This window comes from Bacillus sp. RIT 809 (genome assembly GCF_016892495.1).
In the GTDB taxonomy this organism is placed as follows: Bacteria; Bacillota; Bacilli; order Bacillales; family Bacillaceae_G; genus Bacillus_A; species Bacillus_A cereus_U.
This window is the reverse complement of the sequence record NZ_JAFEMR010000003.1, coordinates 173,015-230,685: the sequence shown is the minus strand read 5'-3', so window position 1 is coordinate 230,685 and position 57,671 is coordinate 173,015. Positions and strand designations below refer to the sequence as shown.

Sequence of the window (57,671 nt, the reverse complement as noted above, 5' to 3'; positions counted from 1 at the left end):
TAGAGAAATATTATGATAAAGAGCTAAATGGTGATAAAGGTCATGTGCGATTTTTTGCAGACGCGAAAGGACAGAGAATGCCTAACGTTGGAGATGATTTCAAAAAACCAGAAGCCGGCTTGAATTTAGGATTAACAATTGATTCACGCATTACGAGGATTATGGAAAGAGAAATGAATATTGCGGAATCAACGTATAATCCTGACGGTATGATAGCAATTGCAATGAATCCGAAAAATGGTGAAATTTTAGGTATGTCAAGTCGACCAAGTTTTGATCCAGCAGATTTCCAAAGTGTTTCTCCGGAAGTATATAACAGAAACTTACCTGTATGGAGTACGTATGAGCCGGGGTCAACATTTAAGATTATTACATTAGCTGCAGCCTTGAATGAAAATTTGGTAGACTTAGAGAAAGATACATTTTATGATGATGGGGCAGCTGAAGTTGGTGGAGCTAGATTGCGGTGTTGGAAAGCTGGAGGCCATGGTAGCCAAACGTTTTTAGAGGTAGTTCAAAACTCTTGTAACCCAGGATTTATTGAACTCGGTGATCGTCTTGGTAAAGATCGATTGTTTAAATACATTCGCAATTTCGGGTTTGGACAGAAGACCGGAATTGACTTACAAGGTGAAGGTAGCGGGATTTTATTTAATTTAGATAAAGTTGGTCCAGTCGAGCAAGCGACGACTTCATTTGGGCAAGGTGTTTCTGTTACACCGATTCAACAAGTAGCAGCTGTAGCGGCCGCTGTAAATGGTGGAACTTTGTATCAGCCATATATAGCGAAGGAATTTATTGATCCGAAGAATAATCAAGTTGTCAGCAAAAAGACACCTGTTGCGAAAAGGGAAGTTATTTCCAAGGAAACTTCAGAGAAAGTTCGTTACGCATTAGAGAATGTTGTAGCGAAAGGTTCTGGTAAAGGGGCTTATATTGATGGATATCGTGTAGGTGGAAAAACTGGAACTGCTCAAAAGGTGAAAGATGGAAAATATTTAGATAATAACTATATTGTATCATTTATCGGTTTTGCTCCAGCTGACGATCCGCAAATTGTTGTTTATGTAGCAGTGGATAATCCAAAAGGAGTCACTCAATTTGGTGGAGTTGTAGCAGCACCTATTGTTGGGAATATTCTTCGTGACGCACTTCCTGTAATGGGAGTGGAACCGAGAAAAGAGCAAGTTGAGAAAGAATATAAATGGGGCGATACACCAACTGTGGAAGTTCCGAATTTAATTGGTATGAAAAAGAAAGATTTACAAACGCAACTTGTAGACTTGAAGCTTGATATAAGTGGTGATGGTGGGAAAGTAATTAAACAATCACCAGAAGCAGGAGCTAAAGTAAAAGAGGGTTCAAAAGTTAGAATTTACTTCGGGAATTAAAGGTAACTGATTGTGTTTTATGGTACAATTGGTGGAAGTGAGTTCTTTATAGAAAAATTGCTTTATTTGAGACGATAAGTGTCTCATTAATAAATAAATCTATTGATTAGACTATAGTAGCACTTACCTCCTATTTTTATATAACTAGGAGGTAACGTGTTACTTGCTAAAATAAGAGATAAATAAACAATGTAGAGAGGGTTTAGTGAAATGAAGTTGCATACACTTGTATCATGTTTGCATGATTTTCCCGTTGTTCCAACAGAAAATCCAGAAATAACATCTATTGAAGCGGATTCACGTAAAGTGAAAGAGGGAAGCTTATTTATATGTATGAAAGGATATACGGTTGATAGCCATGATTTTGCTAAGCAAGCAGCGGCACAAGGAGCGGCTGCTATTGTTGCGGAAAGACCAATTGATGTTGACGTTCCAGTTGTACTTGTGAAAAATACTTTTCGTTCGCTAGCGGTGTTAGCTGATTATTTTTATGGCCAACCAACACACAAGTTACATTTAATCGGTATTACAGGTACAAATGGAAAGACAACAACATCGCATATTATGGATGAAATTATGCGCGCACATGGTCATAAAACAGGGCTAATTGGAACGATTAATATGAAAATCGGTGATGAAACATTTGAGGTGAAAAATACAACACCAGATGCACTAACACTTCAACAGACATTTTCAAAAATGGTTGAACAAGGTGTGGATAGCACAGTAATGGAAGTTTCGTCTCATGCTTTAGATCTTGGCCGTGTACACGGGTGCGATTACGATGTTGCAGTATTTACGAATTTAACACAAGATCATTTAGACTATCATAAAACGATGGAAGAATATAAACATGCGAAAGGGTTGCTTTTTGCACAGCTTGGCAATAGTTATCATCATAATCGTGAAAAATACGCTATATTAAACAGTGATGATCCAGTAGCAGAAGAGTATATGAGAAGTACAGCAGCTACTGTTGTAACATACGGTATAGATGTTGCAAGCGACATTATGGCACGAGATATCGTAATGACGAGTGGCGGTACAACATTTACACTTGTAACACCGTATGAAACTGTAAATGTTACGATGAAATTAATTGGTAAGTTTAATGTATACAACGTGTTAGCTGCTACAGCAGCAGGTCTTGTTTCAGGAGTGAGCTTACAAACAATTATTGATGTAATTAAAGAGCTTGCTGGCGTTCCTGGACGTTTTGAAGTTGTTGATGGTGGACAAAATTACACAGTTATTGTTGACTATGCACATACACCTGATAGCTTAGAGAACGTACTAAAAACAGCAAAACAGTTTGCAAAAGGTGATGTATATTGTATCGTTGGTTGCGGTGGTGATAGAGATAGAACGAAAAGACCAATAATGGCAAGTGTTGCAACCAAATATGCAACTCATGCAATTTATACATCAGATAATCCAAGAAGTGAAGATCCGAAGGCTATTTTAGATGATATGGTAAATGATGTAAAAGGGAATAATTATGAAGTAATTGTCGATCGAAAAGAAGCGATACGTTCCGCTATCTCGAAAGTGAAAGCAGAAGATATTATTATTATTGCTGGTAAAGGGCATGAAACGTATCAAATTATTGGTAAAGAAGTTCATCATTTTGACGATCGTGAAGTTGCTAAAGAAGCAATCACCGAGCGTTTAAACAACGAAGTGTAACAGCATGAGAGGAGGACTACATGTGCTTGAACAAGGTTTATTAGTAACGGCTGGGGTAGCATTCTTAATTTCTGTTGCCCTTTCGCCATTATTTATTCCATTTTTAAGAAAATTAAAGTTCGGACAGAGTATTCGTGACGAAGGACCGAAGTCACACCAAAAGAAATCAGGGACACCAACGATGGGTGGTATTGTCATATATGTATCTATGATGGTGACTACGCTTATTATGGCGATTAAATTTAACAATTTAGGTGCAGAAGTATCATTGTTATTATTAGTTACATTTGGGTACGGATTAATCGGATTTTTAGATGACTACATAAAAGTAGTAAAGAAAAGAAATCTTGGTTTAACATCAAAACAAAAATTGATCGGTCAGCTTGTAATTGCTATTGCGTTCTTTTTGATTGGAAAAGGGCAAGCATTTCACACTTATATCATGATTCCGGGAACTGATGTTAAATTTGAATTAGGCTGGGCATATTTTGTTCTTGTATTATTTATGCTTATTGGTGGATCAAATGCGGTTAATTTAACAGATGGTTTAGATGGTTTATTATCAGGAACAGCTGCTATTGCATTCGGAGCATTTAGTATTATTGCTGTAGCTCAAGAACAATTTGGGGTAGCGATTTTCTGTATGGCAGTTGTAGGAGCTGTACTTGGCTTTTTAGTATTCAATGCGAATCCAGCAAAAGTATTTATGGGGGATACAGGTTCTCTAGCTTTAGGTGGTGCTATCGCAGCTGTAGCGATTTTGTTAAAACAAGAATTGTTACTCGTTATTATTGGCGGTGTATTCGTAGCGGAAACTTTATCTGTTATTATCCAAGTTATTTCGTTCAAAACAACAGGAAAGCGTGTCTTTAAAATGAGTCCATTACATCATCATTATGAATTATGTGGTTGGTCAGAGTGGCGCGTTGTTGTAACGTTTTGGTCTGTAGGATTTTTATTAGCTGTGCTAGGAATTTATATCGGGGTGTGGATGTAATTGAAAACTGTAACTGAATATCAAAATAAAAATGTTCTTGTATTAGGTATTGCTAAAAGTGGTTATGCAGCAGCTACTTTATTAAAAAAATTAGGGGCAAACGTCATTGTAAATGATGGGAAACCATTAGTGGGTAATGTGCTTGCTGCTGAGTTACAAGTGGAAGGAATGGATGTTGTATGTGGTGGGCATCCGTTAGAATTGCTGGAGAGAAACATTTCACTTGTCGTAAAAAACCCAGGAATTCCATATTCTAATCCACTCTTAGTGGCGGCGAAGGAAAAGCAAATTCCAATTGTAACTGAGGTTGAATTAGCATATCGCATTTCAGCAGCACCGTTTGTTGGGATTACGGGATCTAACGGCAAAACAACAACGACAATGTTAACGTTTGAAATGTTAAAAGAAGGACAAAAGCACCCAGTTATTGCGGGGAATATAGGTACTGTAGCTTGTGAAGTTGCACAATTGGCGAAAGAAAATGAAGTTGTCGTTACGGAACTTTCATCGTTTCAATTGATGGGAGTGGAATCGTTCCAACCAAAAATTGCAGCCTTTTTAAATTTATTTGAAGCGCATTTAGATTATCACGGGACGAAGAAAGAGTATGGTTTGGCGAAAGCGAATATTTTCAAAAACCAAACTGAAACAGATTATAGTGTAATTAACGCAGATGATGCAGATGTAATGGCATTATCTGCATATAGTAAAGGACAGAAAGTATTATTTTCAACGACGAAAGAAATTGAAGATGGTGCGTGTATAAAAGATAACGCTCTTTATTTTAAAGGCGAAAAAGTAGTTAAAGTAAGCGATATTGTTTTACCTGGTAAGCACAATTTAGAAAATATTTTAGCAGCAATGAGTATTGCTAAATTACTAGGTGTTTCTAATGAAGCAATTACTGCTGTGTTAAAAAGTTTTACAGGTGTAAAACATCGCTTAGAATATGTAACAACGATTAATAATCGGAAATTTTATAATGATTCAAAAGCGACGAATATGCTAGCGACAGAAAAAGCATTATCTGCATTTACACAACCGATTGTATTATTGGCTGGTGGACTTGATCGTGGTAATGAATTTGATGATTTAATTCCATACTTTAAACATGTCAAAGCGATTGTAACATTTGGACAAACTGCACCAAAATTAGTAAGAGCGGCAGAAAAAGCAGGATTAGATGTAATTGAAAGTGTCGATACTTTAGATGATGCAGTAGTGAAGGCTTATGCTCATTCTACGGCTGGTGATATTATTCTTCTTTCACCAGCATGTGCAAGCTGGGATCAATTTAAAACATTTGAAGAAAGAGGAGACATTTTTATACAAGCTGTGCATAAACTTATATAAAGTAAATCAAAACATCAGTAGGCTAACACCTACTGATGTTTTGTTACATAGGGCAAAGGTTCTGCCCAAAGAGGTGGTGTTCATGGGTAATGAAGAAAACGCCTGATTTTATTCTCATCATCGTTACACTTGCGTTGTTAACAATCGGAATGATTATGGTTTATAGTGCGAGTGCGGTTTGGGCCTCTTATAAAATGGGGGATTCATTCTTTTTTGCAAAAAGACAATTGTTATTTGCAAGTCTTGGGGTAGTAGCTATGTTTTCTCTCATGAAAATTGATTATTGGGTGTGGCGTACGTATTCAAAAGTAATTTTACTAGTTTGTTTCGTTCTTCTTATTCTCGTTCTTATTCCTGGAGTAGGTCTCGTTCGTGGGGGAGCGCGAAGTTGGATTGGAATCGGAGCATTTTCTATCCAACCGTCAGAGTTTATGAAATTCGCGATGATTATTTTCTTAGCAAAATTTTTAGCGGAACGACAAAAATTAATTACATCGTTTAAACGAGGTTTGCTACCGGCTCTTAGTTTTGTATTTCTTGCTTTTGGGATGATTATGTTACAACCAGATCTTGGTACGGGAACGGTAATGGTTGGGACATGTATTATTATGATATTCATTTCGGGAGCAAGGATTTTTCACTTTGCAATGTTTGGTTTGCTTGGTGCAGCGGGATTTGTAGGGTTAATTGCATCAGCACCATATCGAATGAAACGCATCACATCATATTTAGATCCGTGGTCGGATCCGCTCGGAAGTGGATTTCAAATTATCCAATCGTTACTCGCAATTGGACCTGGTGGTTTATTTGGGCTTGGACTTGGACAAAGTAGACAAAAATTTCTTTATTTACCTGAACCACAAACAGACTTTATATTTGCAATCTTATCCGAGGAATTAGGTTTTATTGGTGGTTCATTTGTGTTATTATTATTTAGTCTATTATTATGGCGCGGGATTCGTATAGCATTAGGAGCGCCAGATTTATATGGTACGTTTTTAGCAGTAGGTATTGTGGCGATGATTGCGATTCAAGTAATGATTAATGTTGGTGTTGTAACAGGACTGATGCCTGTTACGGGTATTACTTTGCCGTTTTTAAGTTATGGTGGATCAAGTTTGACCTTAATGTTAATGGCAGTAGGTGTATTATTGAATATAAGTCGCCATTCTCGCTATTAAACCCTGTTTAAAAGACAGGGTTTTTCGTGTGTGTGTGAAAATACAATATGTATATAGAAATAAATACGATTGAATAAGAACAGGGAAGTGGAGGAATCAGTAGTGCGAGTATTAGTAAGTGGTGGGGGTACTGGAGGACATATTTATCCAGCTCTTGCTTTAATTAGAGAAATAAAAAAACTAAATCCGGAAGCAAGATTTTTATACATTGGTACAGAGAATGGATTAGAGAGTACCATCGTACCGAAAGCGGGTATTCCGTTCCAATCTATTGTTATAAGTGGATTTAAACGAAAAATATCTCTTGATAATGTAAAAACAGTGATGCGTTTCCTAAAAGGTGTTCAAGATAGTAAACGATATATTCGTCGTTTTAACCCTGATATTGTGATTGGTACGGGTGGATACGTATGTGGGCCAGTTGTATATGCTGCGGCTAAATTAGGTATTCCGACTATTGTACATGAACAAAATAGTGTACCTGGTGTAACGAATAAATTTTTAAGTCGTTATGTCGATAAAGTTGCAGTTTGCTTTGAAGCAGCTGCAGAACATTTCCCACAGTCAAAAGTGGTTATGACAGGTAATCCACGTGCATCAGAAGTAATGGACCAAAATGGAATGAAAGGAAAACGTTCGGTAGGACTATCCCTTTCTAAAAAATCCGTGCTTATTTTTGGTGGGAGTCGCGGGGCTAGACCGATTAACGATGCTTTTGTAGAAGCGATTGAACAATTTGGGAATAAAAGTTACGAAGTATTATATGTAACAGGCGAAGTACATTATGATAAAGTTATGGAAGCCGTGAAACAAAAAGGGAATCCGAATAATGTTATTATTAAACCTTTTATTCATAATATGCCAGAGGTACTGACTGGTGTAGATCTTGTTGTTTCAAGAGCAGGGGCTACAACGCTTGCAGAATTAACAGCGTTAGGAAAGCCAAGTGTATTAATTCCAAGTCCGTACGTAACAAATAACCATCAAGAAAAAAATGCACGATCAGTTGTTGATAAAGGAGCAGCTAAAATGCTACTTGAAAAAGATTTAACATCTGAAACGCTTATTCGTGACATTGATGAGATTTTATTGGATACACAAACATTACAAAATATGAAACTGGCTACTAAGCAACTTGGTATTCCAGATGCAGCAAATAAGCTATATGAAGTAATGAACAAGCTTATTAAAAAATAACATTAGGTGAACGCCCTGCATATTACTGTAATAAGGAGACTTAATATGGGGGAGATTGTCTATGGAACAATTAGTAAAAGAGCTTTTAGAAGCAAATGTTGGTCGCGTGTTAGTTAATGAACCGTTAGCGCGTTACACGACTATGAAAATAGGCGGACCAGCTGATATTTTAATTGTGCCAAAGCATGTTGCTGGTATTGAGAAGACGCTAGAGTTAGTAAAGAAGTACAAGACAGGGTGGACTGCAATTGGTCGTGGTTCAAATCTTCTCGTATCTGATCAAGGTATAGAAGGTGTGGTTATTCGTTTAGGAGAAGGATTAGATCACTTAGAAGTCGAAAAACATAGAGTAAGAGTTGGTGCTGGATACCCCCTTATTAAATTGTCAACTTTACTTAGTCGACAGGGATTAGCTGGCTTGGAGTTTGCAAGTGGTATTCCAGGAAGTGTTGGCGGTGCAGTGTATATGAATGCAGGCGCTCATAAGTCCGACATATCGAGTGTATTAACGAGAGCTCGTATTTTGTTTGACAATGGAACAATTAATTGGTTGACGAATACCGAAATGGGGTTTTCTTATCGCACATCTGTATTGCAAATGAAACGCCCTGGTATTGTTTTAGAAGCTGAATTCCAATTGGAGGTAGGCGAACGCGAGGAAATTGTAAGAAGCATGCAAAAGAATAAAGAGTATCGCCGTGAAACGCAGCCTTGGAATCACCCTTGTGCAGGAAGTATATTTCGAAATCCAGTCCCATATTTTGCAGGCGATTTAATAGAAAAATCAGGGCTGCGTGGCTATAAAATAGGTGGAGCTCAAATTTCTGAAATGCATGGAAATTTTATTGTTAATACTGGTGTGGCTTCAGCGCAAGATGTATTAGACTTAATCGCATTGATAAAGTGTACAATTAAGGATAAATTTGGTGTTGATATGCATACAGAAGTAGAAATAATTGGAAGATAACGGTTGTTCGTTCCGCTCATTATCATTTATGTTATAATAAGAAGATAAGAACGGCATGAGGAACATGCCGTTCTTTATGTTACATAGGGGGATCGTACATGAAAAATAGTAAAGTGATTAAACTACAAGATCGTGTACCAAAATTAAAAAATCAAAAGAAAAAAAATAAGAAACCTGTTAATCATCGGTTAATTTTATACATATCGATTTTATTTTTATTAGTACTCTTTTTAATTTATTTTCGGTCTCCGCTTAGTAATATAAAAAAGATAAGTGTGTTTGGAAATCATTATATGACAGATGAACAAGTTATGAAGGAATCAGGTGTGACATATGATACGAGTTATTTCCGAGTAACAGCACATAAAGCAGAAGAAAACTTAACGAAACGAAAAGAAATTAAAGCGGTAAATGTAAAAAAACGTTTCCCAAACAAAATTGATGTTCATATCGAAGAATATTTAACAATTGGCTATATAAACAAAGATGGGAAATTACAACCGTTATTAGAAAATGGGAAAACACTCGATGTACTTCCGAACGGAAAGCTTCCAGTTGCAGCACCAATTTTTGAACCGTTTAAAGAGGAAAAAATGAAGGAATTAATTGCAGAACTAGAAAAATTAACGCCAACTATTTTAAGGTCTATTTCTGAAATTCGTTATACACCAACGAACGCAAATGAAGATCATCTTACTTTATATATGAATGAAGGATATGAAGTGAGCACCACTATTCAAAATTTCGCAAAGCGAATGGAAGCTTATCCACTTATTTTAAAAACAATTGAACCTGGTAAGAAGGTTTTAATTGACTTAGAAGTGGGTGCATATACGAAGGAACTAGGTGCTGAAGAAAAGAAAGAATAGAATGATAGTTTTTATTGCGTTATTACGTATGGAATGAAACGAATGTTCTTTTATATGGATGCTAATTTGCAAGAATGCTTAATTTGATGAAAAAAATGTAAATTTTCTTAGATTCATACTAGGATTGGTACAAGTTTCACTTTTCTACAAGTACATCTTAGTGTAGACTTATACTTGGCGGTAATCTTTACACTTGAAATATAATTATTTCAAGATAGAGCAGTTATTCACAGGTTACTGCGATATTCTTAAATGAATGTTAAATAAAAATAAGAAAAATATAGGGTTAAAAAAGGGAAACGTATAAAGACGTTGAATATTTTTCTTATAAATAGTAAAGTTGCGATTGTTGTTCCATATATTGAGTTGTATGGTATAAATAAAGAAGGAGGTGCCAAAGAATGAACAGCAATGAAATATATGTTAGTCTTGACATCGGTACATCCAATGTTAAAGTCATCATTGGTGAAATGGTTAATGATAGCTTAAACATTATTGGTGTTGGAAACGTAAAATCAAATGGTTTGAAGAAGGGATCGATAGTTGATATAGATGAAACTGTTCGATCAATTAAAAAAGCAATTGAACAGGCTGAGCGCATGGTGGGTATCCACATTGAGCAAGTTGTAGTAGGTGTCAATGCAAACCAGGTACAGTTGCTCCCGTGTCACGGAGTAGTTGCTGTTTCAAATGAAGATCGTGAAATCGGGAATGAAGATGTCTTACGCGTTCTAGATGCAGCGCAAGTTGTGTCAATTGCTCCTGAACGTGAATTTATTGATGTGGTACCTCGACAGTTCATTGTAGACGGTCTTGACGAGATTAACGATCCACGCGGGATGATCGGTGTAAGATTAGAAATGGAAGGTACACTTATTACAGGCTCGAGAACTTTACTACATAACCTACTTCGTTGTGTAGAAAAAGCAGGTCTTGAAATTGTTGATATTTGTCTGCAACCTTTAGCAGCAGCGACAGTTGCGTTATCTTCGGATGAAAGACATAGAGGGGTAGCCCTTGTTGATATGGGTGGAGGATCTACAACCTTATCTATTTTTAAAGATGGAGAGTTGCAAGCAACGAGCGTATTGCCATTAGGTGGAGATCATATAACGAAGGATATAGCAATTGGGCTGAAAACTTCAACAGAAAATGCAGATCAAATTAAGCTGAAATATGGACATGCTTTTTATGATACAGCATCTGAAGAAGAGATGTTTACGGTTCCTATTATGGGAAGCGATCAAACAGAACAATATTCTCAGTTGGAATTATCGGATATAATAGAGGCTCGTGTAGAGGAAATTTTAATGTTTGTTCAAGATGAAGTGCGTAAGTTAGGAGTAAAGCAAGTAGCTTCTGGATATGTACTAACTGGTGGGATAGCTTCTATGCCAGGTATTCTTGATCTTGCATACGATATTTTACATGAAAATGTTCGTATAGCAACTCCTGATTATATTGGTGTTCGTGAGCCCCAATATACAAGTGGAGTTGGATTAATTAAACATTCTTATCAAAAAGCTAAATTACGTGGGAAAAATGTGCAGGAAAAGCAAGAACATTTTGAACCAGTACCAGCACCAATGCCGGTACAACAGCAACCTGCGAAACAGAAAAATCGTAATCAAAATAATACTAATCAAAATGATGACCGCATGATGTCAAAAGTAAAACGTGTATTCCGTTATTTATGGGATTAAAATTGGACACGAAAAATGAGGTTCTAGGGGGATTTCGACATGTTAGAGTTTGATACTACTCAAGATCAATTAGCAAATATAAAAGTTATCGGTGTCGGCGGTGGCGGAAACAATGCTGTAAACCGTATGATTGAACATGGTGTACAAGGTGTAGACTTTATCGCTGTGAATACTGATGCACAAGCATTAAATCTATCAAAAGCTGAAACGAAAATGCAAATTGGTGGAAAATTAACGCGTGGACTTGGTGCAGGCGCAAACCCTGAAGTAGGGAAAAAAGCTGCAGAAGAAAGTAAAGAACAGATTCAGGAAGCACTTCGTGGTGCGGATATGGTCTTCGTAACTGCTGGTATGGGCGGCGGAACTGGAACTGGTGCAGCTCCAGTTGTTGCTCAAGTTGCAAAAGAACTAGGTGCGTTAACAGTTGGTGTTGTAACACGCCCATTTACATTTGAAGGACGTAAACGTGCAACTCAAGCTGCATCTGGTATTGCTTCATTTAAAGAAAATGTAGATACACTTATTGTAATTCCAAATGATCGCTTATTAGAGATTGTTGATAAAAATACGCCAATGTTAGAAGCGTTCCGTGAAGCTGATAACGTATTACGTCAAGGTGTTCAAGGTATTTCTGATTTAATTGCTACACCAGGTCTAATTAACTTAGACTTTGCAGACGTAAAAACAATTATGTCTAATAGAGGTTCTGCTTTAATGGGTATCGGTTCTGGTAATGGTGAAAATCGTGCTGCTGAAGCTGCGAAAAAAGCGATTTCTAGTCCATTACTAGAAACATCTATTGATGGAGCTCAAGGTGTTATTATGAACATTACGGGCGGCGCAAACTTAAGTTTATATGAAGTACAAGAAGCAGCAGACATTGTAGCTTCAGCTTCGGATCCAGAAGTAAATATGATCTTCGGTTCTGTTATTAACGAAGGATTAAAAGATGATATCGTTGTCACTGTAATTGCAACTGGTTTTGATGATAGTGCTTCGACGCAACCACCAAAACCAATTATCCGTCCGACTGCGAATCATTCACAACAGCAACAACAACAACCAGTAGCTCAACCTTCAAAACAACGTGAAGTTAAGCGTGAAATGAAACGTGAAGAGCCGGTTATGCATGATCGTCATACAGATTCAGATGACATCGATATTCCAGCATTCTTACGTAACCGTCGTAGACGATAAAAGAAAAGGAGCTTTCATGCTCCTTTTTTTTGTTGTCTAAATGGAAAAGATCTGCTAAGCAGATCTTTTTTTATTATTTTGCATATGGAGAGTCCAGTCCTATTTTGGAGCTATAAGCTGTGATAAATAAAGTGAAACTTTAATTAGTAGGGATTGTTCATCCAAAATGATTGTTAGCCCGACCCCCGCTTAATTTCTGTACTTTTTTGTAGCTGAATTTTGAGGCAGGGGTGTTACTGCCCGCAAATAGAAAAATTAGCTTTGTATATATATAATTCAATTATTATGTATACAAGTAAGAGATTTATATTATTCTATGAAAAATACACTTTTATTTTTTACCGACAGATTATGTCTAGAAATCACAAAATAACAAAAAAAACCCTCCACCAATTGACACACTTTCCTATTGGATATGCATTATACTAGTCTCAACTTAAAAAAAGAGGTGAATTGTTTGGTTGTTTACGCCGACATTGTTTGGTTGTTAAACGCCTGCATTGATTTTCTTTTACTTTTATTAACAGCCACCGTGTTAAAAAAGAGAATCAAAAGATGGAGGCTTGTGTTAGGGGCATTTATAGGTTCAACTATTGTTATTTTCGCCTTTACGCCTTTTGCTTCTATGATGACACATCCAATTATGAAACTATTGTACTCGTTACTTATTGTGTATACAGCATTTGGATTTTCAACATTTAGAAATTATGCACAAACTGTTTTTACTTTCTATTTTGTAACCTTTATGGTTGGTGGAGGATTAATTGGAACGCATTACTTTTTACAAACGAACGAAATGGTAAATGGGTTAGTTCAATCTAAATCAGTTTCTTACGGTGATCCAATTAGTTGGTTGTTTGTTATTTTTGGTTTTCCAGTAATTTATTATTTTTCTAAAAAGCGTATAGAAAGCGTAGAGGTCACAAAGATACACTATGATCAAATCGTGAAAGTGAAAATTCAATTAGCTGGAGAGGAACTAGAACTAGCAGGTCTAATTGATAGTGGGAACCAACTTTATGACCCGTTAACAAAAACACCCGTTATGATTATGCATATTTCATCATTAGAACATTGTTTGCCAGCTTGGTTAACAGAACAAATTTATTCCAAAACAGAAATTCCTCAAATACCAGAAAATGATTCTGGGTGGGCGACGAAACTACGTTTAATTCCTTTCCGAGCAGTAGGAGTAGAGAATCAATTTTTATGGGCAATTAAGCCAGATTGTGTGCAAGTTTATCATGAAGGTTTGGTTGTTGTAAACAAAGTACTGATTGGATTAAATACACAACAATTATCTACCAATGGAGAGTATCAATGCATTGTACATCCGAAAATGTTGATTTCGCAAAAGATGGTAATTGCTTAATTATGAGAGGCGGGATAATATGGTGAAATTTAAATTTTATTTGGTATACCTTTGGTATAAAGTATTGCTGAAATTAGGAATTAAGACCGATGAAATTTATTATATTGGCGGAAGTGAAGCGTTGCCACCGCCGTTAACGAAAGACGAAGAGGCAGTTCTTTTGAATAAATTACCAAATGGAGATCAAGCTGCCAGATCGATGCTTATTGAACGTAATCTACGGCTTGTTGTATATATAGCAAGAAAATTTGAAAATACAGGGATAAATATTGAGGATTTGATTAGTATAGGAACAATTGGTCTTATTAAGGCAGTGAATACATTTAATCCAGAAAAGAAAATTAAATTAGCAACATATGCATCTCGTTGTATAGAAAATGAAATTTTAATGCATTTGCGTCGAAATAATAAAAATCGTTCGGAAGTTTCTTTTGATGAACCACTTAACATTGATTGGGACGGAAATGAACTGTTATTATCAGATGTGTTAGGTACAGATGATGACATTATTACAAAAGATTTAGAAGCTACTGTAGATCGTCATCTTTTAATGAAAGCATTGCATCAATTAAATGATCGTGAAAAACAAATTATGGAGCTTCGGTTTGGACTCGCTGGTGGCGAAGAGAAGACACAAAAAGATGTGGCTGATATGCTTGGAATTTCACAGTCGTATATTTCTCGTTTGGAAAAAAGAATTATAAAAAGATTACGAAAAGAATTTAATAAAATGGTGTGAAGAATAAGACCAGTCGGTATCTAGACTGGTCTTATTTTCTTTTTGTGCATTAGGAAATATGATGTTTGTGAAAAACGATGGGAAAACCGTATGCATAAAATCCCCTTCAAAGGAAATACTTTACACTGTACAGCAACTCCCGATAGGAGGGAACACTTTGACGAGAAACAAAGTAGAAATTTGCGGTGTTGATACAGCTAAACTTCCAGTACTAAAAAATGAAGAGATGCGTAAATTATTTCGTGAAATGCAAAGTGGAGAGATAAGCGCCAGAGAGAAATTAGTGAATGGAAACTTACGTCTTGTACTGAGCGTCATCCAAAGATTTAATAACAGAGGAGAATATGTTGATGATTTATTTCAAGTTGGTTGCATTGGACTTATGAAATCCATTGATAACTTTGATTTAGGCCAAAATGTAAAATTTTCAACGTATGCTGTGCCGATGATTATTGGGGAAATACGCAGATATTTGCGTGATAACAATCCAATTCGCGTATCTCGCTCATTACGAGATATTGCGTATAAAGCGTTGCAAGTAAGAGAAAAATTGATTGCTGAAAATTCCAAAGAACCAACAGCAATGGATATTGCCAAAGTTCTTGAAGTGACACATGAAGAAATTGTCTTTGCGTTAGATGCTATTCAAGATCCAGTTTCATTATTTGAACCGATTTATAATGATGGAGGAGATCCTATCTTTGTTATGGATCAGTTAAGTGATGAAAAACAAAAGGACGAGCAGTGGGTTGAAGAACTAGCGTTGAAAGAAGGGATGAAGCGTTTGAATGATCGTGAGAAAATGATTATTCGAAAACGGTTCTTCCAAGGAAAGACACAGATGGAAGTTGCCGAAGAAATTGGGATTTCTCAAGCACAAGTATCACGTTTGGAGAAGTCTGCTATTAAGCAAATGAATAAGACGATTCAAGGATAAGGTCCTCACCAGTTATGGTGAGGCCTTTTTTATATATAATATTTTGCTCTCATAGTAGAGTGGGTAGGTTCATATAATGAAAATGAAATGGATGTTCTATTAGTAGCGGTTATATACTGTTTACCCGCTTCAAAATTCGGCTGAAGTAAGAAGTTAGATGGAAGCGGAGCTACCCGAAAAAGTCCGATTAGCATGGGCTAATAATCAGTAGGGATGGGAAAAATCCCACTGATTAAGGCTTCACTTTATTTGAGAGCGTACTTATGATTCATGATATAAGGGAGAGGATGAATATGATACGAATTTCGGAGTTTCAAATGAAGGATGTTGTAAATATTTTAGATGGAAAAAGGCTTGGAAATATTGGAGATATTGATTTTGATATAGACACAGGTAAGATTAGGACAGTTATTATTTCCAAGCAGACACGTATGCTAGGAATCTTTGGAAAGGAAGTAGAATTTGTGATTCCTTGGGAGCAAATTATGAAAATTGGGGAAGATGTCATACTTGTCAGAGTAGATAATATTAATTCTGTAACAGAATCAATACAAACACCGACAATTTCATAAAGAATATTACAAATTCCCCTTTTTTTTCAGTTGTCATTATGAAAAAATAAAAGTATGGTAAAATAGACAGGAAGTACCATGCTTTTTTCTGTTATTTTAATTAAAAGGAGCCGCTTTATGAGAGAACCATTTAAATATGTGGACGGTATACTGTATTTACAAGCGTGGAAAGAACTTGGAAACATTACTGTTGGATTTACGACAAAAGATGGTGGAGTAAGTACAGGCTCCTTTCATGCGATGAATTTAGGATTACATGTGAATGATATCGTGGAGAATGTTCATGAAAACAGACGCATTTTAGCGAATAAGTTACAAAAACCATTAGAAAAATGGATTTGCTCTGAACAAGTTCATGACCATCATGTTGAGAAAGTAGGACTGCAAGAAAAAGGGAAAGGCGTTTATTCATATGAAGACGGTATTCCAAAAACGGATGGCATTTATACGACTAACAAAGATGTTCTCTTAACATCTTGTTACGCTGATTGTGTTCCGCTCTATTTTTATGCACCATCACATGATATGATAGGACTTGCGCATGCTGGGTGGAAAGGGACTGTAACAGAGATTGCGAAAGAAATGATTCAAAAGTGGAATGCAGAAGGTGTTTCAAGTGATGAAATTCATGTCGCAATTGGTCCTGCAATCGGATCATGTTGTTATGTTGTTGATGATCGTGTATTAACAGCAGCACAGCAAGTAGTAAACGGATCTGTTCCCTATAAAGTAATTTCTGATGGTCAGTATGCAATTAATTTAAAAGAAGTTAATCGTATATTATGTGTACAAGCAGGCATAAAAGAAGAACATATTGTAATGTCATCTCTTTGTACAAGCTGTGAAGAACAATTATTTTTCTCTCATCGTCGTGATCAAGGTAAGACGGGGAGAATGTTGAGTTTCATAGGTTTTAAGGAGGAGTGAAGCAAGTGACAGTGCAAGGGAATTTAGCAGATGTAAACGAAGCAATTAAAGAATCTTGTGCACGAGCTGGACGTTCGACGAAAGATATTAAGCTCGTTGCAGTTACAAAAACTGTAGGAATTGAAAAAACAAGCGAAGTAATTGAAGCAGGAATTATTGACTTAGGTGAAAATAGAAATGAAGGTTTCTTACAAAAATACGAGCATTTCGGTTCAAAAGTGAATTGGCATTTTATTGGCTCATTACAAACGAGAAAAGTAAAAGAAATCATTAATGAGATTGATTATTTACATTCATTAGATCGTCTCTCACTTGCACAAGAAATTCAAAAACGTGCTGATAAGAAAGTTAAATGCTTTATTCAAGTGAAAACATCATCTGAAGAATCAAAGCAAGGATTGGCGATAGAAGAAACAATTTCTTTTATTCAAAGTTTGCAAGAATTGGATAAGATTGAAGTGGTAGGATTAATGACAATGGCTCCGTTTACAGGAGAAGAGGAAGAAATTCGTCGCTGCTTTAAGGAATTGCGCATGCTACAAACAGAGGTGCAGGAGCTAGAATTATTACATGCACCATGTAAAGAATTATCAATGGGAATGTCAAATGATTACACGATTGCAATTGAGGAAGGCGCTACATATATTCGTTTGGGAACGGTTTTAGTAGGAAAAGCGTAAGAGGAAGGAGAAAGTTATTATGAGTTGGTCAAAAGTAAAATACTTCTTTTTTGACACACCGGAAGAAAAAGAAGCAGCTCAATATAGTTATGAAAAGGAGCAAACAGACATGAAAAAGCAACAAGATCCCCCAGAACAACAAGATGTTCCGTTTGCGAAAGTGCAACCGAAGCAAAATGTAGTGAGTATTGAAACAGCGAAGCAATCTTCAAAAGTTGTTTTACTAGAACCACGCACATATTCGGAAGCGCAAGGCATTTCGGATCACTTAAAAGGTAGACGAGCTGTTGTAATTAATTTGCAAAGAATGTCTACAGATCAAGCTGTACGTATCGTTGACTTTTTAAGTGGTACTGTATACGCTATAGGCGGGGATATTCAAAAAATAGGCCCGAAAACATTTATGTGTACACCTGAAAATGTTGATATCGTTGGTGCGATTTCAGAGTTATTCGGTGAAGAAGAAGAGACAAATATAAAGAGGTGGTAATACGCCATGACAACAGTTGTACAAGTATTGCAGTCTGCTATTCAAATTTATTCCTATGCGCTTATCATTTATATTCTTTTGTCTTGGTTCCCAGGTGCAAGAGAATCAAAATTTGGTGATTTTCTTGCACGCATTTGCGAACCTTATTTAGAGCCTTTTAGGAAATTTATTCCACCGCTTGGTATGATTGATATTTCTCCACTTGTTGCGATTTTCACATTGAATCTCGCTAGTAGAGGATTGACAAGTTTGTTTTTTTATTTTGTTTAGCGAAAGGCTACATACATGAGCATCTACGAGCATTTTAGACCTGATGAAGAGGTCTTTGTGGATAAAGTAATAGAGTGGAAACAGGCTGCTGAGTACCATCAAGTCAAGTTAACAGATTTTCTTGATCCAAGACAGCAACAAATTGTTTCTATGGTAATAGGGCAAGGAGATGTAGCTGTACGGTTTGATGGTGCGATGCCTGAAGCCGAACGAAAAAGAGCACTAATTTATCCAGATTATCTAGAATTAAATGAAGAGGAATTTCAAGTAGAAGTATTAGAAATTGACTATCCTTCCAAGTTTTTCACGCTAGAACATAGGCAAATATTAGGTGCATTCATGTCACTTGGTTTAACAAGGGAAAAATGTGGTGATATTTTGCTTCAAGAAGATCGTGCCCAAATTGCAGTTGCGAAAGAAGTTGTATCCTATATTGAAATGAACTTACAATCAATAGGGAAAATGAAAGTCACACTCTCTCCTATACAAGTAGAGAAAGTTTTGCGTGTAGGTGAAAAGTGGGGAGAAAAATCTGGAACAGTTTCGTCACTTCGTCTAGATGTTTTATTAGCTGAAATGCTGCATATATCTAGGCAGAAAGTACAGCCTCTTATAAAAGGTGGCCTAGTAAAAGTCAATTGGAAAACAGTAGAGCAAACTTCGTATGAATGTTTTCCGGGTGATGTTTTCTCGGTTAGAGGGTATGGACGAAGTAAATTATTTTCTGTAGAAGGTAAAACGAAGCGCGACAAATGGAGAGTTTTGTATGGTATACTAAAATGATTGGTTTTTTAGAAGGAAATTCTCTTATTTTGTCGAAGAAAAGATATAATTGAAAGAGGAAATTTAGATAACTACTTGGAGGTGGCGTTGTGCCGTTAACACCATTAGATATTCATAACAAAGAATTTGGTCGCGGATTCCGTGGCTACGATGAAGATCAAGTAAATGAATTTCTTGATCAAATCATCAAAGATTATGAATTAGTCATTCGTGAGAAAAAAGCTTTAGAAGAAAAGGTTGCACAATTAGAAGGAAAGTTAGATCATTTTTCTAATATTGAAGATACGCTTAACAAATCTATCATTGTCGCACAAGAAGCTGCTGAAGAAGTGAAACGTAATGCACAAAAAGAAGCAAAATTAATTGTACGTGAAGCAGAAAAAAATGCAGATCGTATCATTAATGAAGCATTAGTGAAATCAAGAAAAGTTGCATTTGATATTGAAGAGTTAAAGAAACAAGCGAAAGTATTCCGCACTCGTTTCCGTATGTTGTTAGAAACACAGCTTGAAATGTTAAGCAACGATGATTGGGACAAATTAATTGAGTTAGAAGACGAAGTGGACGAACTGTTGAAAAAAGAAGAAACAGTGTAAGCTTGACGTTTTTCTCATTATTACATATAATTTTAAACAGCATATTTATTAAGAAAAACGAAGATAGGGATAAGTACCTTTTTCATACCTTATATAGCGAACTGAGGATAGTGTAAGCTCAGGATAAGGAGATAATGGGAATATCACCCTGGAGTTCCGCGCTGAACAAATTTAGTAAGCGTAGGCGTATATTCGCGTTAAGAATATAAAGAGGACCTTATGCATTTGTATATGGTCTACTAGGGTGGTACCGCGGGAGACTTTCTCGTCCCTTTTTGGGATGAGAGGTCTCTTTTTTATTCCCTTTTTTAAGGTCTGTCGTTTATATATTTAAGGAGGAATTGAGCATGGAGTACAAAAATACATTACTAATGCCAAAAACAGAATTCCCGATGCGTGGGAATTTGCCGAAACGTGAGCCTGCAATGCAAGAAACATGGGCTGAAATGAATATTTATGAAAAGGTACAAGAACATACAAAAGGTCGTCCTTTATTTGTACTACATGATGGACCTCCATATGCAAATGGTGACATCCATATGGGACACGCACTAAATAAAGTGTTAAAAGACTTTATTGTTCGTTTTAAATCAATGACAGGATACTGTGCACCATATGTGCCAGGTTGGGATACGCACGGTTTACCAATTGAACAAGCTTTAACGAATAAAGGTGTAAAGCGTAAAGAAATGACAGTTGCTGAGTTCCGTAAATTATGCGCAGAGTATGCATATGAGCAAGTAGAACGTCAACGTGAACAATTTAAGCGTTTAGGTGTACGTGCAGATTGGGATAATCCATATATTACTTTAGAGCCAGCTTATGAAGCACAACAAATTAAAGTGTTTGGTGACATGGCGAAAAAAGGTTATATCTATAAAGGACAGAAACCAGTTTACTGGTCTCCAACGAGTGAATCAGCTTTAGCAGAAGCTGAAATTGAATACCAAGATAAAAAATCAGCATCTATTTACGTAGCATTCCCTGTAAAAGACGGAAAGAACGTATTAGAAGGTGATGAGAAGTTCATTATTTGGACAACAACACCTTGGACGTTACCTGCTAACTTAGGTATTTCTGTTCATCCAGAACTTGAATATGCTATTGTGAACGTAAATGATGAGAAATATATTATTGCTTCTGAACTATTTGAGACAGTTGAAAAAACGTTAGAATGGGAAAATGCTGAAGTTGTGAAAACGGTAAAAGGTAGCGAACTTGAGTATACAGTTGCAAAACACCCATTCTACGATCGTGACTCATTAGTTATGCTAGGGGAGCACGTTACAACAGATGCTGGTACAGGTTGTGTTCATACAGCACCAGGACACGGGGAAGACGATTTCCTTGTTGGTAAGAAATATGGTTTAGAAGTTCTTTGTCCAGTTGATGACAAAGGTGTGTTAACAAATGAAGCACCTGGATTTGAAGGTCTATTCTATGATAAAGCTAATAAACCAATTACGGAAAAATTAGAAGAGGTAGGCGCGTTACTAAAATTAACATTTATTACGCATTCATACCCACATGATTGGAGAACGAAAAAACCAATTATTTTCCGTGCAACAGCACAGTGGTTTGCATCTATTGAAGCGTTCCGTAAAGAATTATTACAAGCTGTTGAAGAAACGAAATGGGTGCCAGCATGGGGTGAGACTCGTCTTCATAATATGGTTCGTGACCGTGGTGATTGGTGTATTTCTCGTCAACGTGCATGGGGTGTACCAATTCCAGTATTTTATGCGGAAAATGGAGACCCAATTATTACAGATGAAACAATTAGCAATGTAGCAGATTTATTCCGTGAACACGGTTCTAACGTATGGTTCGAGCGTGAAGCGAAAGATCTATTACCAGAAGGATTTACACATCCAGGTAGCCCAAATGGTGAATTCCGTAAAGAAACAGACATTATGGATGTATGGTTTGATTCAGGTTCTTCTCACCAAGCGGTATTAGAAGAGCGTGATGATTTACAACGTCCAGCAGATTTATATTTAGAAGGATCTGACCAATATCGTGGTTGGTTTAACTCTTCATTATCAACAGCAGTTGCTGTAACAGGTAAAGCACCGTATAAAGGTGTTCTAAGCCACGGTTTCGTACTAGATGGTGACGGACGTAAAATGAGTAAGTCGATTGGAAACATCGTCGTACCGAAGAAAATTATGGATCAATTAGGCGGAGATATTTTACGCTTATGGGTTTCTTCTGTTGACTATCAATCTGATGTACGTATTTCAGATGATATTTTAAAACAAGTAGCAGAAGTATATCGTAAAATCCGTAATACATTCCGTTTCTTATTAGGAAACTTAGATGACTTTAATCCAGGTGAAAATAAAGTGGCGGCAGCTGAGCTTCGTGAAGTGGACCGTTACATGTTAGTAAAATTAAATGACTTAATTACAAAAGTGAAAGAAGCCTATGAAGCATATGACTTTGCAGCAGTATATCATGCAATCCATAACTTCTGTACAATTGATTTAAGTTCATTCTATTTAGACTTTGCGAAAGACATTTTATATATTGAAGGTGCAAATCACCAAGATCGCCGCGCAATTCAAACAGTATTATATGATGTTCTTGTTGCATTAACAAAACTTGTAACACCAATCTTACCTCATACAGCTGATGAAGTATGGCCTTATGTTCCTGGTGCAGAAGAAGAGAGCGTACAGTTAACTAATATGCCAGAAGTTGTAGAAGTAGATGGTGCTGAAGCGTTAAAAACAAAATGGGATGCATTTATGACGTTACGTGATGACGTATTAAAAGCGTTAGAAGTCGCTCGTAATGAAAAAGTAATTGGTAAGTCATTAAATGCAAGTATTACACTATATCCGACTGCAGAAATGAAAGCTATGTTAGAGTCTATTAGTGAAGACTTAAAGCAACTATTTATCGTTTCTGAGTATAAACTTGGTGGTATGATAGAAGAAGCGCCAGCAGATGCGCCTAAGTATGAGCATACAGCGGTTGTTGTAGCTCAGGCAACGGGTGACACATGTGAACGTTGTTGGGTTGTTTCAGAAACAATTGGCAAAGATGCGGAACATGAAACATTGTGTGAGCGCTGTGCAACAGTTGTTAAAGAAAACTACGTAAAATAATGAAAAAACTGACTGCTCATAAGAGTAGTCAGTTTTTTGTTGATGATATATCGAAATAACTTTCACTCTCTTTCCTATGAAGGAAAAATGTGTGTGAGGTAAGCGTGGAAATTTCGGACACACTAATTGTACATTGCAGCTGGGAGGAATGTACACGTGAATGAAATTTATATGGAAATAAAAGAAGAATTGCAATTGATGAGAAAAGAGTTGCAAGATAGACTGGCGAAAGAAGTAATGCACACATACTATATGGAATTTGGGCAAGAACTTGGATACGAAATAAAGGAAGAGACAAAGAAAAAATTGCTATTACATGATATAAAAGAGGATTTAAAAGATGTAGAACGTGCATTGTTTAAAATGGAAATAGATATGTACGGTATTTGTGAAGAAACTGGAAGAGCGATTTCTACAAAACAAATGAAAACAATGCCGACTGCTCGTACTATTCATGAATTTTTCTATGAAAAGGTAAATGTATGAATACGCACAACGATATTATGTTACCTTTTTTTAATTTATTTTATTCTTCTATAAAGGTTCATTGTGAAAAGGCAGCAGCTATGCTAAAATTTTGAGGTACACTGTCTTTATGGGGGAAATGAAAATGATATATTATGTAATAGCGTTATTTGTCATTGCCATCGATCAAATATCGAAATGGCTAATTGTAAAGAACATGGAATTGGGTACGAGCATTCCGATTATCGATAATGTATTATACATAACATCACATCGAAATAGAGGAGCTGCCTGGGGTATTTTAGAAAATAAAATGTGGTTTTTCTACATTATTACAGTCATTTTCGTAGCATTTATCGTATTTTATATGAAAAAATATGCGAAAACGGACAAGCTTCTAGGTATTTCATTAGGCCTAATTTTAGGCGGAGCAATTGGCAATTTTATTGATCGTGTATTTAGACAAGAAGTAGTGGATTTCATTCACGTGTATATTTTCTCGTACAACTATCCAGTATTCAATATAGCTGACTCAGCATTATGTATTGGAGTTGTATTAATTATTATTCAAACAGTATTAGAAGGAAAGAAAACGAAGGAGTAATTGAATGAGTGAAGTAGTACAAGTAACAGTTGCAGAAGAACAAAAAGGCGAGCGAATTGATAAATTCGTTGCAGAAATAAACAGTGAATGGTCACGTTCACAAGTGCAGCAATGGATTAAAGATGCTGTTGTGACAGTAAATGGGAAATCAGTTAAAGGGAATTATAAAGTAAAGGGAAATGATGAAATTACAGTAACAATTCCCGAGCCAGAAGAGTTAGATATTCAACCGGAAGATATGAATTTAGAAGTTTATTATGAAGATGCCGATGTACTAGTTGTAAATAAGCCGCGTGGCATGGTAGTACATCCAGCACCAGGGCATACGAAGGGTACGCTTGTAAACGGACTTATGCATCATTGTACAGACCTATCAGGTATTAACGGTGTAATGCGTCCTGGTATAGTACACCGTATTGATAAGGATACATCTGGATTATTAATGGTTGCTAAAAATGATATGGCGCACGAATCACTTGTAAATCAACTTGTAGCCAAAACGGTAACGAGACGTTATAAAGCGATTGTACATGGTGTAATTCCACATGATAAAGGAACAATTGATGCTCCAATTGGTCGTGATAAAAAAGAACGTCAAAGTATGACCGTTGATGAAAATGGTAAGAATGCAGTTACACATTTCCAAGTGTTAGAGCGATTTAAGGATTTCACACTTGTAGAATGTCGTTTAGAAACGGGACGTACACATCAAATTCGTGTTCATATGAAATATATTGGTTATCCACTTGCAGGGGATCCAAAGTATGGTCCGAAGAAAACATTAGACATGAATGGACAAGCACTTCATGCAGGGATTTTAGGTTTCGATCACCCTCGTACGGATGAATATATTGAGTTTGAGGCACCGATTCCAGAAGTGTTTGAAGAAGCGCTAAATATTTTACGGAAATAGTATTGACAAATCATAAGAAAACTGAGATACTGACAACAGTTAAATAATGATCCTTTAACACAGCCCCGTGAGGTTGAGAAGGTAACGGTTTGAAATACTTAGGGTATGCTGTACCCTTTTTTCAAAAGTCCTCTCGCACACGCTGAGAGGACTTTTTTTATACCATTACTCTCACGCAAGAAAAAACTTGGAGGTGTAGAGCATGCAAGAGAAAGCTGTCGTTTTAGATGACCAAATGATTCGCCGCGCTTTAACACGAATTAGTCATGAAATCGTGGAACGAAATAAAGGTGTCGATAATTGTGTTCTTGTCGGAATAAAAACACGTGGAATTTTTATTGCACAACGTTTGGCAGAACGAATTGGTCAAATTGAAGGAAAAGAGATGGAAGTAGGAGAGTTAGATATTACGTTATATCGTGATGATTTAACACTACAATCGAAACATAAAGAACCACTTGTAAAAGGTTCTGATATTCCTGTAGATATTACGAAGAAAAAAGTTATCCTTGTGGATGATGTGTTATATACAGGAAGAACAGTTCGAGCAGCAATGGATGCTCTTATGGATTTAGGTAGACCATCACAAATCCAATTGGCTGTTCTTGTTGATAGAGGTCATCGAGAATTACCAATTCGCGCTGATTATGTAGGAAAGAACATTCCAACATCTAGTGAAGAGCGTATCGAAGTTGATTTGCAAGAGACAGATCAACAAGATCGAGTAAGCATATACGATAAGTAAAGCCCTTTTAAATGTAGTCCTGTGAGGCTGCCAAAGGGTCTTGGCTTTCATGTGTCAAATTTGGCATACGAAAGTGTAGGACTCTTTGTGCACAGGCACAAAGAGTTTTTTTATTGCAAAAATTAAAACTGAAGGAGGATGTAACAATGGAGCAAAAGCCAGTGTTAGACATTCATGAAGTACCGAAACCGGGAAAATGGTTATTATTAAGTATACAACATTTGTTCGCGATGTTTGGATCAACAGTGCTTGTTCCGTTTTTAACAGGACTGAATCCATCAGTAGCTTTAATATCAAGTGGATTAGGAACGCTAGCGTTTCTTCTAATAACGAAAGGTCAAGTACCAGCATATTTAGGATCATCATTTGCCTTTATTGCACCAATTATTACGGCAAAAACAGCAGGTGGACCTGGAGCAGCAATGCTTGGAGGAATGCTTGCGGGACTTGTGTACATCTTAATCTCACTCGGAATTAAGAAATCTGGGTCAGAGTGGATTATGAAATTACTTCCTCCAATCGTAGTTGGACCAGTCGTAATGGTAATCGGTCTATCTTTAGCGCATACAGCAGTGAACATGGCGATGAACGGTGCTGATGGTAAGTATAGCATTACACACTTTTCAGTAGCATTAGTAACATTAGCAATTACAATCATTTGCTCCATATTCGGGAGAGGGTTTTTCAGTATCATACCAGTGCTACTTGGAATCATCGGTGGGTATATATTCGCTTACTTCCAAGGGCTAGTAGATTTAAAGCCAGTAGCTGAGGCGAAATGGTTTGTCATACCAGACTTCACAGTACCGTTTGTAACATATACTCCGGAGTTTTCCTGGAAAATTGTACTCTTAATGGTACCAGTTGCACTTGTAACAATTTCAGAACATATCGGACATCAAATTGTACTTGGAAATGTTATTAAAAGAGATTTAATTGAAAAACCAGGTTTACATCGTTCAATCTTCGGTGATGGGGTAGCAACATTGATCGCATCACTAATAGGAGGACCACCGAATACAACGTACGGTGAAAACATCGGTGTGCTAGCAATTACGAGAGCATACAGTGTATACTTATTCATCGGTTCAGCAGTGTTCGCAATCATGTTTGGATTTATCGGGAAGATTTCAGCACTGATTCATTCGATTCCAACACCGGTTATGGGTGGTGTATCAATCCTACTCTTCGGTGTAATCGCATCAAGTGGTTTACGTATGATGGTAGACGATAAAACAGACTTAGGCGACAAACGAAACTTAATGATTGCATCAGTTATACTAGTAATCGGTATTGGCGGGGCGGTACTACACGTAGGTGAATCGTTCCAAGTAGAAGGAATGGCACTAGCAGCAATTGTAGGTGTACTATTAAATCTACTACTACCAGAGACAAAACAAACAAACAAAACAAAACAATCTAAGCAGATTGCTTCATAAAAATAACCTTTTAATTCAGTCCTGTGAGATAGAAAAGGGTGGCTACTTTAACGCACCCTAGTCTCAAAAGGCTAGGGTATTTTTATACAGTTATTGTTATAAAAATTCAATGGTGTTATCATAAAAAACAGAAAGATGAGGGATGACGATGAGCCATTTGTTAACGATGAGTGAATTATCGGAACAAGAAATTTCAGAAATCCTAAAAGACGCAGAAGATTTCGCGAATGGAAAAGAGAGCAAAACGACAGAGCAAACATTTGTTGCGAACTTGTTCTTTGAGAATAGTACGAGGACGAGATTTAGCTTTGAAGTTGCTGAGAAGAGATTAGGACTTGAAGTATTAGACTTTTCCGCAGATGCATCTAGCGTACAAAAAGGAGAAACTTTATACGATACGATAAGAACACTAGAATCAATCGGAACAAAAGCGGTAGTCATCCGCCATGAGCAAGATCGTTACTTCGATGAATTAAAAAATCAGGTGAATATCCCAATCTTGAACGCTGGAGATGGATGTGGAAATCATCCAACGCAATGTCTACTCGATCTTCTAACAATTAAACAAGAGTTTGGAAGATTTGAAGGTTTGAAGATTGCAATAGTTGGGGATGTTCGTCATAGCCGAGTAGCACGTTCTAATGCAGAAGCATTAACGAAACTGGGCGCGACAATTTACTTTGCAAGCCCAGAAGAGTGGAAAGATGAAGAGAACACATTTGGAACGTACAAGAGTTTAGATGAACTTGTTCCAGAAGTGGATGTGATGATGTTACTTCGTGTACAACATGAGCGTCATGATCATTATGAAACAGACATTATGAAAGAGTATCACGATCAACATGGGTTAACAGTTGAAAGAGAAAAACGTATGAAAGAAGGAAGCATTATTATGCATCCAGCCCCTGTAAACCGTGATGTTGAAATTGCGAGTGAACTTGTCGAGTGTGAACGCTCACGCATATTTAAGCAAATGGAAAACGGGGTCTACGTAAGAATGGCTGTACTAAAACGCGCATTACCAAATGTATTAGGAGGAATGAAACATGAATTATTTGTTTAAAAACGGTCGTTATATGAATGAAGAAGGAAAAATTGTAGCAACAGATCTTCTCGTACAAGACGGTAAAATTGCGAAGGTAGCAGAAAATATTACGGCAGATAATGCTGAAGTAATCGATGTAAATGGAAAGTTAATCGCACCTGGATTAGTAGATGTACACGTTCATCTTCGTGAACCAGGTGGTGAACATAAAGAAACAATTGAAACAGGAACACTTGCAGCAGCAAAAGGTGGATTTACTACAATTTGCGCAATGCCAAACACACGCCCAGTACCAGATTGTAAAGAACATATGGAAGACCTGCAAAAGCGTATTAAAGAAAAAGCACATGTAAATGTATTACCATATGGAGCCATTACAGTACGTCAAGCAGGTTCTGAAATGACTGAGTTTGAAACATTAAAAGAACTTGGAGCGTTTGCTTTCACTGATGATGGCGTAGGTGTGCAAGATGCAAGCATGATGTTAGCTGCAATGAAGCGTGCAGCGAAATTAAATATGGCAGTTGTTGCACACTGTGAAGAGAACACACTTATTAATAAAGGATGTGTACATGAAGGGAAGTTTTCTGAGAAACACGGATTAAACGGTATCCCATCAGTATGTGAATCCGTACATATTGCCCGGGACATCTTACTTGCGGAAGCTGCAAATTGTCACTATCACGTATGTCACGTAAGTACAAAAGGATCTGTACGTGTAATCCGTGACGCGAAACGTGCTGGAATTAAGGTGACAGCAGAAGTAACACCGCATCACTTAGTATTATGTGAAGATGATATCCCATCGGCTGATCCTAACTTTAAAATGAATCCACCGCTTCGAGGAAAAGAAGATCATGCAGCGTTAATTGAAGGACTATTAGATGGAACAATTGATATGATCGCAACTGACCATGCACCGCATACTGCAGAAGAGAAAGCGCAAGGGATTGAAAGAGCGCCGTTCGGAATTACTGGTTTTGAAACAGCATTCCCGCTTTTATATACGAACCTTGTGAAAAAAGAAATCATTACATTAGAGCAACTAATTCAATTCTTAACAGAAAAACCAGCTGACACATTCGGTTTAGAAGCAGGGCGCCTAACAGAAGGTAGAACAGCGGATATTACAATTATCGATTTAGAACAAGAAGAAGAAATTGATCCAACAACATTCTTATCAAAAGGAAAAAATACACCATTCGCAGGTTGGAAATGCCAAGGTTGGCCGGTTATGACAATCGTTGGTGGTAAGATCGCATGGCAAAAGGAGAGTGCATTAGTATGAAAAGACAACTTATCTTAGAAGATGGAACGGTATTAATTGGAAAAGGTTTCGGAGGAGAAATCGAAAAGTCAGGTGAGGTTGTATTTACAACTGGGATGACTGGATATCAAGAAACTTTATCTGATCCATCATACTGCGGTCAAATCGTAACATTTACGTATCCATTAATCGGAAACTACGGCATTAACCGTGATGATTTTGAATCAATTCACCCATCTGTAAATGGTTTAATCGTAAACGAAATTTGTGATCACCCATCAAATTTCCGTAATGAAATTTCGTTAAATGATTACTTGAAAGAAAGAAATATCCCAGGATTAGCAGGAATTGATACGAGAAAATTAACAAGAAAAATTCGTGAATATGGAACTTTACGCGGACGTCTTTGCAATATGGATGTGGATGTAGAGGACATCGTTAGCCAATTGAAAGCAACTGTCTTTACAGATCATGTGAAACGCGTATCAACAAAAGACCCATACCCAAGTCCAGGCCGTGGTCATCGCGTTGTACTTGTAGACTTCGGAATGAAACATGGTATTTTACGAGAATTAAATAAGCGTGACTGTGATGTAATTGTTGTACCTTACAATACAACAGCAGAAGAAATTTTACGTCTTAGCCCAGATGGAATTATGTTAAGTAATGGACCTGGGGACCCAAAAGATGTACCAGAAGCAATTGAAATGTTAAAAGACATTATTGGTAAAGTTCCTTTATTCGGGATTTGCCTAGGACATCAATTGTTCGCGCTAGCATCTGGTGCGAATACAAGTAAGTTAAAATTCGGTCACCGTGGTTTAAATCATCCAGTAAAAAATCTTGCAACTGGAAAAGTAGCAATTACATCTCAAAACCATGGTTACGCAGTAGAAGAGGAATCAGTTGGAAATACAGAACTTGAAATTACACATGTTGCTTTAAATGATGGAACAGTAGAAGGTCTTCGTCATACGAAATTCCCAGCATTTACAGTGCAATACCATCCAGAAGCTTCTGCAGGACCAGAAGATGCAAATGATTTATTCGAAGATTTCTTAGCAATGATTGAAAACTTCAAGAAAGAAGGGGAAGAGTTATGCCAAAACGCCTAGACATTAACACAATTTTAGTAATCGGATCAGGACCAATTGTAATTGGGCAAGCAGCAGAGTTTGATTACTCTGGTACACAAGCTTGTCAATCTCTTAGAGAAGAAGGTTACAAAGTAATCCTTGTTAACTCTAACCCAGCAACAATTATGACAGATACTGCAACAGCAGATAAAGTATATATAGAACCATTAACACTAGAATTCGTAAGCCGTATTATTCGTAAAGAACGTCCAGATGCACTCCTACCAACATTAGGTGGTCAAACAGGCCTGAATATGGCTGTTGAACTTGCGAAATCAGGCATACTTGAAGAGTGCGGAGTTGAAATTTTAGGAACAAAATTATCAGCAATCGAGCAAGCCGAGGATCGTGACTTATTCCGTACATTAATGCAGGAATTAAATGAACCAATTCCATCTAGTACTATTATTCATACGCTGGAAGAAGCACATGAATTTGTAAAAGAAATTGGTTATCCAGTTATTGTTCGCCCAGCATTTACAATGGGGGGAACAGGTGGCGGAATCTGTAATAATGAAGAGGAACTAATTGAAATCGTATCAGGTGGATTAAAACATAGTCCAGTAACACAATGTTTATTAGAAAAGAGTATTGCTGGTTGTAAGGAAATTGAATATGAAGTAATGCGTGATTCGAATGATAACGCGATTGTAGTATGTAACATGGAAAATATCGATCCGGTTGGGGTTCACACAGGTGATTCTATCGTTGTAGCACCGAGCCAAACATTAAGTGACCGTGAGTATCAAATGTTACGAAACACTTCATTACGAATTATTCGCGCATTAGGAATTGAAGGTGGATGTAACGTTCAGCTTGCACTTGATCCACATAGCTTCCAATACTATGTAATCGAAGTAAACCCGCGTGTGAGTCGTTCGTCTGCACTAGCATCTAAAGCAACTGGATATCCAATTGCGAAGCTAGCGGCGAAAATTGCAGTCGGTTTAACATTAGATGAAATTGTAAACCCAGTAACACAAAAAACATACGCTTGCTTCGAGCCAGCATTAGACTATGTTGTTTCAAAAATTCCACGTTGGCCATTTGATAAGTTTGAATCAGCAAACAGAACACTTGGTACACAAATGAAGGCAACTGGTGAAGTTATGTCAATCGGACGTAACTTAGAACAATCATTATTAAAAGCGATCCGTTCTTTAGAGCTTGGCGTTTATCACCTAGAGTTAGACCACTTAAAAGAGCTTGATAAAGAAACGATGAAAAAGCGTATTATAAAAGCTGATGACGAGCGTCTGTTCGTTGTAGCAGAAGCGATCCGTCAAGGTGTAACGAAAGAAGAAATCAACGAATGGTGTGAAATGGACTTCTTCTTCTTACAAAAAGTTGAAAATATCGTAAACATGGAACGCGAAGTAAAAGCGAATGTAGGAAATATGGAAGTGTTACAATCTGCGAAAGAAATGGGCTTCAGTGACCATTACATCGCCAATGCTTGGAACAAAACAGAGCGTGAAATTTACGATATGCGTAAAGAAAGCAATATGACTCCTGTTTATAAGATGGTAGATACTTGTGCGGCAGAGTTTGAATCTGCAACACCATACTACTACAGCACATATGGTGACGAGAATGAATCGATTGTAACAGATCGTAAGAGTGTAGTTGTACTAGGATCTGGTCCAATCCGTATTGGTCAAGGTGTTGAGTTTGATTATGCAACAGTTCACTCTGTATGGGCAATAAAAGAAGCTGGATATGAGGCAATCATTGTTAATAACAACCCTGAAACAGTTTCAACAGACTTCAGTATTTCTGACAAATTATACTTTGAACCATTAACAATCGAAGATGTAATGCACATTATCGATTTAGAAAAGCCAGAAGGTGTTATCGTCCAATTCGGTGGACAAACGGCAATTAACTTAGCAGCTAAATTAGAAGCACACGGTGTGAAAATCTTAGGAACATCACTTGAAGATTTAGACCGTGCAGAAGATCGTGATAAGTTTGAAGCAGCTTTAACAAAGCTTGGTATCCCGCAACCAGTTGGTAAAACAGCAACGACTGTAGAGCAAGCAGTAGCGATCGCTGACAAAATTGGTTACCCAGTATTAGTAAGACCATCTTACGTACTAGGTGGACGTGCGATGGAAATCGTATATCGTCAAGAAGAATTACTGCACTACATGAAAAATGCGGTTAAAGTTCACGCAGATCACCCAGTATTAATCGACCGTTATATGGTTGGTAAAGAAATTGAAGTAGATGCAATTTCAGACGGTGAGAATGTATTCATTCCAGGTATTATGGAACATATCGAACGCGCTGGAGTTCACTCTGGGGATTCAATTGGAGTATATCCACCACAGAGCTTATCTGAAAAACTAAAAGAACAAATTATTGAACATACAATTGCGCTTGGAAAAGGTTTAAACATTGTTGGATTACTAAACATTCAGTTTGTAGTATTCAAAGATGAAGTGTATGTAATTGAAGTAAATCCACGTGCGAGCCGTACAGTACCATTCTTAAGTAAAATTACAGGCGTACCGATGGCAAATATCGCAACGAAAGTTATTTTAGGTCAAAACCTTGTAGAACAAGGATATGGAACTGGCTATCACCCAGAAGAGAAGGAAGTGTATGTAAAAGCACCGGTATTCTCATTTGCGAAACTACGCTCAGTTGATACAACATTAGGGCCTGAAATGAAATCAACAGGGGAAGTAATGGGTAAAGATTTAACGCTTGAAAAAGCATTATATAAAGGACTTGTTGCTTCAGGAATTAACATTCCAACGCACGGATCAGTAATTATCACTGTAGCGGATAAAGATAAAGAAGAAGCGCTGGAAATTGCAAAACGCTTCCATGAAATCGGCTATAACTTATTAGCAACAGCAGGAACAGCACAATCCCTAACAGAACAAAACATTCCGGTGCAAGTTGTAAACAAAATTGATTCTGAAGACTACAACTTACTTGATATTATCCGTCAAGGGAAAGCGCAGTTTGTAATCAATACATTAACAAAAGGAAAACAACCAGCGCGTGATGGTTTCCGCATTCGCCGTGAATCAGTAGAAAATGGTGTGGCTTGCTTAACATCACTTGATACAACGAGAGCAATCTTGAGAGTATTAGAATCTATGACATTCTCAGCTCATTCAATGAAAGAAATTACGCAAACGAAGCGTCACGAGGTGGTACATGCATGATGCAAAAGCAAAATATGATCGTCGTTAACCAAAAAGAAATCGCAAAAAACATTTACGAATTAGTGCTTCAAGGGGATCTAGTGCAGCAAATGAAGGATCCAGGGCAGTTTGTACACATTAAGGTAGCAGAGGGCATTACGCCCCTTCTGCGCCGCCCAATTAGTATTTGTAATGTTGATCAAGACAAGAACGAATTTACAATGCTATATCGTGCGGAAGGACAAGGAACAAAAACATTAGCGAAAAGAAAACAAGGTGAACTTGTAGATGTGTTAGGACCACTTGGTCATGGATTTCCTGTAGAAGAAGCGCAATCTGGACAAACGGCTCTATTAGTTGGTGGGGGGATTGGTGTACCACCACTATATGAATTGTCACAGCGTCTTGTAGCAAAAGGAGTACGCGTTATTCACATCTTAGGTTTCCAAACGAAAGATGTTGTCTTCTATGAAGAGAAATTCGCAGAGCTTGGTGATACGTATGTTGCAACAGTTGATGGTACACATGGTACAAAAGGGTTTGTAACAGATGTAATTGATAGCTATGGAATTGACTTTGACATTCTCTACTCATGTGGACCTTTAGCGATGCTTCGTGCATTAGAAGGACGCTATAAGGAGAGAAAAGCCTACATTTCATTAGAAGAACGTATGGGCTGTGGCATCGGAGCATGTTTCGCATGTGTATGCCATTTACAAGCAGATCCGAGTGGACATTCTTACAAGAAGGTGTGTAGCGACGGACCAGTATTTCCAATCGGGGAGGTTGTACTATGAACAGATTGCAAGTTGAATTACCAGGGTTATCATTAAAAAATCCAATCATCCCAGCATCTGGTTGCTTCGGATTTGGTCGTGAGTATGCACAGTTCTATGATTTAAGTGTACTTGGATCAATTATGATTAAAGCGACAACAGAACAACCTCGTTATGGAAACCCAACGCCTCGTGTTGCTGAAACACCAGGCGGAATGCTAAATGCAATCGGGCTTCAAAATCCTGGATTAGAAAAGGTAATGAATTCTGAATTACCTTTTCTCGAGCAATTTGATCTTCCGATTATTGCAAACGTTGCGGGTTCACAAGCTGAGGATTACGTAGCGGTTGCGAAGGCAATTTCAAAGGCACCTAATGTTCATGCGCTAGAATTAAATATTTCTTGTCCAAACGTAAAAACGGGTGGTATCGCTTTTGGTACAAATCCTGAAATTGCTGCTGATTTAACGAAGCGAGTAAAAGAGGTTTCTGAAGTACCGGTATATGTGAAATTGTCACCGAACGTGGCAAACATTGTGGAAATTGCAAAAGCAATTGAAAATGCGGGTGCGGACGGTTTAACGATGATTAATACATTGCTTGGTATGCGTCTAGATTTAAAAACTGCAAAACCAATTTTAGCAAACCGTACGGGCGGACTATCAGGGCCTGCGATTAAGCCAGTAGCAATTCGTATGGTACATGAAGTAAGTCAAGCGGTTAACATTCCGATTATCGGAATGGGTGGTATTGAAACAGCGGAAGATGTAATTGAATTCTTCTATGCTGGCGCAAGCGCGGTTGCAGTTGGAACGGCGAACTTTATCGATCCGTTCGTATGTCCGACAATTATTGAAGAATTACCAGCATTACTAGATGAATTAGGATTTGATCACATTTCGGAATGTCGAGGAAGGAGCTGGAAGTAAGTATGTCACAGTCGCTAATTGTTGCACTAGATTTTCCAGGGAAACAAGAGGTAGAACAATTCTTACATCACTTTGAAGGGGAAGAGTTATTTGTCAAAGTGGGTATGGAGTTATTTTACAAAGAGGGTCCTGCAATTATTACGTACTTAAAAGAAAAAGGGCATAAGATTTTTCTAGATTTAAAACTTCATGATATTCCGAATACGGTAAAAAGCGCTATGCGTAGCCTAGCTAGTCTAGATGTAGATATGGTAAATGTTCATGCTGCTGGGGGAAGTAGTATGATGAAAGCTGCGATTGAGGGATTAGAGGAAGGTAAGCAAGAAGGAAAAGAGAGACCGATTTGTATTGCAGTTACACAACTAACAAGCACTTCGGAAGCTATGATGAAAAAAGAGATTGGTATTGAGAAAACGTTAGAAGAAGCGGTTGCTCATTCTGCAAAATTAACGAAAGAAAGTGGACTTGATGGCGTTGTTTGTTCAACACTTGAAGTACCAAAATTACGTGAAGTATGCGGAAATGAATTTGTAACAGTAACACCGGGGATTCGTCTTGCAAGTGATGATGTGAATGACCAAGTGCGCGTAGCAACACCGAAACGTGCGAGGGAACTTGGTTCAAGCTACATCGTAGTTGGACGTAGTATTACAAAAGCAGAAAATCCGCTTGAAGCGTATAAAACAGTAAAACAACAGTGGGAAGGTGTAACAGTATGAAAAAAGAAATCGCATCGCATTTATTAGAAATTGGAGCAGTATTTTTACAACCGAATGATCCATTCACTTGGTCTTCTGGTATGAAATCACCAATTTATTGTGATAATCGTTTAACTTTATCTTATCCAAAAGTACGCCAAGCGATCGCAGCTGGATTAGAAGAATTAATTAAAGAGCACTTCCCAACTGTAGAAGTTATTGCAGGAACAGCAACTGCTGGTATTGCGCACGCTGCATGGGTAAGCGATCGTATGGATTTACCAATGTGCTACGTACGTAGTAAGGCAAAAGGTCACGGTAAAGGGAACCAAATCGAAGGAAAAGCTGAAAAAGGTCAAAAAGTAGTAGTAGTAGAAGACTTAATTTCAACTGGCGGTAGTGCAATTACATGTGTAGAAGCACTTCGCGAAGCTGGCTGTGAAGTATTAGGAATCGTATCAATCTTCACGTACGAGCTTGAGTCAGGAAAAGAGAAACTAGAAGCAGCAAACGTAGCATCATATTCTTTAAGTGATTACAGTGCATTAACTGAAGTTGCAGCAGAAAAAGGTATGATCGGACAAGCTGAAACGAAAAAATTACAAGAGTGGCGTAAAAATCCAGCTGACGAAGCTTGGGTTACAGCGTAACACGAAAAAAGACGACTGTGTGGGGAAACGCAGTCGTCTTTTTTTATAAAAAAATAGTAATGGTCATCATTAGTTACTACTTTGATAATATTCATACCCTCTTACAAACAATAGAGTCATATAAGAAACGATAAATGAGAAGATGCTGTACATACCGACCCAAAAGAAAAACTCTGGAGTAAAGGCGATAACACCTATTATTAAAAAACTAGCAAACGTTACAATCGGCATTACGTAATACGTTTTCGTTCTACGTGTTCCAATAACAGAAACGATAAAGATAAGTAATGGACAAAGAAATAAGACGAAAATCAATTCATTCATAGTTATGTCCCCTTTTCTAATTGCAGTAATCTGTTCTTCGTAAACGTTTTGAAATAAATACTCTCTTAATATAATTTCGCTAACATATACATAATCCCTTTTGAAGGTCAGGATGTTTCAATACTTAACCTGAAAAAACGTAAGCAAGTATTGTCTTGCTTACGTTACAGAATAAACATCGCAACGATCGTGGTGACAATTAAGCCAATCACAACCGGTAAAAAGTTTCGGCGTGCGAGTTCAAACGGATCTACTTTACAAATGGCAGCGGCAGGAATAAGCGCCCAAGGAATTAAGGTCCCGCCCCCGGTCCATATGGCAGCGATTTGTCCGAGTGCTGTTAGGGTAGCTGTTCCATGGCCAAGTGCTGTTCCGAAAAGATTGGCAATTGAACCAGCGAGTGATATACCTGAAAAACCAGATCCATCTAATCCTGTTATAACACCAACGATAGTTAATGTCCCAGCCGATACATATTGATTTAAAGGAACTGTTTGAGACAAAGCGATTCCTAAGTCGTTAATGATTCCGTGTGAACCTTTCGGTAAATAGCCTCCAATAATTTTCACAAAGCCGCTATCTCCTAAATAAAAAAGTGCAGCAATCGGAATAACTGGACCAAAAATTTTAAATCCAAATTGGAGCCCTTTTATAAAATAATCGGTCGTTTTATTTAGGCCATTTCCTTTGTAGGCGATGAGAGAAATGATGATAATCATAATAACTGTCGTTCCGCCGATTAGCGCTGTAGCATCGCTTCCTTGTAGTTTAAACTGCATCATACAAAGGATATCAATGATATATACGATAGGGATACATATAGCGAGCCATTTCTTTATGCGAGGAGATAATAAAATAGTAGTTTTAGATGGTTCAGTTGATGAAGAAGAGTCTTGCAACGATAATCCTGTATGAAATTCTTTTCGTAAGAAGAAAAATGCGACAGAAGTTGTCACAATGCCCATAACGATAACGAGGGGAACACTGGCAGAAACAACGCTAGAAACAGGAAGTCCGGCGGCGTCTGCGGTTAATTTCGGAGCACCTTGAATAACGAAGTCGCCGGATAAAGCGATACCGTGTCCGAATAAGTTCATAGCAATCGCAACTCCAATCGGTGGAAGGCCGACGCGTACAGCGACTGGTAATAAAATGGCCCCCATTAACGCGACAGCTGGAGAAGGCCAAAAGAAGAAGGAAATTGTCATCATTAATAGACCGATAATCCAGTAGGCGAGTGTAGGTGTACGAATCATCTTTGTAAATGGTGAAATCATCGTATCATTTATGCCAGTATGAACGAGTAGATTGCTCATCGATACGATAATGGAGATGATTAATATAGTTGGTAATAGTTCGGTAATGGCGTAAATGAAGCTTTGGAAAATACCGCTAATGGCAAGAGGAATAGAACTTGTTGCGGTTAATGCTAACAAAAAGATAAAAACGATACAAATGATCGTCGTATCTTTCCGGAGAATAAAAAAGGTAATGATGGTCAGTAAACAAAGAACATAGAGAGCGTGTAAAAGCGTTAATTCAACTCCCATAACATTCACATCCTTTAGGCGTTCGTGTAGTTTATTGTATGAAAGCAGTGAAAGTATGTGAGTATAGGAAAAAGAAAAAATGAAATTTCATGTACTGTAATGGTAAGAAATAAAAATGGATGATACAATACAATTAATCCTAAAAATGGAATTCGAGGAGGGGTAGAATGGGGGATAGTACGGATGAGAGAAAAAATAGGGTATTATGGTGTACTTGCTTGTTTAATATTATCTATCATTTCAGGACAATTTCTTAAAAGTGAATGGATAGGCGTTATATTATGTATAGGCGTACTGTTTTTTGCTCCTTTGTACCGCTGGAGTGAATGGAAAGCATATAGTCGAAAAAAGAAAATTGTTCTTAGTATCGAGTTTGTATTTGTAATTAGCACGATTCCGTTTTTGTTATTGAAAGGAAATGAGATAATAGATGGAATTGTAATTTTTCAAGGGTGGTTATTTATCGCGAAATTGTTATATTTAATATGCATTCTAATAGCGCTAGCGGTGGTCGCTAAAAAAGTAAACGAAAAGCTATTCGCTAATGAATAAAAGAAAATGCCACTGAATAAGGTGGCATTTTCTTATTTTACTGAATGTGCTTTTTGCATCTTTTTAATTAAACGAATTTGTCCGCGATGATTGATTTCATCTTCAAATACGTGAAACCATTTAAAGTAGTTATTTGCTGGTTTGTCATGCCAAAAATCTGTCGTTTTAAATAGCCATTCATCAGGTAACGATTGAAATGTTTCAATCGTTTTAGAGCGCACTTCTTGTAACGTATTTATGTAAAATTCTATTGAGTTGCCTTTTATTTTCTCGCGTCCAAGATTTCCTAACTCAACAGCAGGTAACCAGTGTTCTAATTCTGCATCTGTTGGTTCATGATCTTCAAAGGTATGAATTTGGTAGTAAAATTCAATAGCAGCCATATGGTACAAAAGCATACCAATTGAGTTTGCTTCATCATCATACAAATAATCAAGTTCTTCAATTGTTAAGCCTTCGGCAGCCTGCATTGTTGTATAGCGAGCGTAATTCATCATGGAAACAAGTTTTGAAAATTCAAGCTGTAAACCATCTATCTTATCGATTACAAAGTTCAATTAAAATCCCCCCTCTTTAAACAATTACTCCAGAGAAGGAATTCTATGTGTAAAGAAAAAACTCCTGTTTAAAAGTTCATGATTTTTAACAGGGAATGACAATTAGTTCCCGATTTGCCTTTGTAATAACCTCATAGCCTTCTTTTGTAATGACGATATCGTCTTCAATTCTACAACCGCCCCAGTTCGGTATGTAAATACCCGGCTCAACTGTAACAACCATACCTTCTTGTAAAGTTGCCTTACTTTCTTGGGATAGGCGAAGCGGTTCATGTATTTCTAACCCGAGACCGTGCCCGGTAGAGTGGCCAAAGTATTGACCGTATCCATGTTCTGTAATGTAATCTCTCGTTATATCATCGATACTTTTCGCAGTTTCTCCAGGTTTAATGGCTTCAGTTCCACGCTTCAATGCTTCTAATACAACATTATATATTTTTTTGAATTGTTCTGATGGTTCGCCGATTGCTACAGTACGTGTTAAATCGGAACAATATCCGTTATAAAGCGCACCGAAATCTAATGTAATCATATCGCCTCGTTCAATGATTTTATTTGATGCAACGCCATGAGGAAGAGAAGAACGAACACCAGAAGCTACAATGATTTGAAACGATGAGGACGTAGCTCCTTTTTTTCGCATGAAAAATTCTAATTCATCTCGGACTTCAGTCTCGCTTATTCCCGGTTTTAGAAAGCTGAGAATGTGTTGGAAAGCTTCGTCAGCAATAGTAGCGGCAATTTTCATTGTTTCTATTTCGGGTGTGTCTTTAATAATACGAATATCTTCGATGATTTCGCACACCTGAACGATTTCCGCATGTATGTATTTTTGTAAGTTTTTATATTGTTGCAATGTCATGTTATTTTCTTCAATTCCAAGTTTTTGAATGTTTAATTTCGATACTTGATTTGCAACTTCTTTCTCTAAATTTCCTGTATGCATAATAATTTCAGCGTCTTTTATTTGTGATTTTGCCTGATCTACATAGCGAAAATCAGTTATAAAAACAGCGTTATCCGCAGAGATTAAGACGACGCCAGCGCTACCTGTAAAGCCTGTTGCATATTGGCGATTTTCTTTTTTTGTAATAAGTAATCCGTCAATTTCATAGTTTTTTAGTTGATTTTGGATTTTATTAATTCTTAAAGTCATGTTAATTCCCCCTTTTCACAGTATTGAATAAAGCAAATAGCGTGCCAAAAAATATCTTTAGAGAAAAGATAGTGGGAATTACATATGTTTTAGAGAAGATAAGAAATTTAGCCCATTATTTGTGGGCGGTGGGCTGCTCGTGAAATACAGATTACTGCAATTAGCAGTTGGGAGAATGAAAAAACATCAACTCAAGATTCACTTTCTTTACACACTGTCAAAAAATTTATACAAATATGAAATAGCACTGTCAAATTTTTTGACAATATTGAAGTTAGGAAAGTAAAGTTAAAGCAATTGCTACAGATGAAAATAATGGAACGATGAGATATATCAAAGCTGCAGATGAAAAATATAAGATGACAAAAGAAAGATGTTATGAATTAGTGAATGGGTATATGAACTAAGCTGAAAACATAGAAAAAATGCGTTGCTTGCTAGCAACGCATTTTTAAGTATTTACGCTTTTAATTTCATTACTGTATCAGCATCTGGTGTTACATATAATGTTTGTTGATTGTCATATGTAACAAATCCAAGTTTTGCACCGCTCGGTTTTTTGACATGGCGTACCTTTGTGAAATCTACAGGAACAGAGCTAGAATCTTTTGCTTTACTGTAATAAGCAGCGATTTTAGCGGCCTCATGTAAAGTCTCTTCCGTAGGTTCAAGAGAACGAATGACAACGTGGGACCCAGGTATGTCTTTCGTATGTAACCAAATTTCATCGCGACGGGAGAATTTCGTTGTTAAATAATCATTTTGCTTATTGTTTTTACCGACGAAAATTTCTGTACCATCACTAGCTAAATATTTGTCCAATACTGGTTTTGTCGGTTTTTTCTTTGCATTTTTCTTCTTACGATTGCGCACATAACCTTCTTCGGCCAGTTCTTCACGAATCTCTTCAATATCTTTTGAAGAAGCAGCCTCCATTTGTTGAAGTAAGCTATCAAAATAAAGAATTTCTTCATTTGTTTTTACGATTTGTTCTTCTACAATAGCAACTGAATTTTTCGCTTTTTGGTACTTTTGGAAATAGCGTTGTGCATTTTCAGATGGTGTTTTTAAAGGATTTAATGTGATTTTTACAGTCCCACCATTTTCGTCGTAATAGTTAACGACTTCAATCTCTTTATCACCTTTTTTCAAGGCGTACATATTGGCTGTAAGTAGCTCTCCAAATAGTTGATATTTATCTGCTTTTCCGGCATCTTGTAATGTTTTTTCCAGTTTAATTAGTTTCTTTTCATTTTTTGACTTCTCATTTTGCATAAATCGTTCTAAATCGTGAGCTTGTTGTTTTACACGATCGCGCTCAGCTTTACCAAAGAAGAAACGATCTAATAATACACTAACAGATGAAAATGTTTTTTCATTTCCTTGTAAGTGAGAAAGAGGGAATAGGTAAAAGAACTCTTTTCCATTTGCTGTTATCATTGCTGGCACGTACTGATGTGTTAGCAATGGTTTTTGCAAGCTGAAGAAAGCTTCAGATAATGCTTTTTCATTTGCCATACCTGCTTTTTTTACAACTTCTTTTGCAAATAATGGGGAAATTCCCATGAATGCTCCGACAAGTTGTTTGTCCATGTTGCCAGATAAAAAGTCGAGCGGTTTAATGAAATCATCTTCTGTTTCGATAAGAAGCGGATTAACTTTATGTTGTGCTGGTGGGGCAACATATTCAGCTCCAGCATATACAGTACGATGTCGGTTTACCGCTAAAGAAACGTGTTTTAAGCTATCTAAAATAACATTTGTTTTCGTATCTACTAAGATAATATTACTGTGTCGTCCCATTATTTCGATTACTAATGTTTTTACTGATTCGTCACCGATTTCATTACGACTGCGGACTGTAATTTGAATAATACGTTCTAAGTCAATTTGTTCAATTTTTTCAATAAATCCACCTTCTAAATGCTTGCGAAGAAGCATACAAAACATCGGCGGTAGCGCTGGTGAATCGTAGTTTTGATTTGTTAAGTGCATACGCGCATATGTAGGGTGAGATGAAAGAATCAGCTTTTGATTTTTTCCGTTTGCTCGAATATGTAATAAAACTTCATATTTTGAGGGTTGATATATTTTTGAAATTCTTCCTGTTTGAAGAGAATTTGCAATTTCATGTGTAATTGCTCTTGTAAATAATCCATCGAATGCCATGAATGAACACTCCTTTCTAACTAAAAGTTAATTATAGCATTTTTTTGGACGAGGCTGAATAAGCTTTCATTAGAGTATGTCTGGAATCAGGAGGTCGATGGCAGGATGAATTGGTATGAAATGCGAGCACATGAAGTGGAGGAAAGAACGAATACGAATGTGGAGGTAGGTCTTACAGAGCAAGAAGCAGAGGGCCGATTAAAGAAATTTGGTACAAATGAATTGCAAGAAGCAAAGCGGCCTTCTGCGCTTATGGTGTTTTTAGCGCAGTTTAAAGATTTTATGGTACTTGTTTTATTTGGTGCTACAATTATTTCAGCTTTTTTAGGAGAGTATATTGATTCGATTGCAATTGTTGCAATTGTTATTATCAATGGTGTCCTCGGTTTTTTTCAAGAGAGGAAAGCTGAAAAATCGTTGGAAGCTTTAAAAGAATTGGCAGCTCCTCAAGTTACTGTACTAAGAAATGGGAAGTGGATAAAAGCGCCGTCAAAAGCACTTGTACTAGGTGATATTATTAAGTTTTCTAGTGGTGACCGTATTGGCGCGGATGTTCGCCTTGTGGAATCTTCAAGTTTATATATTGAAGAATCGGCTCTTACAGGAGAGTCATTGCCTGTACAAAAGAAGGTAGAGGCGTTACAAGGCCAAGATGTTTCAATTGGTGATCAAAAAAACATGGCATTTATGGGGACGATGATAACGAGAGGTGCTGGAACAGGAGTAGTCGTAGCGACTGGAATGAATACAGCTATGGGGCAAATTGCAAATATGTTGCAAAATGCTGTACAAATGGAAACGCCATTACAAAGAAGATTAGAACAGCTTGGGAAAATTTTGATTATTGTTGCTCTTATTTTGACAGCTCTTGTTGTATTAGCTGGTGTATATCAAGGGAATGAAGTGTATCACATGTTTTTGGCTGGGGTTTCACTTGCTGTTGCAGCTATTCCAGAAGGATTACCAGCTATCGTTACGGTTGCGCTATCACTTGGTGTACAGCGTATGATTAAAAAGAGGGCAATTGTGCGAAAGTTACCAGCTGTAGAAACGTTAGGCTGTGCTTCTGTTATTTGCTCAGATAAAACAGGAACAATGACACAAAATAAAATGATGGTAACACATATGTGGTCAGGCGGAGAATTGTGGAAAGTAACAGGTCAAGGCTATGAGCCGGCAGGTTCGTTTATGAAAGGTGAAGAAGTAATTGACCCTACTAAGACGAAATCATTGTATCAACTACTTACATTTGGCTGTTTATGTAATAATGCGAATGTTATTCAAAAGAAAAAGACGTATGTGTTAGATGGAGATCCAACAGAGGGAGCTCTCGTTGCGGCTGCAATGAAGGCGGGAATATCACGTGAAGCTCTTAAAGGAAAGTTTGAAGTCATTCGTGAATTTCCTTTTGATTCAACTAGAAAAATGATGAGCGTTATCGTTCGTGATCGTGAAGGTAAAAAATTTGTTATTACAAAAGGAGCACCAGATGTTCTTTTGCAAATGAGTCAAACAATTTTGTGGGGAAATAAGCAGCAGCCTTTAAGTGAAATGTATCGAAAAGAAGTGCAGGCAGCGATTCATAGTTTAGGAAGTCAGGCTTTACGAACGATTGCGGTGGCATTTAAACCGTTAAAAGCTACAGATTCAATTGAACACGAAAGAGAAGTTGAACAGGATTTTATGCTTGTTGGAATACAAGGAATGATCGATCCGCCAAGACCAGAAGTGGCGCAAGCGGTGAAAGAGTGTAAGGAAGCTGGTATTAGAACGGTAATGATTACGGGAGATCATAAAGTGACAGCAATGGCAATTGCGGAACAGTTAGGGGTTTTACCAGCGGGTGGACGCGTTGTTGAAGGTGTAGAACTTGCGAATATGGATGTAGAGGCATTAGAAGATATTGTAGAAGATACGTATGTATTCGCTCGTGTGTCTCCTGAGCATAAATTGAAAATCGTTAAGGCGCTGCAAAATAAGGGGCATATAGTAGCTATGACAGGTGATGGAGTGAACGATGCTCCAGCTATTAAAACAGCTGATATAGGGATTGCGATGGGAATTACAGGGACAGATGTTGCAAAAGAAGCTTCTTCACTTGTGTTGTTAGATGATAACTTTGCTACGATTAAATCGGCGATTAAAGAAGGTAGAAACATATATGAAAATATTCGGAAGTTTATTCGGTATTTGTTAGCATCTAACGTTGGTGAAATTTTAGTTATGTTATTTGCGATGTTACTGGCACTGCCATTGCCGATGGTTCCAATTCAAATTTTATGGGTGAACTTAGTTACTGACGGTTTACCAGCGATGGCATTAGGTTTGGATAAGGCTGAAGGAGATGTGATGAAGAGAACACCACGCCATCCGAAAGAAGGGGTGTTCGCTAGAGGGCTTGCGTGGAAAATTATAAGTCGTGGTTTTCTAATCGGAGCAGTGACATTAGTAGCGTTTATTATTGCATTTAACCAGCATCCGAATGAATTGAAGTATGCACAAACGGTAGCCTTCGCAACATTAGTACTGGCTCAGCTTATTCATGTATTTGATTGTCGTAGTGAACATTCTATATTTCACCGCAACCCGTTTGGAAATATATATTTAGTAGGGGCGGTTATTATTTCTTTACTGTTAATGCTTGTAGTTATATATTATCCACCATTACAGCCGATTTTTAGCACAATGCCGATACAAGCACGAGATTGGTTGTTAATTGGGGGATTATCATCTATTCCTACCTTCTTATTAGTAGGATCCTTATTAACAAGAAAAAAGGAAAAAAAGAAAAAGCCACTGTTATATAAGAAGGGATTAAACTTGAAATAGTCAATGATATGAAAATATGATATAATTTACAGAAGGTAGTAGAGTTGCATCTCTATTACCTTTTTCATTGAGTTATTTCATGGCTTGGATGTGATAAAGATGATTTGTAGTATGACAGGATTTGGAAGATCGAAGGTAGAAAACGATACTTTTCAAATAACAGTAGAAATGAAGTCGGTGAACCATCGTTTTTTAGAAATGAGTATTCGGCTTCCAAAGCAAATGATGGTGTTTGAAGACAAGATTCGTAAAATAATTGCAAAGCAAGTTCGCCGTGGACGTATTGAAGTGTCTATTAGTATAACAGGTGAAGGGCTTGTTGAAAGAAAATTAACTGTGAATTGGGAACTTCTTGAACAGTACCAATCCATTATGGAAAATATAAAAGGGAAATTTCAATTACAAGATTCTATTACACTCGGGCAACTAATGAGAATGCCAGAAGTAACGGCAGTTGAAGAAATAGAAAATGTAAATGAACAATTTGAAACCGGTTTATATGAGGCTGTTCGCCAAGCTGCTCATATGTTGAAAACGATGAGAGATGGCGAAGGAGAACGATTACATAAAGATATAGCATATCGTTTGCAAGAGATTCATAATTGTGTAAATGCAATTATTCCACATGCACCAATTGTCACACAAAAATATCGTGAACGATTAGAAAATCGCTTAAAAGAATTACATAATCAAGATTTAGATGAACAACGATTGTTGACAGAAATAGCAATATTTGCAGAGCGTTCAGATATTCACGAAGAATTAGTTCGATTACAGAGTCATTTAGATCAATTTCGTGAAGCACTGCAAATTACAGAGCCTGTTGGAAGGAAAATGGACTTCATTGTGCAAGAGATGCATAGGGAAGTAAATACGATAGGTTCTAAGGCAAATGACTTAACAATTTCAAAATATGTCGTAGAAATGAAAAATAACCTTGAAAAAATTCGTGAACAAGTACAAAATATTGAGTAGCTTTCAAAAAATATATAAAGTTATACGTGGTGGAGAAATCGGATAGACTTACTAGGAGGCGCAAACTATGGCCATGCGGTTTTTAAATATTGGATACGGAAATATTGTATCTGCTCATCGAATTATTGCTATTGTAAGTCCGGAGTCAGCTCCTATTAAACGAACAGTACAGGAAGCGCGTGAACATAATGCTTTGCTTGATGCTACGTATGGGAGAAAAACAAGGGCGGTTATTGTTATGGATGATGGGCATGTAGTATTAAGTCCAATTCAGCCAGAGACGATTGCACATCGTTTGAATAATAAAGAAGATTTAAGTGAGGAAGGGTAGGTTTTACATATTTATGAGAAGTAGAAGAGGATTGCTCATCGTTCTTTCGGGACCTTCTGGTGTCGGGAAAGGAACGGTCCGAAAAGAGCTGTTTAGCCATGAAGACACACGTTTTCAGTACTCTATTTCAGTAACGACACGTAAACCGCGTGAAGGTGAAGTAGATGGTGTGGATTATTTCTTTAAAGAGAGAGAAGAATTTGAAGAAATGATTCGTAATGAAAGGTTACTTGAATGGGCTGAGTTCGTTGGTAACTATTACGGAACACCGATTGATTATGTTGAAAAAACGTTACAAGAAGGAAAAGATGTGTTCTTAGAAATTGAAGTGCAAGGAGCAATTCAAGTTAAGAAAGCCTTCCCTGAAGGTGTATTTATTTTCTTAGCACCTCCAAGTTTATCTGAACTAAAGAACCGAATTGTCGGCCGTGGTACAGAAACTGAAGATGTTATTGAAAATCGTTTAACTGTAGCGAAAGAAGAAATCGAAATGATGGACGCTTATGACTATGTTGTAGAAAACGATCAAGTTGAATTAGCTTGCGACCGAATTAAAGCAATTGTGGTTGGTGAACATTGCCGCCGCGAAAGAGTGGCAAAATACTATAAAGAAATGACGGAGGGTCTATAATTATGTTAAATCCATCAATTGACTCATTATTAACAAAAATCGATTCTAAATATACACTTGTAACAGTAGCTGCAAAGCGTGCACGTGAAATGCAAATTGCTGACAATTGTGTTATTGAAAAGCCTGTTTCTCATAAATGTGTAGGTAAATCATTAGAAGAAATCGATGCAGAAGTATTAAAATATGTACCATGCGATGACAAAATAATCGATTAAGACATTCTTTTCGACAAATTAAAACATAGACTTTATAATTTTCTATGTAACGGTAACAACCTATTTACAAGTAGGTTGTTATTTTTTTACGATAGGGATGAAAAGGAATCGAAAAAGACGGAACGAAATACTGGTACTGACGAGCTGAAAATTCTATTTCAGTAGAATAAGTTTGAAAAAGAAAGAGGACGAGTCATATGCTAAAAGGGAAAAAGATACTTCTATGTGTAACAGGAGGCATTGCAGTTTTTAAAGCGGCTGCGTTAACAAGCAAATTAACACAAGCTGGCGCTCTTGTAAAAGTAATGATGAGTGAGTCGGCAATGAAGTTTGTTACGCCTCTTACATTTCAAGCACTTTCTCGCCATGATGTATATACGGATACGTTTGATGAGAGAGACTCGGCTGTTATCGCTCATATTGATTTAGCGGATTGGGCAGATGTTGTACTTGTTGCACCGGCTACAGCTAATTGCATTGGAAAGTTAGCTGGCGGTATTGCTGATGATATGATTACAACTACTTTGTTAGCTACTACAGCTCCAGTGTGGATTGCACCGGCTATGAATGTGCATATGTATGAAAATAAAATTGTTCAAAAAAACATGATGACGTTAAAAACATTAGGATATACATTTATTGAGCCTGGGGAAGGTTTTTTAGCATGTGGTTATGTAGCAAAAGGAAGACTGGAAGAACCTGAAGCGATTATTGGACGGCTAGAAGAGGCTTTCTCAGAACAAAAACCATTGCAAGGAAAGCGAATATTAATAACAGCTGGACCGACACGTGAAAAGATTGATCCGGTTCGTTTTATGACGAATTTTTCTTCTGGAAAGATGGGGTATGCGATCGCAGAAGTTGCAGCAGGATTAGGTGCTGATGTCATACTTGTGTCAGGACCGACAGCATTAGAGTCACCATTACATGTAACAAGAATACAAGTAGAATCTGCACAAGATATGTTAGAGGCAGTCCTTCAACATTATCAGAATGTGGATGTTGTCATCAAAACAGCAGCAGTTGCAGATTACCGCCCAAAATATGTGCATGATAATAAAATGAAAAAGAAAAATGGCGATGCTGTAATTGAATTAGAAAGAACAGTGGATATTTTAAAAACGTTGGGTGAGAAAAAGGACCAACAGTTACTTATCGGTTTTGCAGCTGAAACGACAAACATAGAGGAATACGCAACGAGAAAATTACGTGAGAAAAATGCAAATATGATTGTTGCGAATGACGTGAAGGCACAAGGAGCTGGGTTTGGTACAGATACAAATATTGTGACAATGTATAGAAAAGATGGAGAAATTATTGAGCTGCCACTTTTAACGAAGAAAGAAGTGGCTCGTGAAATATTAAAGCAAATAGAAATGATGTTAGAAGATGATCGTGTATGAAGTTTGCAAGTGTAATTGTTGATGTACCTGCACGTCAAACAGATCGACCGTTTGATTATATTATCCCTAAAAAATGGGAAGATATTGTGCAAACAGGAATGCGTGTAGTAGTCCCATTCGGTCCGAGGAAATTGCAAGGTTTTATTATTGGCATAAAGGATTCGGTTGATCTAGAAAGTAAAAAGTTAAAAGCGTTGCATGAAATATTAGATGTCACTCCGGTTTTAAATGATGAATTATTAAAGCTTGGGTATTGGCTTACAAATGAAACGTTATGTTATATGATATCAGCTTTTCAAGTGATGCTTCCGACGGCGATAAAAGCAACATATAAAAAGCGTCTGCAACTTCGTAACCAAGAAGAAGTTGCGCCAGAAATTCTTTCTTTATTTCAAGGGAAAGAAACGATAGATTGGGAAGCTATCGAAACGCAGCCGCACCTATATCGTACTATTCAACAAGAAATTAAAAATGGTACGACTGAAGTGGTTTATCAAGTAAAGGATAAAGTGCAGAAGAAGAAACAAAGAGTAGTTCAACCGGAGTTACCGGCAGATAAATTGGAATTAGCAGCATTTGAACTGAAAAGTAAAAAACAACAAGATGTACTCTATTATTTTGTAGAAAACTACAGAAGTGTACCGTTGAAAAATTTAACAGAAGAATTACAAATAACAGATGCTCCAATAAAATCACTTGTTAAAAAGGGTCTAATCTCAGAAAAGTATGTAGAAGTATACCGGAATCCGTATGACGATGATGATTTTGAACAAACGAAACCATTTCCGCTTACTGAGGAACAAAAACAAGTAATTACACCGATTTTGTCATCAATTACAAATGAAACTTACAATCCATTTTTACTATATGGTGTTACAGGAAGTGGTAAGACTGAAGTGTATTTACAATCTATAGCAGCGGTGCTCGAGAAAGGAAAAGAAGCAATTGTGCTTGTTCCTGAAATTGCGCTAACGCCCCAGATGGTAGATCGCTTTAAAGGTAGGTTCGGTTCGCAAGTTGCAGTTCTTCACAGTGCGCTTTCTGTTGGAGAAAAGTATGATGAATGGCGCAAAATTTTAAGAAAAGAAGTGAAAGTGGTAGTTGGTGCGCGTTCAGCTATTTTTGCTCCCTTTGAAAATTTAGGAATCATTATTATTGATGAGGAACATGAATCGAGTTATAAGCAAGAAGATAACCCGAAGTATCATGCGAGAGATGTAGCAGTGTGGAGAGGACAATACCATAAGTGTCCAATCGTTCTCGGAAGTGCAACGCCGACACTTGAATCGTTTGCTAGAGCGAAAAAAGGTGTCTATGGGTTGCTTACAATGGAAAAACGCATGAACAAACAAGCTTTGCCGACTGTAGAAATTGTTGATATGCGTGAAGAGCTTCGTGATGGAAATCGCTCAATGTTTTCAAAGACACTGCATGAAAAAATAGCAGATCGATTAGAAAAGAAAGAACAAATGGTTCTCTTTTTAAATAGAAGGGGTCATTCTACGTTTGTGATGTGCCGTGATTGTGGGTATGTCGTACAATGTCCGCATTGTGATATTTCGTTGACATATCACAAAATGAACCATCGTTTAAAATGTCATTATTGTAGTCATGAGGAAAATATGCCAACGGAGTGTCCTGCTTGTAATAGTACGTATATTCGTTTCTTTGGTACAGGGACGCAAAAGGTTGAAGAAGAAATCACAAAACTATTCCCTGAGGCGCGGGTCATTCGAATGGATGTGGATACAACAAGCCGTAAAGGAATGCATGAAAAATTATTAAAGGCGTTTGGTGAAGAGAAAGCAGATATATTACTTGGAACACAAATGATTGCAAAAGGGCTTGATTTTCCGAAGGTGACGCTTGTTGGCGTTTTAACGGCGGATACGATGCTTCATCTACCTGATTTTCGGGCGAGTGAAAAGACGTATCAGCTATTGACACAAGTGAGTGGACGTGCAGGAAGACATGAATTGCCAGGGGAAGTTGTAATTCAAACGTATACGCCGGAACATTACAGTGTAGAATTAGCAAAGAATCAACAATATGATGTATTTTATGAGCACGAAATGCAAATGAGGCAAATGAGACAATATCCGCCGTATTACTACGTTGTACTTGTAACTGTATCTCATCCGGAATTATTAAAGGCAGTCCAAGTGACGGAAAAAATTGTCGGTCATTTACGAACGCATTGTTCAAGGCAAACAATGGTGTTAGGGCCGGTTGCTTCAGCAATTCCAAGGATAAAAGATAGATATCGTTACCAATGCATGATAAAATACAAACGGGAACCAAACTTAAAGAACGTGCTCAAAATGGTAAATGAACATTATCAAGCAGAAATGCAAAAAGAGCTACAAATCTCAATTGATTTTAATCCAACAATGTTAATGTAGCGGAGGGAAATATGGCAGTTTTAGAAATTGTAAAGCATCCAAATGAAGTGTTAGAAACACCATGCGAAAGAGTAATTAACTTTGATAAAAAGTTAGTGAAATTGTTAAAAGATATGCATGAAACAATGTTAATTGCAGACGGAGTTGGTCTAGCTGCGCCACAAGTAGGTGTAAGCTTACAAGTTGCTGTTGTTGATATAGGTGATGATACGGGTAAAATTGAATTAATTAATCCTGTTATTTTAGAAAAACGTGGTGAACAAGTAGGTCCCGAAGGCTGCTTAAGCTTTCCGGGACTTTATGGTGAAGTGGAGCGTGCAGATTACATTAAAGTACGTGCGCAAAATCGTCGCGGTAAAATATTTTTATTAGAAGCGGATGACTTCTTAGCGCGTGCAATTCAGCATGAAATCGATCATTTACACGGTGTTTTATTTACATCTAAAGTGAAAAGATATTATGAAGCAGGCGAATTAGAATAGGTTTAAAAGGAGCGGTTTTTGAATGATGAAAGTAGTATTTATGGGGACACCGGACTTTTCTGTGCCGGTGCTTCGTCGTCTTATCGAGGACGGATATGACGTAGTGGGTGTTGTAACGCAACCGGATCGTCCAGTTGGTAGAAAAAAGGTTTTAACACCTACTCCTGTTAAAGTAGAAGCGGAGAAACATGGTATTCCAGTATTACAACCGTTAAAAATTCGTGAAAAAGACGAATATGAAAAAGTATTAGCACTAGAGCCAGACTTAATTGTAACAGCGGCATTTGGACAAATCGTACCGAATGAAATTTTAGAAGCGCCAAAGTATAGATGTATTAATGTCCACGCGTCATTACTTCCAGAACTTCGCGGTGGTGCACCAATTCATTATGCGATCATGGAAGGTAAAGAGAAAACAGGTATTACAATTATGTATATGGTAGAAAAATTAGATGCTGGCGATATATTAACACAAGTAGAAGTAGAAATTGAAGAGCGTGAAACAACAGGTTCATTATTTGATAAGTTAAGCGAAGCAGGAGCACACCTTTTATCTAAAACGGTTCCTTTACTAATTCAGGGTAAACTAGAACCAATTAAACAAAGTGAAGCTGAAGTGACGTTTGCATATAATATTAAACGTGAGCAAGAGATAATTGATTGGACAAAAACAGGTGAAGAAGTATACAATCACATTCGCGGATTGAATCCATGGCCAGTTGCTTATACGACTTTGGCAGGACAAGTTATTAAAGTATGGTGGGGAGAGAAAATCTCTATTACAGAGAAAGCTGAACCAGGTACAATAGTAGCTCTTGAAGAAGATGGATTTGTTGTTGCAACAGGGAATGAGACAGGTGTTAAAATCACTGAATTGCAACCGTCTGGTAAAAAGCGTATGAGTTGTTCACAATTTTTACGTGGAACAAAACCTGAAATTGGTACGAAGTTAGGAGAAAATGCATGAGACAAAATGTTCGTGAGTTAGCTCTGGATGGCTTAATTCAAGTAGAAAAAAGTGGTGCATATAGCAACTTACTTTTAAATAATCTGATCGAAAAAAATACAATTGACAGAAAAGATATTGGTTTATTAACTGAAATGGTATATGGAACAATTCAACGTCGTGACACACTAGATTATTATTTACAACCATTTTTAAGAAAAAAGGTTGAAGCGTGGGTAAGAGTGTTGCTTCGCCTATCTTTATATCAAATGTTATATTTAGACCGAGTTCCCGAAAGAGCGGCTATTCATGAAGCTGTTGAGATTGCAAAGCGTCGTGGGCATAAAGGGATTTCAGGTATGGTGAACGGAGTATTGCGTTCAATTCAGCGAGAAGGTGTACCTTCGTTAGAAGAAATCGAAAATCCAGTAGAACGTCTTGCAATTGCAACGAGTCACCCAATGTGGCTTGTACAAGAATGGGCATCCGAATATGGTTTAGAGACAGCAGAGAAAATGTGTGAAGTAAATATGTTGCCACCTGTACCAACAGCACGTGTAAATGTTGATAAAGTAACGGTAGAAGAAGCGGTTGCGTTATTAGCTGATGAGGGTATAGAAGCAAAACGTGGCGAATTGTCAGAGGATGCAATTCAAATTGAAAGAGGAAATGTCGCACATACAGAAGCGTTCAAAAAAGGTTTCCTTTCTATTCAAGATGAAAGCTCAATGCTTGTAGCACGTGCTTTAGAACCGAATAAAGGAGATGCAGTTCTAGATAGTTGTGCTGCTCCTGGCGGAAAAACAACTCATATTGCAGAGCGTTTGGACGGAACTGGTAAGGTAATGTCGCTTGATTTACACGCACATAAAGTACGTTTAATTGAACAACAGGCGAAGAGACTTGGTTTAGAAAATGTAGAAACGATGGCTTTAGATGCTAGAAAAGTTCAAGAGCATTTTGCAAATGAATCTTTTGACAAAATATTAGTAGATGCACCATGTTCTGGATTTGGTGTTATTAGACGTAAACCTGATATTAAGTTAGGTAAAGATAAGGGCGATAGTGAAAGGTTATCAACGATTCAACTTGCGATACTAGAAAAAATAGCACCATTGTTAAAACAAGGTGGTCGCCTTGTTTATAGTACGTGCACAATTGAAAAAATAGAAAATGAACAAGTAATAAAGCAATTTTTACAAGAGCATCCTGAATTTGAATGGGATACTACGATAAAAGATCGTATGCCAGAAAAGTTAAATCCGTATATTGATGAAGGTCAAGTACGAATTTTACCGCATTATTTTGCAACAGATGGCTTTTATATTGCTTGTTTAAGAAAGAAGGTGTAGCATCATGGAAACGACTGTAAAAAAACAAAAGAAGAATCTAGAGACAAAGAAACCATCAATTTATTCTTTACAACTTCATGAAATGCAAGATTGGTTAAAGGAACAAGGAGAACCTAAGTTCCGTGCAGGACAAATTTTTGATTGGCTATATAAAAAACGTGTAAAAAATTATGAGGAAATGTCAAACCTTGCTAAAGGATTGCGCGATAAATTGTCGAATTCCTTTGATATTACTACTTTAAACACTTTAGTAAAACAAACGTCTTCGGATGGAACGATTAAATTCCTATTCCAGTTATATGATGGGTACTCTATTGAAACTGTACTAATGCGACATGAGTATGGAAATTCCATTTGTGTAACAACACAGGTGGGTTGCCGCATTGGCTGTACGTTCTGTGCATCTACACTTGGTGGGTTAAAACGAAACTTAGAGGCTGGAGAAATTGTAGCGCAAGTAGTAGAAGTTCAGCGTGCACTTGATGAAACAGAAGAACGTGTAAGTTCTCTTGTTGTTATGGGAATTGGAGAACCGTTTGATAATTATGATAACTTAATGTCATTCTTACGCATTGTAAATCATGAAAAAGGAATTCATATTGGTGCAAGACATATGACAGTTTCAACAAGTGGAATTGTTCCGAAAATTTATAAGTTCGCTGAAGAAGATATGCAAATCAATTTTGCGATTTCATTGCATGCTGCAAATACAGAGATACGTTCAAAATTAATGCCGATTAACCGTGCTTATAAGCTACCTGATTTAATGGAAGCTGTTAAATACTATGTAAATAGAACAGGGCGTCGTATTACATTTGAATATGGCTTATTTGGAGGAGAAAATGACCAAGTTGAGCACGCTGAAGAACTTGCTGCGCTCTTAAAAGGTGTAAAATGTCATGTAAACTTAATTCCGGTAAACTACGTGCCAGAACGTGATTATGTACGTACGCCACGAGAGCAAATTTTCTTATTTGAAAAGACGTTAAAAGATCGTGGAGTGAATGTAACAATTCGCCGTGAACAAGGTCATGATATTGATGCAGCCTGCGGTCAGTTGCGTGCAAAGGAGCGCAAAGAAGAGACGAGGTGACGAGATGAAAGCCGTGTTTCTATCGGATAAAGGGAAAGTTCGTCAACATAATGAAGATAGTGCAGGAATTTTTCGCAATTTAGATGGAAATATTTTAGCGGTAGTAGCAGATGGAATGGGAGGTCATCGAGCTGGCGATGTAGCTAGCTCGATGGCTATTCAATTATTCCATGATTATTGGAAGCAAACGCATAATATGAATGAGCCTAAAAAGGTAGAAAAGTGGTTACATACTAACGTTGGAATTATTAATGAGCGCATATATGCTTACTCTCAGCAGCATGTAGAATGTAATGGCATGGGAACAACGGTTATCGTGGCGATTTGTACACCTAGCTTTGTAACAATAGGTCATATAGGAGATAGTCGTTGTTATATGGTATCAGAGGGAGAAACATCGCTTGTAACGGAAGATCACTCACTTGTAAATGAACTTGTTAGGCACGGTGAAATTTCAAAAGAAGATGCAGAATATCACCCGAAAAAGAATGTTCTGTTAAGAGCGTTAGGAACAGAAGAAAAAGTCGGACTAGATGTTAAAACATTGGTGCTCGAAGAAGACGATCAATTGCTTCTTTGCTCTGATGGATTGTCTAACAAAGTCCCTATGGCTGATATGCAACAAATTTTACAATTGAATGAACAGCTCCAGGCGAAGGGAGAGCATCTCATTCAATTAGCAAATGATCGTGGTGGAGAAGATAATATCACCCTCGTTATTATTGATTATGCGGATTCGACAAACGAAAGTAGGTGAAGTGCAACGTGCTGATTGGAAAACGCTTAAATGACCGTTATAAGCTGCTGAAAATGATTGGCGGTGGAGGAATGGCCAATGTATATTTAGCTCATGATGATATACTTGGCCGAGATGTAGCGGTAAAAATATTAAGACTCGACTATTCAAATAATGAAGAGTTTATTAAACGTTTCCATCGAGAAGCGCAATCTGTTACAACGTTGTCGCATCCAAATATTGTGAATATGTATGATGTTGGGGAAGAGGATGGTATATATTATCTTGTAATGGAATATGTACCTGGACGAACATTGAAGCAATACATAATCGATCGAGGGATGTTACCGATAGGAGAAGCTCTTGATATAATGGAGCAGTTAACGTCCGCTATGGCACACGCCCATCATTTTGAGATTGTACATCGCGATATTAAACCGCACAATATTTTGATTCGAGATGACGGAGTGATAAAAGTAACAGACTTTGGAATTGCGACAGCTACAAGTGCAGCAACGATTACACATACAAATTCGGTGCTCGGTTCGGTGCATTATTTATCACCAGAACAAGCGCGCGGCGGTATAGCGAATAAACAATCAGATATTTATTCACTTGGGATTGTTATGTTTGAATTGTTAACAGGAAGACAACCGTTTTCTGGTGAATCTGCTGTTGCAATTGCGTTAAAACATTTACAAAATGAAATGCCATCTCCAAAAAGATGGAATGAAAATATTCCACAAAGTGTTGAAAATATTATATTAAAGGCGACTGCGAAAGATCCATTTCATCGATATCAATCTGCTAACGCGATGAAACGAGATATTGAAACAGCACTATACCCAGAACGAATAAATGAACAACCATTTTACATACCAGAAGATATGGAAGCAACGAAAGCGATTCCAATTATTCAACAAGAACAACTATTTCAAAATGTAAGTGATGAAACGATTGTATTAAAAGGAAGTAAAGTGGATGAACAAGTAAGAAAAGAAGAGACCGAATCAGGTAAGAAGAAAAAACGAAGTAGTAAATGGCTGAAAGTTTTAATTACAACATTTTTATTTTTAGCAATAGGGATAACCTTAGCGCTTACTGTTATTCCAGGCTTCTT

General features: G+C 37.3%; 53 protein-coding genes, 1 pseudogene and 1 other annotated feature (2 of these 55 running past the window's edge). Of the genes and pseudogenes, 49 read left to right on the top strand and 5 right to left on the bottom strand.

What is annotated here, in order from left to right; translation table 11 throughout:
• The 34 genes from JTF23_RS05425 to pyrE all read left to right on the top strand — a co-directional run.
• A protein-coding gene (locus JTF23_RS05425) for a stage V sporulation protein D (protein ID WP_002014741.1) crosses the window boundary here: on the top strand, positions 1-1,391 show its 3' portion. 526 nt of this gene lie to the left of the window's left edge; 1,391 of the gene's 1,917 nt are visible here — the last part of the coding sequence; its start codon lies off the left edge, out of view; its stop codon occupies positions 1,389-1,391.
• A 210-nt stretch (positions 1,392-1,601) separates the two neighbouring features.
• Entirely contained in the window at positions 1,602-3,077 is a 1,476-nt protein-coding gene (locus JTF23_RS05420) for a UDP-N-acetylmuramoyl-L-alanyl-D-glutamate--2,6-diaminopimelate ligase (RefSeq protein ID WP_204208250.1), read from the top strand.
• A gap of 22 nt (positions 3,078-3,099) precedes the next feature.
• Entirely contained in the window at positions 3,100-4,074 is a 975-nt protein-coding gene (gene mraY, locus JTF23_RS05415) for a phospho-N-acetylmuramoyl-pentapeptide-transferase (protein ID WP_002014738.1), read from the top strand.
• Positions 4,075-5,427 (top strand): UDP-N-acetylmuramoyl-L-alanine--D-glutamate ligase, encoded by a 1,353-nt coding sequence (gene murD, locus JTF23_RS05410; protein ID WP_078179807.1) that lies wholly within the window; start codon positions 4,075-4,077, stop codon positions 5,425-5,427.
• Between the two features lie 89 nt (positions 5,428-5,516).
• The gene (gene spoVE, locus JTF23_RS05405) at positions 5,517-6,608 is read left to right on the top strand and encodes a stage V sporulation protein E (RefSeq protein WP_016106029.1); all 1,092 of its coding nucleotides are present in this window, start codon (positions 5,517-5,519) and stop codon (positions 6,606-6,608) included.
• Between the two features lie 102 nt (positions 6,609-6,710).
• The gene (gene murG, locus JTF23_RS05400) at positions 6,711-7,805 is read left to right on the top strand and encodes an undecaprenyldiphospho-muramoylpentapeptide beta-N-acetylglucosaminyltransferase (RefSeq protein ID WP_002088269.1); all 1,095 of its coding nucleotides are present in this window, start codon (positions 6,711-6,713) and stop codon (positions 7,803-7,805) included.
• A gap of 61 nt (positions 7,806-7,866) precedes the next feature.
• Positions 7,867-8,772, top strand: a complete 906-nt coding sequence (murB, locus tag JTF23_RS05395) for a UDP-N-acetylmuramate dehydrogenase (RefSeq protein ID WP_204208249.1) — start codon at positions 7,867-7,869, stop codon at positions 8,770-8,772.
• A gap of 98 nt (positions 8,773-8,870) precedes the next feature.
• Complete coding sequence (divIB, locus tag JTF23_RS05390) at positions 8,871-9,641, top strand: cell division protein DivIB (RefSeq protein WP_002111435.1); 771 nt, start codon at positions 8,871-8,873, stop codon at positions 9,639-9,641.
• A gap of 401 nt (positions 9,642-10,042) precedes the next feature.
• The gene (gene ftsA, locus JTF23_RS05385; protein WP_078172914.1) at positions 10,043-11,344 is read left to right on the top strand and encodes a cell division protein FtsA; all 1,302 of its coding nucleotides are present in this window, start codon (positions 10,043-10,045) and stop codon (positions 11,342-11,344) included.
• 39 nt (positions 11,345-11,383) lie between these two features.
• Positions 11,384-12,541, top strand: a complete 1,158-nt coding sequence (gene ftsZ / locus JTF23_RS05380; RefSeq protein ID WP_002160704.1) for a cell division protein FtsZ — start codon at positions 11,384-11,386, stop codon at positions 12,539-12,541.
• A 457-nt stretch (positions 12,542-12,998) separates the two neighbouring features.
• Entirely contained in the window at positions 12,999-13,913 is a 915-nt protein-coding gene (gene spoIIGA / locus JTF23_RS05375; protein WP_002111432.1) for a sigma-E processing peptidase SpoIIGA, read from the top strand.
• Between the two features lie 19 nt (positions 13,914-13,932).
• Positions 13,933-14,652, top strand: coding sequence for an RNA polymerase sporulation sigma factor SigE (gene sigE, locus JTF23_RS05370; protein WP_002111431.1), 720 nt, complete (start codon positions 13,933-13,935; stop codon positions 14,650-14,652).
• A 157-nt stretch (positions 14,653-14,809) separates the two neighbouring features.
• Positions 14,810-15,589: an RNA polymerase sporulation sigma factor SigG gene (sigG, locus tag JTF23_RS05365; RefSeq protein WP_000197755.1), complete on the top strand. Its 780-nt coding sequence runs from the start codon at positions 14,810-14,812 to the stop codon at positions 15,587-15,589.
• A gap of 293 nt (positions 15,590-15,882) precedes the next feature.
• Positions 15,883-16,161: a YlmC/YmxH family sporulation protein gene (locus tag JTF23_RS05360; RefSeq protein WP_204208248.1), complete on the top strand. Its 279-nt coding sequence runs from the start codon at positions 15,883-15,885 to the stop codon at positions 16,159-16,161.
• A gap of 117 nt (positions 16,162-16,278) precedes the next feature.
• Positions 16,279-17,088 (top strand): peptidoglycan editing factor PgeF, encoded by an 810-nt coding sequence (gene pgeF, locus JTF23_RS05355; protein WP_002111428.1) that lies wholly within the window; start codon positions 16,279-16,281, stop codon positions 17,086-17,088.
• A gap of 5 nt (positions 17,089-17,093) precedes the next feature.
• Positions 17,094-17,768: a YggS family pyridoxal phosphate-dependent enzyme gene (locus tag JTF23_RS05350; RefSeq protein WP_016106024.1), complete on the top strand. Its 675-nt coding sequence runs from the start codon at positions 17,094-17,096 to the stop codon at positions 17,766-17,768.
• Between the two features lie 19 nt (positions 17,769-17,787).
• A complete protein-coding gene (locus JTF23_RS05345; protein ID WP_002014721.1) occupies positions 17,788-18,258 on the top strand; it encodes a cell division protein SepF in 471 nt (156 codons plus the stop codon).
• 6 nt (positions 18,259-18,264) lie between these two features.
• Positions 18,265-18,528 carry a YggT family protein gene (locus tag JTF23_RS05340; RefSeq protein WP_002111425.1) on the top strand — a complete coding sequence of 88 codons (264 nt, stop codon included), beginning with the start codon at positions 18,265-18,267 and terminating at the stop codon, positions 18,526-18,528.
• Between the two features lie 15 nt (positions 18,529-18,543).
• Positions 18,544-19,311: a YlmH family RNA-binding protein gene (locus tag JTF23_RS05335; protein WP_002111424.1), complete on the top strand. Its 768-nt coding sequence runs from the start codon at positions 18,544-18,546 to the stop codon at positions 19,309-19,311.
• Between the two features lie 89 nt (positions 19,312-19,400).
• Entirely contained in the window at positions 19,401-19,907 is a 507-nt protein-coding gene (gene divIVA / locus JTF23_RS05330) for a septum site-determining protein DivIVA (RefSeq protein WP_002088249.1), read from the top strand.
• Between the two features lie 51 nt (positions 19,908-19,958).
• Positions 19,959-20,183 (top strand) — a binding site (T-box leader).
• 71 nt (positions 20,184-20,254) lie between these two features.
• A complete protein-coding gene (ileS2, locus tag JTF23_RS05325) occupies positions 20,255-23,020 on the top strand; it encodes an isoleucine--tRNA ligase (RefSeq protein WP_204208247.1) in 2,766 nt (921 codons plus the stop codon).
• 156 nt (positions 23,021-23,176) lie between these two features.
• Positions 23,177-23,506, top strand: coding sequence for a TraR/DksA C4-type zinc finger protein (locus JTF23_RS05320; protein WP_002014715.1), 330 nt, complete (start codon positions 23,177-23,179; stop codon positions 23,504-23,506).
• Positions 23,507-23,630: 124 nt separating this feature from the next.
• Positions 23,631-24,089 (top strand): lipoprotein signal peptidase LspA, encoded by a 459-nt coding sequence (gene lspA, locus JTF23_RS05315; RefSeq protein WP_002088246.1) that lies wholly within the window; start codon positions 23,631-23,633, stop codon positions 24,087-24,089.
• 4 nt (positions 24,090-24,093) lie between these two features.
• Positions 24,094-25,002, top strand: coding sequence for an RluA family pseudouridine synthase (locus tag JTF23_RS05310; protein ID WP_078172917.1), 909 nt, complete (start codon positions 24,094-24,096; stop codon positions 25,000-25,002).
• A 202-nt stretch (positions 25,003-25,204) separates the two neighbouring features.
• Positions 25,205-25,747, top strand: coding sequence for a bifunctional pyrimidine operon transcriptional regulator/uracil phosphoribosyltransferase (gene pyrR, locus JTF23_RS05305; protein WP_001156489.1), 543 nt, complete (start codon positions 25,205-25,207; stop codon positions 25,745-25,747).
• Positions 25,748-25,893: 146 nt separating this feature from the next.
• Positions 25,894-27,186 carry a uracil permease gene (gene uraA, locus JTF23_RS05300; protein ID WP_002111419.1) on the top strand — a complete coding sequence of 431 codons (1,293 nt, stop codon included), beginning with the start codon at positions 25,894-25,896 and terminating at the stop codon, positions 27,184-27,186.
• Positions 27,187-27,334: 148 nt separating this feature from the next.
• A complete protein-coding gene (pyrB, locus tag JTF23_RS05295) occupies positions 27,335-28,249 on the top strand; it encodes an aspartate carbamoyltransferase catalytic subunit (protein WP_204208246.1) in 915 nt (304 codons plus the stop codon).
• A complete protein-coding gene (gene pyrC, locus JTF23_RS05290) occupies positions 28,233-29,519 on the top strand; it encodes a dihydroorotase (protein ID WP_204208245.1) in 1,287 nt (428 codons plus the stop codon). The genes pyrB and pyrC overlap by 17 nt, the downstream gene beginning before the upstream one ends.
• Complete coding sequence (locus JTF23_RS05285; RefSeq protein WP_016106020.1) at positions 29,516-30,613, top strand: carbamoyl phosphate synthase small subunit; 1,098 nt, start codon at positions 29,516-29,518, stop codon at positions 30,611-30,613. The genes pyrC and JTF23_RS05285 overlap by 4 nt, the downstream gene beginning before the upstream one ends.
• A complete protein-coding gene (gene carB, locus JTF23_RS05280) occupies positions 30,598-33,816 on the top strand; it encodes a carbamoyl-phosphate synthase large subunit (RefSeq protein WP_002146052.1) in 3,219 nt (1,072 codons plus the stop codon). Before JTF23_RS05285 ends, carB begins: the two co-directional genes overlap by 16 nt.
• On the top strand, positions 33,813-34,592 hold the full coding sequence (gene pyrK / locus JTF23_RS05275) for a dihydroorotate oxidase B electron transfer subunit (RefSeq protein WP_002160712.1): 780 nt from the start codon (positions 33,813-33,815) through the stop codon (positions 34,590-34,592). Before carB ends, pyrK begins: the two co-directional genes overlap by 4 nt.
• Positions 34,589-35,500 (top strand): dihydroorotate oxidase B catalytic subunit, encoded by a 912-nt coding sequence (gene pyrD, locus JTF23_RS05270; protein ID WP_016106019.1) that lies wholly within the window; start codon positions 34,589-34,591, stop codon positions 35,498-35,500. Before pyrK ends, pyrD begins: the two co-directional genes overlap by 4 nt.
• 2 nt (positions 35,501-35,502) lie before the next feature.
• A complete protein-coding gene (gene pyrF, locus JTF23_RS05265; protein ID WP_204208244.1) occupies positions 35,503-36,219 on the top strand; it encodes an orotidine-5'-phosphate decarboxylase in 717 nt (238 codons plus the stop codon).
• Positions 36,216-36,848: an orotate phosphoribosyltransferase gene (pyrE, locus tag JTF23_RS05260; RefSeq protein ID WP_000711455.1), complete on the top strand. Its 633-nt coding sequence runs from the start codon at positions 36,216-36,218 to the stop codon at positions 36,846-36,848. The genes pyrF and pyrE overlap by 4 nt, the downstream gene beginning before the upstream one ends.
• A 69-nt stretch (positions 36,849-36,917) precedes the next feature.
• On the opposite strand, the gene JTF23_RS05255 is transcribed toward pyrE, so the two are convergent.
• Together JTF23_RS05255 and JTF23_RS05250 are read right to left on the bottom strand one after the other, a co-directional pair.
• A complete protein-coding gene (locus tag JTF23_RS05255; RefSeq protein WP_016106017.1) occupies positions 36,918-37,172 on the bottom strand; it encodes a YbeF family protein in 255 nt (84 codons plus the stop codon).
• 164 nt (positions 37,173-37,336) lie between these two features.
• Entirely contained in the window at positions 37,337-38,722 is a 1,386-nt protein-coding gene (locus JTF23_RS05250) for a hypothetical protein (RefSeq protein ID WP_204208243.1), read from the bottom strand.
• A gap of 183 nt (positions 38,723-38,905) precedes the next feature.
• On the opposite strand from JTF23_RS05250, the gene JTF23_RS05245 reads away from it, so the two are divergent.
• A complete protein-coding gene (locus JTF23_RS05245) occupies positions 38,906-39,274 on the top strand; it encodes a YoqO family protein (protein WP_002160714.1) in 369 nt (122 codons plus the stop codon).
• Positions 39,275-39,306: 32 nt separating this feature from the next.
• Here JTF23_RS05245 and JTF23_RS05240 read toward each other — a convergent pair whose 3' ends face one another.
• Positions 39,307-39,831, bottom strand: coding sequence for a DinB family protein (locus JTF23_RS05240; protein ID WP_204208242.1), 525 nt, complete (start codon positions 39,829-39,831; stop codon positions 39,307-39,309).
• A gap of 85 nt (positions 39,832-39,916) precedes the next feature.
• The gene (locus tag JTF23_RS05235) at positions 39,917-40,987 is read right to left on the bottom strand and encodes a M24 family metallopeptidase (RefSeq protein WP_204208241.1); all 1,071 of its coding nucleotides are present in this window, start codon (positions 40,985-40,987) and stop codon (positions 39,917-39,919) included.
• Between the two features lie 278 nt (positions 40,988-41,265).
• Here JTF23_RS05235 and JTF23_RS05230 point away from each other — a divergent pair.
• Positions 41,266-41,394, top strand: a pseudogene (locus JTF23_RS05230) (lysozyme inhibitor LprI family protein); the annotation flags it as partial.
• A 52-nt stretch (positions 41,395-41,446) separates the two neighbouring features.
• Here JTF23_RS05230 and JTF23_RS05225 read toward each other — a convergent pair.
• On the bottom strand, positions 41,447-43,156 hold the full coding sequence (locus JTF23_RS05225) for an Rqc2 family fibronectin-binding protein (RefSeq protein ID WP_002160718.1): 1,710 nt from the start codon (positions 43,154-43,156) through the stop codon (positions 41,447-41,449).
• A gap of 105 nt (positions 43,157-43,261) precedes the next feature.
• Here JTF23_RS05225 and JTF23_RS05220 point away from each other — a divergent pair, with 105 nt between their 5' ends.
• From JTF23_RS05220 to pknB, 13 genes are all read left to right on the top strand, one after another.
• On the top strand, positions 43,262-45,985 hold the full coding sequence (locus JTF23_RS05220; protein ID WP_016106013.1) for a calcium-translocating P-type ATPase, SERCA-type: 2,724 nt from the start codon (positions 43,262-43,264) through the stop codon (positions 45,983-45,985).
• 99 nt (positions 45,986-46,084) lie between these two features.
• Positions 46,085-46,960 carry a YicC/YloC family endoribonuclease gene (locus JTF23_RS05215; RefSeq protein WP_002160720.1) on the top strand — a complete coding sequence of 292 codons (876 nt, stop codon included), beginning with the start codon at positions 46,085-46,087 and terminating at the stop codon, positions 46,958-46,960.
• Between the two features lie 67 nt (positions 46,961-47,027).
• Positions 47,028-47,291, top strand: a complete 264-nt coding sequence (gene remA / locus JTF23_RS05210; RefSeq protein WP_001251456.1) for an extracellular matrix/biofilm regulator RemA — start codon at positions 47,028-47,030, stop codon at positions 47,289-47,291.
• 13 nt (positions 47,292-47,304) lie between these two features.
• Positions 47,305-47,922, top strand: coding sequence for a guanylate kinase (gene gmk, locus JTF23_RS05205; protein WP_002173127.1), 618 nt, complete (start codon positions 47,305-47,307; stop codon positions 47,920-47,922).
• A gap of 2 nt (positions 47,923-47,924) precedes the next feature.
• Positions 47,925-48,137: a DNA-directed RNA polymerase subunit omega gene (gene rpoZ / locus JTF23_RS05200; protein ID WP_002111403.1), complete on the top strand. Its 213-nt coding sequence runs from the start codon at positions 47,925-47,927 to the stop codon at positions 48,135-48,137.
• Positions 48,138-48,334: 197 nt separating this feature from the next.
• Positions 48,335-49,540 carry a bifunctional phosphopantothenoylcysteine decarboxylase/phosphopantothenate--cysteine ligase CoaBC gene (coaBC, locus tag JTF23_RS05195; protein ID WP_113769755.1) on the top strand — a complete coding sequence of 402 codons (1,206 nt, stop codon included), beginning with the start codon at positions 48,335-48,337 and terminating at the stop codon, positions 49,538-49,540.
• Positions 49,537-51,942 (top strand): primosomal protein N', encoded by a 2,406-nt coding sequence (gene priA, locus JTF23_RS05190; RefSeq protein ID WP_204208240.1) that lies wholly within the window; start codon positions 49,537-49,539, stop codon positions 51,940-51,942. The genes coaBC and priA overlap by 4 nt, the downstream gene beginning before the upstream one ends.
• 11 nt (positions 51,943-51,953) lie before the next feature.
• Complete coding sequence (gene def / locus JTF23_RS05185; RefSeq protein WP_002014496.1) at positions 51,954-52,424, top strand: peptide deformylase; 471 nt, start codon at positions 51,954-51,956, stop codon at positions 52,422-52,424.
• A gap of 22 nt (positions 52,425-52,446) precedes the next feature.
• Positions 52,447-53,391 (top strand): methionyl-tRNA formyltransferase, encoded by a 945-nt coding sequence (fmt, locus tag JTF23_RS05180; RefSeq protein WP_002160723.1) that lies wholly within the window; start codon positions 52,447-52,449, stop codon positions 53,389-53,391.
• Positions 53,388-54,722 (top strand): 16S rRNA (cytosine(967)-C(5))-methyltransferase RsmB, encoded by a 1,335-nt coding sequence (gene rsmB, locus JTF23_RS05175; protein ID WP_002088220.1) that lies wholly within the window; start codon positions 53,388-53,390, stop codon positions 54,720-54,722. The genes fmt and rsmB overlap by 4 nt, the downstream gene beginning before the upstream one ends.
• A 4-nt stretch (positions 54,723-54,726) precedes the next feature.
• Positions 54,727-55,815 carry a dual-specificity RNA methyltransferase RlmN gene (gene rlmN / locus JTF23_RS05170; protein ID WP_204208239.1) on the top strand — a complete coding sequence of 363 codons (1,089 nt, stop codon included), beginning with the start codon at positions 54,727-54,729 and terminating at the stop codon, positions 55,813-55,815.
• 4 nt (positions 55,816-55,819) lie between these two features.
• Positions 55,820-56,572, top strand: a complete 753-nt coding sequence (locus JTF23_RS05165) for a Stp1/IreP family PP2C-type Ser/Thr phosphatase (RefSeq protein ID WP_204208238.1) — start codon at positions 55,820-55,822, stop codon at positions 56,570-56,572.
• Between the two features lie 8 nt (positions 56,573-56,580).
• Positions 56,581-57,671, top strand: the 5' portion of a protein-coding gene (gene pknB / locus JTF23_RS05160) for a Stk1 family PASTA domain-containing Ser/Thr kinase (protein ID WP_204208237.1). It continues 883 nt past the right edge of the window; only the first 1,091 of its 1,974 coding nucleotides appear in the window; the start codon lies at positions 56,581-56,583; its stop codon lies beyond the right edge, outside the window.

Bases quoted from the DNA above. Each gene is read 5' to 3' on its own strand.
- JTF23_RS05420 (WP_204208250.1), top strand. From the start codon at position 1,602: ATGAAGTTGCATACACTTGTATCATGTTTGCATGATTTTCCCGTTGTT.
- spoVE (WP_016106029.1), top strand. From the start codon at position 5,517: ATGAAGAAAACGCCTGATTTTATTCTCATCATCGTTACACTTGCGTTG.
- murB (WP_204208249.1), top strand. From the start codon at position 7,867: ATGGAACAATTAGTAAAAGAGCTTTTAGAAGCAAATGTTGGTCGCGTG.
- divIB (WP_002111435.1), top strand. From the start codon at position 8,871: ATGAAAAATAGTAAAGTGATTAAACTACAAGATCGTGTACCAAAATTA.
- ftsA (WP_078172914.1), top strand. From the start codon at position 10,043: ATGAACAGCAATGAAATATATGTTAGTCTTGACATCGGTACATCCAAT.
- ftsZ (WP_002160704.1), top strand. From the start codon at position 11,384: ATGTTAGAGTTTGATACTACTCAAGATCAATTAGCAAATATAAAAGTT.
- sigE (WP_002111431.1), top strand. From the start codon at position 13,933: ATGGTGAAATTTAAATTTTATTTGGTATACCTTTGGTATAAAGTATTG.
- JTF23_RS05360 (WP_204208248.1), top strand. From the start codon at position 15,883: ATGATACGAATTTCGGAGTTTCAAATGAAGGATGTTGTAAATATTTTA.
- pgeF (WP_002111428.1), top strand. From the start codon at position 16,279: ATGAGAGAACCATTTAAATATGTGGACGGTATACTGTATTTACAAGCG.
- JTF23_RS05345 (WP_002014721.1), top strand. From the start codon at position 17,788: ATGAGTTGGTCAAAAGTAAAATACTTCTTTTTTGACACACCGGAAGAA.
- JTF23_RS05340 (WP_002111425.1), top strand. From the start codon at position 18,265: ATGACAACAGTTGTACAAGTATTGCAGTCTGCTATTCAAATTTATTCC.
- JTF23_RS05335 (WP_002111424.1), top strand. From the start codon at position 18,544: ATGAGCATCTACGAGCATTTTAGACCTGATGAAGAGGTCTTTGTGGAT.
- ileS2 (WP_204208247.1), top strand. From the start codon at position 20,255: ATGGAGTACAAAAATACATTACTAATGCCAAAAACAGAATTCCCGATG.
- lspA (WP_002088246.1), top strand. From the start codon at position 23,631: ATGATATATTATGTAATAGCGTTATTTGTCATTGCCATCGATCAAATA.
- JTF23_RS05310 (WP_078172917.1), top strand. From the start codon at position 24,094: ATGAGTGAAGTAGTACAAGTAACAGTTGCAGAAGAACAAAAAGGCGAG.
- pyrR (WP_001156489.1), top strand. From the start codon at position 25,205: ATGCAAGAGAAAGCTGTCGTTTTAGATGACCAAATGATTCGCCGCGCT.
- uraA (WP_002111419.1), top strand. From the start codon at position 25,894: ATGGAGCAAAAGCCAGTGTTAGACATTCATGAAGTACCGAAACCGGGA.
- pyrB (WP_204208246.1), top strand. From the start codon at position 27,335: ATGAGCCATTTGTTAACGATGAGTGAATTATCGGAACAAGAAATTTCA.
- pyrC (WP_204208245.1), top strand. From the start codon at position 28,233: ATGAATTATTTGTTTAAAAACGGTCGTTATATGAATGAAGAAGGAAAA.
- JTF23_RS05285 (WP_016106020.1), top strand. From the start codon at position 29,516: ATGAAAAGACAACTTATCTTAGAAGATGGAACGGTATTAATTGGAAAA.
- carB (WP_002146052.1), top strand. From the start codon at position 30,598: ATGCCAAAACGCCTAGACATTAACACAATTTTAGTAATCGGATCAGGA.
- pyrK (WP_002160712.1), top strand. From the start codon at position 33,813: ATGATGCAAAAGCAAAATATGATCGTCGTTAACCAAAAAGAAATCGCA.
- pyrD (WP_016106019.1), top strand. From the start codon at position 34,589: ATGAACAGATTGCAAGTTGAATTACCAGGGTTATCATTAAAAAATCCA.
- pyrF (WP_204208244.1), top strand. From the start codon at position 35,503: ATGTCACAGTCGCTAATTGTTGCACTAGATTTTCCAGGGAAACAAGAG.
- pyrE (WP_000711455.1), top strand. From the start codon at position 36,216: ATGAAAAAAGAAATCGCATCGCATTTATTAGAAATTGGAGCAGTATTT.
- JTF23_RS05255 (WP_016106017.1), bottom strand. From the start codon at position 37,172: ATGAATGAATTGATTTTCGTCTTATTTCTTTGTCCATTACTTATCTTT.
- JTF23_RS05250 (WP_204208243.1), bottom strand. From the start codon at position 38,722: ATGGGAGTTGAATTAACGCTTTTACACGCTCTCTATGTTCTTTGTTTA.
- JTF23_RS05245 (WP_002160714.1), top strand. From the start codon at position 38,906: ATGAGAGAAAAAATAGGGTATTATGGTGTACTTGCTTGTTTAATATTA.
- JTF23_RS05235 (WP_204208241.1), bottom strand. From the start codon at position 40,987: ATGACTTTAAGAATTAATAAAATCCAAAATCAACTAAAAAACTATGAA.
- JTF23_RS05225 (WP_002160718.1), bottom strand. From the start codon at position 43,156: ATGGCATTCGATGGATTATTTACAAGAGCAATTACACATGAAATTGCA.
- JTF23_RS05220 (WP_016106013.1), top strand. From the start codon at position 43,262: ATGAATTGGTATGAAATGCGAGCACATGAAGTGGAGGAAAGAACGAAT.
- JTF23_RS05215 (WP_002160720.1), top strand. From the start codon at position 46,085: ATGATTTGTAGTATGACAGGATTTGGAAGATCGAAGGTAGAAAACGAT.
- remA (WP_001251456.1), top strand. From the start codon at position 47,028: ATGGCCATGCGGTTTTTAAATATTGGATACGGAAATATTGTATCTGCT.
- gmk (WP_002173127.1), top strand. From the start codon at position 47,305: ATGAGAAGTAGAAGAGGATTGCTCATCGTTCTTTCGGGACCTTCTGGT.
- rpoZ (WP_002111403.1), top strand. From the start codon at position 47,925: ATGTTAAATCCATCAATTGACTCATTATTAACAAAAATCGATTCTAAA.
- coaBC (WP_113769755.1), top strand. From the start codon at position 48,335: ATGCTAAAAGGGAAAAAGATACTTCTATGTGTAACAGGAGGCATTGCA.
- priA (WP_204208240.1), top strand. From the start codon at position 49,537: ATGAAGTTTGCAAGTGTAATTGTTGATGTACCTGCACGTCAAACAGAT.
- def (WP_002014496.1), top strand. From the start codon at position 51,954: ATGGCAGTTTTAGAAATTGTAAAGCATCCAAATGAAGTGTTAGAAACA.
- fmt (WP_002160723.1), top strand. From the start codon at position 52,447: ATGATGAAAGTAGTATTTATGGGGACACCGGACTTTTCTGTGCCGGTG.
- rsmB (WP_002088220.1), top strand. From the start codon at position 53,388: ATGAGACAAAATGTTCGTGAGTTAGCTCTGGATGGCTTAATTCAAGTA.
- rlmN (WP_204208239.1), top strand. From the start codon at position 54,727: ATGGAAACGACTGTAAAAAAACAAAAGAAGAATCTAGAGACAAAGAAA.
- JTF23_RS05165 (WP_204208238.1), top strand. From the start codon at position 55,820: ATGAAAGCCGTGTTTCTATCGGATAAAGGGAAAGTTCGTCAACATAAT.